Genomic DNA, 57,671 nt, shown 5'->3' on the forward strand with positions numbered 1-57,671 from the left:
CATGATGGCTGCTGCCTTTTTAAGAAGGCTGCTTTTTGTTGAAGATTCAACATTTGAAGAGTAAATGGAAGAATACAATTCATACGTTGCATAGGAAACCTTGATATGATTATATGCACGCTCACGTCTCTGTTCATCATATTGCAAGATCTCACCGATGATACCCGAATAGTTAGATGAGAAATTCCAGCTGGTTGTATCGGTAAAGTTTGGGTTGTTTACGGTAAAACCAACTGGCTGCAAGGCATCAAACCCTGCATACGTCCAGAAATTATTTACTCCCTTCCTCTCATAAAAACGGAAAGTTATATTCGCCCAGGATTTTCCAGTCAGATACGGTTTCAGATCTACAGTAACTGGTTTCCAAAGCAGGTCGGGAACTATTTCAGCAGTATCCTGTTCCCAGACCACCTTGCCATCAACCAGCAGCTGTTTTTTATGGTAACCGGAGACGTCTGCTCCAAGGTTCATGGTCTGGAACGTTAATGAATAGTTGTCGGAGTTATTCACCCGCACTCGCTGGGATGCCTGCGTGTAATTACCAGCAGAACTTGGGACGCCACTTCCTATAAAAAAGTTTAAATATCCTTTATCGTCATATGCCTTATCGTCGGTTGGTTCAGGTTCAAAGTTCTTTTTGAGGACATAGGAGATGGTTCCCTTGATTTTTCCCTGCTTCATATTCTTCAACGCAATTTGAGTCGCTTCTCTTATATAGTTTGCCGATGGATTTGCAGGAGTGTTCGACAATTGAGAGGCATAGATCATCCAATATAACGACAGATTATATTTGCTGAGCAGGCTAAATGCTGCATCGATTTGTTCCTGTTCTGACGCAAATACCTGTGTATTCCGGTAGACGCCATCTCTGAAGGCTATGATCACACCATCAATATATGCTCCACGTGTCTGAAGAAAAGGTTCATTCAATGAATCGAAATACATGAGAGGAGTAAAAAATAGGTCAGGATTAATTGCTTCTGACGTTTTCTTCATTTGGTCCATATACTCCGGGGTGAATTTGTTAAGATTATGATTAAAATCATCGATAGCCCAACCGATCACATTGGGATATTGAACAGATAATTTTGCTATTTCTCTGGACCATGCAAGGTAATCAGTGGTGTAAGGGTAGGATTTTCGCTCACCAGTGGATTCAGTTGGGGGAACAACATAGACAACCACATTGATTCCGGCCTTTTGGGCAGCAGGTAAAAATTCGTTTCTCAGGTCATCCCAATCTGTTTTTTCGTGCCAAATCAGAAAATAATAGGTGTTGATATGTAATTCTTTCATCTTCTCGATGGAACTAGGTGTATCAATATGATAAATCCCATCGGAACGGGGTGATGTCTCCCGGATAACCCCGGCATAATCTCCAAGAATGTTTCCTGGTTTTGCCGCTTCTGCTGCATCAGCTGATTTAGGTGCGGCAAACCCAGTGAAAACGCTGATAAAAAAGGATGTTAGAAGAAAATAAAACCCCAATCTTTTCATAATCTTTCCTCCTGTTTTCTTCGATTAATAGGCATCAAATTCATACCCCTTTCTACGTAAAATTTAGGAGAAAAAGGTGTTAACGAGTAGTTTTCTACACATGATTGTCATCGCCTATTTACAATGTCTAATTGTAAGCGAAGAATGAGGTAGGTACCATTACAATCGAATTAAAAGTATGTAAATAAAAGTTACTCAGATCAAATTTCGAATGACGCCCCCCATTCTGCACAATGACCCGAATAGAAGACTTACTGGGTTTTACTACCATTTACGTATTGTCGCTCTATTTTCTTCCCTTTCTTTCACGGTCAAAAATAGATCCATTTGTCGAAAAATACTACTGAGGACTCGGAGAGGGATAACATTTTTGTCGAGATCAGTTCATAACTCCTAGGAGGGACAGCATGTGAAGAAAATTGGTTCTTTATTAGCAATATGCTTAGTAAGTCAACTCACGGTTAGCCATCTTGCATCCGCTGCATCTTATACCGTTCAACCAGGTGATACCGTTAAGAAAATTTCCAACAAATATCATACGTCTCAAGATCGGATTGTAAACCTAAACAAATTATTCTCTACTGGTCTCGCAGATGGACAGCGCTTAGAGATCCCCAATCCAAATAAGCATAGTGTAAAAGCAGGAGACACCATTTCGAAACTCTCAAGTAAATATGGTGTTTCGACATCGAAAATGAAACGAGCTAACCCTCAGATTAAGGATTATCATCCCGGGCAAAAATTGAACGTGGGGCAAAACTTGAACGTGCCTATGAAACAAACAACCGGGTATTATATGGGGAATACCAGTAAGAAACAAATCGCCCTTACGTTTGATGACGGACCGGATAACCGCTATACTCCTCAAATTTTAAAAATCTTAAAAGAAAAAGGTGTTAAAGCTACTTTCTTTGTGATCGGAGAGCAGGCAAAACAACATCCTGAAGTACTGAAACAAATTCATAGAGAAGGTCATGTGATTGGGAATCATACGTGGGATCACCAGAATGTACCGCAGCTAACAGATCAGGAATTAGAGAATGATGTCCAGGCCACAAGCGAAGAAATTGAAAAAGTTACAGGTGCTAAAACCCATTTATTCCGGCCGCCAATGGGAGAAATCAACGATCACCAGGTAAGTATGCTTAATAAACAAGGCTACCGTTCGATTATATGGACAGCAGATACTAAGGATTGGGAAGGTAGACCTTCTGAACAAATTGTATCAGCAGTCAACAAGGACGCGGCTCCTGGAGTTATTGCTCTTCAGCATTCCTATCATGCCTCCGGGAAATTTGAAACGGTTAAAGCTTTGCCTGAAATTATTGACCAATTACGTGCAAAAGGGTACAAATTTGTTACCGTTCCAACCCTGATAGACGATATAGACGAAAATGAGGCAACCTTATACACACCTGGAAACGGAGAGGATGAAACAGGATGGCGAGCAACCGTTCAGAAAATACGAGACATCATAAACGACTTTAAAGAAACAATAAATCGGCTAGTGAAGAAGGAGTAACCTGTAGGTAAAAAGGTTCACAAAAAACGTGGCCGTCCCAAAATTCTCGCTTCGATCGTTGTCGGATTGGGTCCTGACGAGGAAAGCGGAAAGGAAGTCCAAGCTCGGATTATCTTTGTCCGCGATCGGAATCGGTTAAATAATTGGTTAGCCTTACTTATCACTCTCAAGGCGTAACAACATGTTAAACCTCAATTTTCCCTTTTGGGTTGAGGTTGATTTACCATATCCGAAAGTTGAGTTAAGTACAAAAGGGAGAAGCTCAATGATCGCGATATTTGCAAGGGTAAATATGCCGGAGCAGGAAAAAAGGGCTTCAGCTTTTGGAAAAGTCCACTTATTTTACCTTTTGTACCCTTGCAGAGCTAAAACTTGTTTCGTGTCCCCAGCCCTACAGCTTCAAAACGAGGGAGTATGCCTGCACTCTTGTATGTTTTATATTTCGATTCAACTTAATCCAAGAAGGATTTTATCTGGTATTAAGCAGAATATTTGTTATGAATCATGGAACAATTTCAAAAACAGTACCTTGGTTAAAATCAGTCACTTTCATAGAGCCATAAACCCCTAAATATAGTCTGGTCTGATCCAGATTCGTTCCCAAAGTAACGTAATAAGCTGATTGAGACCCAAAATTATAATCTGTTTTAATAACACTATAATCATTGAGTTTACCATCTGTTCTTACCTTGGTATAAGCTAAAACCCCTCTAGCCGGAGATTGAGATTCCTGGGCAAGATCGGTAAACACAACGCTTCCCTTTAAATCGGGGATTCCATTCCCGATATATGGCTGGACTCCTGTAAGCGCAGTTCCTCCAAACTTATCGGGTCGGGGATCTTTATGAAAATAACTAGTTAAAGGCTGAAGACGCCTCACTGAAGTTTTTATTGCTTCATTGTAATAAGCAATAGTTTTCTCATCCAAGGTCGGATTCGCAGAGCAGCCCCTTATAATAGAAGTAGGGAAATCACCTTCCCACCCCCGCCAGCCAAAGTTAATATAGTCTTCTTGGACAGGTTCAATTGAATAAGTTTGAATAAGCTGAGTAACCGGTATTGGTCTAAAATGAACGAATGCAAAAATGGACTCTGCAAAATCCTGTCCGACATTTCCCACATATTTGACATACTCATTATAAAACCTTTGAAATGAAATGCCTGGTATATTGCGAACCCCTTTGGCAATTACTTTAAGCGTTTCCTGAATAGGTGCAGGAAGTTCATTAAAACGTGTGACTACGGGTGGATTATAGATAAATGTATTCTTAACTACATCAATTTCAATTATTTTACCGGCTATTTCCATATCATCTTGGCTTAAATTAAATGGATCATAGCCAGATCCCCCATCTCCGGTTGTTAAAACAAGTTTTCCTGTTTCAGGTGAAAAGTTTAAGCTATTAACACCGTTATGATTTAAAAATGGTCTTCTCAAGTTAAGTAATGTCCGTCGTTTTTGAGGTTGACCATTCGGTTGTAAAATCCATTCTTCAACTGTATCGATATGATCATATTGAGTTTCTCTATTTAACCACTTGAGGTTTAGGGTTCTTGGATCACACGGGTTAGGATGAAAAGGTTCAGGAAGAGCACCTGGACCTTGTGTTCCAGCCACAGAAAAATGAAGATAAAACAGACCGTTGTAATAAAATTCGGGATGAAACGCCAGCCCTAGCAATCCCCGTTCATCATACCCACCACCAGAAACCCCTAGTTCAGAAGCACCTAGTTTTATGATTCGCGGGCGAATATCTAAAAAAGTCCTTACACTTGAGTTTCCTATGTAAAAGATCTCTCCTACCTGGGTTGCTATAAATAATCTTTCAATTGTGTCACCCGGAAGTATAGTTGTTTTCAAAACAGTGGGTAAATTTAACTTACTCACAATGGGCCGTAAACTAACCTTAACGTTTTTCAACTAACTATACACTCCTTCTGATTTTTTTTCTTTTATAAGAATATGATTGGAACTGTTCTATTAGTACAAAATAAGCGTTTGCAAATCCATTGTTCCCGGTACCTATTTTCATGGAGATAACAGAGGATACGATATATGGTCTTCAAAGTATAGAACAAGATCAGATGTTTATGCTGGATGGTTGTTTGGAACGGCTATCGATCACGATCCGAGCGTTGGACAAAGTATATAATACGATGATGCAGCAGGGACACAAGTATTGAAAAAAGCTAATTCATCATCATCAAGTGGAATCAAAATTACCAGAGACTCTTTAACAAGTACAAAGGTTATATGGAGAACAAATCATGATGTGGGAGTACCTTGTAGTGCTTTGTATCCAAACATAACTTATTACTATGAAGGTACTCAATATAGTGGTGGAAGTATGAAAGTACATGATAAAGCTCCAAATCACGAATTGGGGGTTAGCTTATACGGATGGTACACCAAAACGGTATTTTGACATACAGGAGTTTATTAATACCAGGTTCACCACAAACATAATTCTCAATATAATAGAAAAAAGAGCCATAGATGATATGTGGCTCTTTTTTTATTAGAATTTTTGACCTCATTTATCTATAATTGAATAGGAAGATAAAGGAAGAGGGGGGTATGAAAAAAATAAAAAGAAAGTTTTTAGTAAGTGTAATTAAAAGAATTCGTTATCTTTTGCGGAATTTATCAAGTATCGAGAGGTGTGGAATTCAATATGAGAGGGTTTTTATTTTGGTGGGGTCACAGGGATAAGAATCCTCTCTCTCTTTTATTAAGTTGTTTTGGCATTGATTGTAGATTCTAATCCTTGTTCAACTCTGGAAAACCCGTATTGGACCTATTTCTTCAGTAACTTTTGTCTTATTCTTTGCATATATTAAAGTAATCCGAATAAACTTTTTCCTTTGTAACCCGGTCATATCTGATCGGGTTCCTTTTTGTGTAAGGGGGATCATTTTATACTATGAGACAGCAATACATATGATTTTCACCATTCACCAGTTCTTTGGTCATAAGGTGTCGTTCTGATAATAAAAAAAACACCTGAACTTTCATTCAGGTGTATTTTATAATTAGGATGCGTTGGAAGCAATTAACGTAAGAACTACTGTCAATACATTGGTCATCGTTTGGACAGCGATCGCCGCTTGTTCAGTTTCTGCTTCTACTCGAACGCCTCTTGAATTCTCAATGCAAATTTTGTCGCGTGTTACTTGTTTTTGCTCGAACAGTTGCAGGAAATCTGCCTGAAGCAGATCATCATTCAGATCAAGGTTTGATAGAGTGGCCGTAATTACAACAGTGATCGCGTTTACCATCGTTTGAACGACAATCGAAGTTTGTTCAGACTCGACTTCAACAAACACATCACAGGAATCCTTGACTGTAATACATCTTTCAGTAACTTGTTTTTGAACGTCAGCTTGAGCGAGGTCGAAATTAAGACCCCCATTTTCAGCAAATGCATTAAACCTACTAGTATTTCCATTGCAGCAAGGATGACATTTTCTATCATTTTGCTGAGCTCCCGCTGCCATTTCACAATTATTATCGAATAAACCCATTGTTTTTTCCTCCAATTTCAATTTCTTGTATTTCTTTATTACATTAAATGCAAGAATTGATAGCTTGGTATAGATAAACGTCTTGTAAACTTGCATTTATATTTTATTTTTAGCGCCCTTTTTTTGCTTTTTAGCAATCGATAACAACTAGAGGAAGTTCTTCCTTTTGTGAGTTTCATATTGCCCATATCAAAAAAGACGGCAACAAAGAATAACTAAAGAAAGATGAATTCAGAAGAAAAACTGATGGGTTCCAGGCTTTCATCCACGCCTTGTATAGAGCAGATGAAGTGCTAGTTGATGATATAGATTTCTTTTTAGACGATATCGCTTTTTAGAGAATGCTATCATTGCTCAAATGGCTGAGTTTTGAAATAATTATTTTAACCTAAAGGGGCAGGATTCTTAAGTTTGATTTAAAAATCTTCGAGGAGGGGAATCTCATCTATGCATTACATAACTACATGTTTGAAAATTATTAGATAAGAACTTAATGAAATAATGAGGGAGTTCAAAAAATTTGAGGAAGAAACTAATAAAGAAGAAGGATGTATCAAATTCCATGCTTATCCTCTTGTACCAACAGAACGAAAAATAATACTTTGGGTAAACTTGGCAAAAAGAAGAAGTGTAAATATTGATTTTACCAAACCACACACCAAAAATGTGCAAAAACAAAAACTAACAGAAGTAGAATGGTTAATTAAAAGTAATGTGTAAAAAAGGCCTACAACGATTTAGAGTGTGGAGGATTAAATCTTTTTTTGCAATTACGTTGAGCAATGATCAATAAGCGCTTTTCATTACCTTAAGATTAAGCTGCCATATCAGGTAGCTTTTCTTATTGAGCTAACGGGCATGTTTGTTTAACAATGAATGTTGGGAGGAGTTTTTAATGAGGGTTACTCAAAAAGATTTTTATATTCGTAATTTGCGTTATATTATAAGGTCTGCAAAAGAGAAAGATGCGAAAAACATGTCTGAAGTAAGAGTGCAGATAGATGGCGAAACAGAAAATATGGATAGAGAAAAAGGCGAGGCGTACATAGACGAATCAGGTTTTAAACAGATAATTAATGATGATACAGAAAGTGTAAGTAACCTATTTTTAGTTGCTGAAGTTAATGAAAGAATTGTAGGTTTTTCAAGGTGTGAAGGGAACAAATTGAAAAGAAGTTCTCATAAAGTAGAATTTGGAGTCTGTGTATTAAAAGAATATTGGGGATACGGTATAGGAAAAAACCTTTTAAAAGAATCTATTCATTGGGCAGACTCAAATGAAATTAAGAAAATAACTTTGAGTGTTCTCGAAACGAATGATAAGGCTATAGAGCTTTATAAAAGATACGGTTTTGAAGTGGAAGGTATTTTAAAAAAAGACAAAATTCTAACTGACGGAAATTACTATAATACCATATTGATGGGAAGGTTTGATAGGAATTAGAGAACAATCTTTCTCAAGTTATTAAACTGCGGGTGCTTAAAGTAGGATGGCTACGGTGATCCCATTTTTTATTGTGCTAACGGGGCAGGTTAGCAAATAAAACTGTTACATCTATGGTAAGAGGAGGAAAGAGAGTGCTAAATACAAATCAATTAGGTAAGATCGTCATTCTGAACGGAACTCCTCGGTCAGGAAAATCAAGTATAGCAACCATTGTCCAAAATACGTTTGATGGAGTTTGGATGAATTTAGGTGTTGATAATTTTATTCGAATGACCCCTCAACGCTACCAACCTGGAATTGGATTAAGACCTGGAGGCGAACGCCCTGATTTAGAGCCATTAATCGTTACCTTGTATCAGGCTATGTACGAATCTATTGCAGCACACAGTCGATTAGGTTTGAACGTGGTTGTTGATGTTGGGCATCACGATCACTATTCAACTAGGAGAGCGATTCTTTATAAGTGTGTTAGTATTTTGAAGGGTTTTCCCGTGTTATTTGTGGGTATCCGATGCCCCCTACATGTTGTAATGGAGCGACGAATTGCGACTTGGAATAATAGCTACGCTGAAGATGGGTCTGTACCAAAACCCATTATGATGTGGCAGAAATCCGTTCATTTTCCAGGTATCTATGATCTGGAGATAGATACATCGGTTCTAAGTCCTGAAGAATGCGCAAATTTGATTCGAAAAAGATTAGAAGAGAATCCCATAAATACAGCATTTAAGCGTCTTGCAGATATGATAAACGAAGAGACAAACTGAATTCGTTATTAAACTAACGGTGCAGAATAGTTGAAGAAAAAACTTAGGGGGAGAATAATGAACTTAGAGCAATTCGAACAGCATATTAAAAAACTTTTTGATGAAGAATTATTAGAAGAACTTTGTGACGATTACGGTTTTACTAATAAGTCGAATAATTCAATTTCAAGAATTGGATATTCAACAAATTTATCCATTGAAACAATTGAAAAAGCTGTGAAGAACAATGTTGATTTGATGGTTACTCATCACGATGCCTGGGAATTTATTTATGGATTAAGAGAGGAATGCCTAAAGAAATTACAAGAGCATAATATTAGTCACTTCTGGATACACGGTCCTTTAGACTTTAGCGAATTTGGCACTTGTACTTCTCTTATGAATGTTGTCGGTATAGATAACATTATTAAATACTCGGTTTATAATAATGGGGATGTTCCTGGAATAGGAGAATTTAGTGAGCCTATTGATTTTCATCTTCTTGTTCAAAAAATGAGAGATGTGTTAGAGGAGCCAGTTAGAGCCTGGAGGAATAATGATAAGAAAGTAAAGAAGGTAGGAGTGTTAACAGGTGCAGGGCATTCTTCAAACCATATAAAAATGGCAATTGAAGAAGGTTGTGATACCTATATTACAGGAGAAGCAACCTTATATACTATACAATATGCTCAATTTGTAGGGATTAACCTTTTAGTTGGTAGTCACACTTTTACAGAAATATTTGGTGTAGAAAGTCTAGCAAATAAAATTCAGCATTTAGATAAAGCCATTAAACTTGTTAAGTTAAAGGAAGACCACTTTGAGTTCAATCATAAATGATTTTATGTTTTTCCGACTTTGTGAAGACTTGTACTTAAACAAACGGGTGCCGTTAGTTGAAAATTGGAGCTGTCTATAAGGCAGCTTTTTCTTATGGTACTAAAGGGGCAGGTTAGCTTTTAAAGTTATAGAGCATTTCTTTGAATGAGGAATGCTTTTTATTTTCGCTTAAAACAAAATGCACAATAAAAATATTATCCAAATTAATATAAATTTATTGTAAATCGATAAATTTTATATTAAAATCAAAATCAGAATAAATAAGTGAGGTGCTTTTTATGGAAAAAGTAACAACGTTGTTTTTAAAAATAGCTGTTATTCTTTTAGGCGTCCCAGTTCTTGGTCTGTGCATCTTTTTGGTGCCTGAGATGGCGAATCTTGCCGCAAAATTGCTTCCAGAGTTTGCTTTTATAAAACATCTCGTTTACATCGCTTTTGATGCATCGGCGATACCTTTTTACTTTGCTTTGTATCAGGCTTTCAAACTGTTACACTATATTGACAAAAATAAAGCTTTCTCCGATTTATCTGTAAAAGCTTTAAAGAAAATCAAATACTGTGCCATCACAATCAGTATTTTGCATGTGCTAGTTTGGCCGCTCTTCTATATCTTTGCGGAAGCAGACGACGCACCAGGAGTCATCTTTGTCGGATTGGTTGTTCCTTTTGCTTCGATGGTTATCGCAGTCTTTGCGGCTGTTCTCCAAAAACTTTTACAAGAAGCAATTAATATCAAATCAGAAAATGATTTAACGGTCTGAGGTGAATAACAATGGCAATTATAATCAATATTGATGTGATGTTAGCAAAAAGGAAAATGAGCGTAACAGAACTTTCGGAGAAGGTTGGAATAACAATGGCGAACCTTTCTATATTGAAAAATGGAAAGGCAAAAGCGATTCGATTATCCACTTTAGAGGCAATTTGTAAGGCTTTAGAATGTCAGCCTGGAGATATTTTAGAATACAAAAGTGACGAAGACAGTTAAACATTGTGGAGGAAACTTAATATAACAATTATTAGGGGAGGTATAACTATGGACATTAACAATTTGATTATTGAAAATATTGCTAACCCTCATGAGCTGGAGAGAATGTATAGAAAAGACCCGAAAGCTTTTAAAAAGTCATTCTCACACGCATTGGAACAAATTCCTGATTCTCAGGTTCTTGGTGTTTGGTATGAGAGATTGCATTTCAAGGAGACGGCAAATACAGAAAAATCTTCCTTGCTTCAAAAAGGTTTCTTATTCATGGGCATTTTAGCCATTCTGGCCGGGATAAGCACCAGGATCATTTTCCATTTTGTCGAACAGGAAGCGATTGCTCCAATTAACCTGGCTTTTGGTATAATTCCCTTTATTGCTGCCTATTTTGTTTACAATAATAATCCGAAAAAAAGTGTTATATACTCCCTTGCAGCGTTGTTCCTAATTTCCGGGTTATATCTTAATATGCTGCCATTAAATTATAAAGACAGTATTAACCTTGCTTATTTACACCTTCCCATATTCTTATGGGTATTGACAGGGCTTGCATTTACAGGAAATGAATATTCAAAAGGCAGTACAAGATTAGCCTATATTAAATTTAATTTGGAATATTGTATTCTCTACGCCAGCATGGCAGTTAGCGGAATGGTACTAGCAGCATTAACCATGCAGTTATTTAGCTTTGTTGGCTTGGATATAGAAGACTTCTATTTTAGTAATGTCGTTTTATTTGGTGCTGCCGCTCTCGCTATTGTGGCTGCATACCTGGTATCAATGAATCTTAAACTTGCTAAGAATATTACACCATATATAGCTAAAATTTTTAGTCCTCTTGTCCTGATTACATTGTTGGTCTATCTTATAACGGTTATATGGGTCGGAAAAAATCCATTCTTGGACCGCAATTTCCTGATAGCCTTCAACGGAATACTCCTTGGTGTATTGGCCGTTACCATATTTTCCATTATCGAGAGCGACTCAGACGAGAAAAAGAACATTTCAGATTATATAAATTTTGCCTTAATTGTTCTTGCGCTTTTCATTGACAGTGTGGCTTTGTCAGCCATCGTGTTCAGACTTTCTTCTTATGGGATTACGCCTAATAGACTTGCTGTTTTAGGAGTAAACATACTTATCTGGGTAAATCTAGTTTGGATTATGCTCTCCTATATTCGTTTTCTACTAAACAAATCCGGACCTTCAACTATCCAAGATGCCGTTACTAAGTATTTGCCGGTCTACGGACTTTGGGCAGCTTTCGTTACATTTACTTTTCCTATAATTTTTAATTAGAAAGGCTCTGTTAATGTAACGAAAAGCTAATCTTCTATAACGTATAAAATCCTTAGATTGGAAAGACCCTTTATTGCTGGTTGTCCTATTTCGTTTATAACCCTCTTCAACTGTAATGGTACCATACATAGAAAAAGGTGAATTCCTCTTACAGAATGCACCCTTCAGTGTAAGTACATCTTTTCACATTTAATCTAAATCAAAATCAAACTTAAAACCTGCAAGTTTAGCAATCAAATACGTTTCAAAAAGTCCTATTTCGTTGGGCACATGAAACTGGACATATTTTAAAGAATCAAGTTGCAACAATATATTATGTCTTCTGGCGCCCCGTTTAATTTGGATGGTAATGCAAAGGAAGCGATCCAATGTGGACAAGTTTGGTGTTACGTTCACAATCGTGACCAACAATTAATACAACGGTAACGGTTTTTAATATGGTTTGACAATTCCATAAACCGGTGCGTTAGCTGAAGATTGGAGCTGTCTATAAGGCAGCTTTTTCTTATGGAACTAACGGGCAGGTTACTTCAACAAGCGAACTGATATAATTGAATCTATAAATTTAGTAAGGAGATGTACTTATGAGAACAGAAAAAGAGAAGATGTTAGCTGGGGAAATGTACAACCCTGCTGACCCATTATTATTAAAGGAACGTGAGGAAGCGAGACGAAAAGTTAGAATTTATAATCAAACATTAGAAACTGAAGTAGAAAAACGTTCAAAGTTATTAAAGGAATTACTCGGTTCCACTGGAGAAAATGTATATATGGAACCAAATATACGTTTTGACTATGGCTATAATACACACGTTGGTGAAAACTTTTTTGCAAACTTCGACTGTACCATCTTAGATATTTGTGAAGTGCGATTTGGTGATAATTGTATGCTTGCACCTGGTGTACAAATCTATACTGCAACACATCCACTTAACCCAACTGAACGCAATTCTGGTAAAGAATACGCAAAACCGATTACCATTGGAAATAATGTATGGATTGGTGGAAGTGCACTAATTAACCCAGGAGTAACAGCAGGGGATAATGTTGTAATTGCATCAGGTGCGGTAGTTACTAAGGATGTACCAGATAATGTTGTAGTGGGTGGCAATCCAGCCAAAGTAATTAAACAGATTGAAATATAAGCTATTTTCTTATTGAACTAACGAGTGCGTTCGCTTGAGTTAACCAGGAGCTGTCTTTAAGGCGGCTTTTTCTTATGGAACTAAAAGTGGCAGGATTATTGAATAAGCAAGGGGTGGGTTTTATTAAGGTAGATATTTCTAAATCGTAAAGTTCTGGCAGGTCAAACAGGCTGTCTTGTAGAAACTTAGAGATAGAGATATGAAATTCATTAAATTGGAGGAAAAAACGATGGCAGAAGTTTTGTTGTTACACCATGTTTTAGGACGAACGAAGGGGATTGAAGCAATCGCCGATCAACTGAGAGATGCGGGGCATACTGTGCACGTGCCAGATTTATTTGACGGCCGCAAGTTTTCCTCGCTGGAGGAAGGCTTGGTATTTGTGAAGGAAATCGGATTTGAAGAAGTGAAGGCGCGCGGCGTTCGAGCAGCCAGCGAGCTTTCACGCGATATCGTCTATGCTGGTTTTTCACTCGGTGTCCCGGCAGCACAGCAGCTCGCTCAAACTCGTGAAGGCGCCAGAGGCGCACTGTTTTTTCATGCCTGCCTCCCGACCTCGGCGTTCGAATCTCAGTGGCCGGCCGACTTGCCTGTGCAAATTCACGCCATGAGTGCAGATCCTTTTTTCGTTGAAGACGGCGACATCAACGCGGCCCGTGAGCTTGTGGCTTCGGCCAATCACGCTGAACTTTTTCTGTACGAAGGCAAGGAACATCTCTTCACCGACAGCAGTTTACCGTCTTACGATGCTGACGCGACGAAACTTGTGATCAAGCGGGTTCTCGACTTTCTCGAGTAGTACTTTTGAGGTCTGTATATGAGAAACGACAAGGAGTTGATTGTATGAAATTTCTCCTCACATCTGCAGGCGTTAATAACAAAAGCATACACGACGCGCTAGTTGATATGCTGGACAAGCCGATCGCCGATTCCACAGCACTGTGCATCCCCACTGCGATGTACGGAGGGGGCGGACCAGGCGTGAAAATTTGGAAGTTCATCAGCGGGAATCCCGAGCACCCCATGGTTAATTTAGGTTGGAAGTCAGTAGGCGTGCTGGAGCTCACTGCGCTGCCAAGCATTGACAAAGATCGCTGGGTGCCACTGGTACAGGAAACGGACGTCCTGTTGGTATCCGGAGGCGACGCTCTCTACCTAAACCACTGGATGCGAGAATCGGGGCTGGCAGATCTCTTACCGTCTCTGCGCGCAGTCTATGTGGGAATGAGCGCCGGGAGCATGGTGATGGCACCTAACATTGGAGAGATCTTCGTTGGCTGGACTCCACCCAACGGTGAGGACAAAACACTTGGTCTTGTTGATTTTGCAATGTTTCCACACCTTGATCACGAGATGCTGCCGGATAACACCATGGCTAACGCAGAGCGATGGGCTGCCGAGATAAAAGGGCCGGCATATGCCATTAACGATGATACCGCCATTAAAGTGATTGATGGAGAGGTCGAAGTTATCTCCGAAGGGCATTGGAAGCTATTTTCGCCTTGATATTTCTCCTCCGATAAAAATATCAAAAAAACGTATGCGAGATGCATTGTGTTGCAATTTAGAGGTGTATAGGTTTCTTATCAATATATTGTGAAGGTTTCACTTAAGATAACGGGTGTGTTCATATTATGGAGTTAACCAGTTTTGAAGATCGGAGTTGTCTTTAAGGCGGCTTTTTCTTATGGAACTAAAGTGGCAGGATTATTGAAGAAGCAAGGGGGTGGGTTTTATTAAGGTAGATATTTCTAAATCGTAAAGTTCTGGCAGGTCAACTTTCTTGTCGAAACTTAGAGATATGAAATTCATTAAATTGAACAGCTCTAACTTTTGGGGTGCAGTATATTTTTCACTCTTGCGCCCCGTTACTTTAAGTACACTTTTTCTAGAAAATTTTAAATAACATACTTATAGCGATATGGAGTTGTCAAAAATAAAAATTATTTTTTAAAGAACGACCAAAATAGTAAGAAAAGCACAGAGTAGGCAATATATTACCGGTATAAAACTAACATGAGCTGATTTTCCTAAAGAGACTGAGTGGATTAAAATTGATTGCTAATTTTCCACAATCGGGCGCTTGAATTGAAGATCTTAATGAGTTGCTTTGGCAGCTCATTTTTTATGCCTAATTCAACTGAAGAGCAGGATACTAAAAGAAGATAGATAGAAATATTACAAAATAAGATACTCGCATCGTGTATTATGCTTCATTATTAAAGACAGGAGACAACAAATAAATTCGGAAACAACTTTTAGGAGGTATTGTAGTGAATCAACACAAATTTATAATAACTCAGTTTAATCCTACATATGCTGAACAGACAGTGGGAATGTGGCGAGATAGTAAGGAACGGGCAATTGGTCAGAAAGAAATTCATAGCTTTGAAGATCATATTTATTTTTTACATAATATATTATCTAAGCAGTATCAAATAGATTTAGCGTTAATTGATGACAAAGTAGTTGGAATGATTGCCTATAATGAAAGGGAGATAAGCCAACTTTATATTCACGTTGATTATCAAGGAATTGGAATAGGTCAAACATTACTTGACAAGGTAAAAGAACAATCAAGTGGGCGATTAACATTATATACATTTGAAGTAAATGAAAACGGACAACGATTTTATGAAAAGAATGGATTTAAAATCATTGGTAGAGGACACGAAAATGAAGAAAAATTACCGGATATTCAATATGAATGGATTTCCAAATAATGAATGTAAACGAAGACTTTAGGTATAAAAAGTTAAAGGAATAGCAATTGCTTAACCGATATAAGTTGTCGAGAAAAATTCAGCTGAGGGGTATTTTACCAAATAATTTACATTGCTATTATTTTTCGAGAAAGTAAAGGTACAATTAATACTTATATAGTTTATTGATTATAAAAAATAATGAGGTAGGAAAAAAATGATCGCAAAAACAGAAGAAGATTTTAATGGTTTGAAAGAAATTGGCAAAATTATTGCCTCAATTAGAGATGAATTGGTACAAAGAACAATTCCTGGCATAACGACCAAAGAACTTGATGATATAGCCGGAGAACTTTTAGAAAAAGCAGGTGCAGTTTCAGCTCCAAAAGGTGAATATGATTTTCCTGGCTATACTTGCATTAGTATTAATGAAGAAGTGGCACATGGTATTCCGGGTCATCGGGTTATTCATGAAGGGGACCTAGTAAATATAGATGTATCTGCTTCAAAGAACGGTTATTTCGCAGATACAGGAATCTCATTTGTAGTAGGAAAAGGAGAAGAAGTATTAACGAGAATATGCGACGTTGCTAAAATGGCATTTGAAGCAGGTCTTATGAAAGCAAAACCCGGTTCCAAAAAAAGTAGAATCGGAAGAGCAGTATTTGAAACAGCAAAACAGCATGGATTCACTGTTATCAAAAACCTTACAGGACATGGTATTGGACGTAGAATACACGAAGCACCTGACCATATTTTAAATTATAATGATCCATGGGATAATGAAATATTAAAGGAAGGGATGGTTATCGCATTCGAACCATTTATCTCAACGTTTGAAGAAGAAGTATTTCAAAAAGAAGACGGTTGGACCTATGCTACAGAAAAAAGCTATGTAGCTCAATTAGAACATACGATTATCCTTACAAAAAATGTTCCGATTATTGTCACACTTTAATTCAAGCAATGAAGTTTCTAAAATTATAACCCTTATTTAGACTTTGTATTGTGAATAAATGTACTTCAACTAACGTGTGCAATAGTTAAAAATCGGAGATGACAATGTGGCAGCTCTTTCTTGTGGGCAGTTAAAATAAAAGCGGTATTCTCAAAGGGGGAAAGATATGAAAATAGAAGAATCTTTAAAACAAATACCTGTTTTTGAAACAGCCCGTCTTATATTGAGAAAGGTAAATTTAAATGACCTTGATGATATATTCGAGTTCTCATCAGACCCAAAAGTGGCACATCATATGACATGGGAAGTTAATAAATCAAAAGAGGAAACACTTAATAATTTTATTAATGTAGTCCTGAAAAATTATGAGAAAGGCGAATCTGGGGACTTAGCAATGGTTTTAAAAGAAAGTGGAAAAGTAATCGGTACTTGTTCTTTTCTTGATTGGTCTAATGAACATAGTAACGCTGAAATAGGTTATGTATTAAATCGAAATTACTGGGGTAAAGGGCTTGCAACTGAAGCTCTTCAAGAACTAATTAAATTTGGTTTTGAAAAAATTCAACTGAATCGAATTGAAGGCAGATGTGATATTGATAATATTGGTTCTGAAAAAGTAATGTTGAAGGTTGGAATGTGTTTCGAAGGTACCTTAAGAAAAAATGAATTTATTAAAGGCGAGTTTCGAGATACAAAGATATTCTCAATTTTGAAAGAAGAATACGCTTAAAGGTAATGGTTGTGAGCTAAGTAATTGGCTGCCGTTGTTGGTAGCTTTTTTTCTAAGTAAACATTGTGAACAAATGTATTTAAACAAACGGGGGCAATAGTTGGGATTAGGACTGTCGTTGCGGCAGCTTTTTCTTATTGAGCTAACTGGCAGGTTTAGTTCGAAATGAAAGTCAAAAAAGGTTAACCTTACCAATTATTCGTGGTAGTATGAATGTAATCTTTTAGAAGAGGTGAGTTTAGTTGAGTAAAGTTGAGCAGAGTACAAAGTTAGATTTAGAGCGAATTGTTTTTATTGGGAGAACCTTTGAAGAGTATTTTGATATGTTATCGCTTTCAATAGAAGAACTACAAGGAAAGAAAATACTCGATTGTCCAGCAGGAGCTTGTTCATTTACTGCTGTTGGTAACAAATCAGGTTTAGACGTAACAGCTTGCGATATTGGTTATTATCATTCGGGTGAGGACTTAAAAAATAAAGGTCTTCATGATATTGAACACGCGATGGAGCATATGCAAAAAGCCAAAAACAATTATAAATAGGATTATTTTAGGGATTTAGAAGGTCTTAGAAATCATCGTTTAAGTGCCTTACAAGATTGTTCCAAAGATATGGAGGAATCTAGCGATAGCTACATTCCCGTTACATTACCTTCTTTACCATTTAGGAATGAAGAATTTGATATATCTATTTATGTATGCGGATAGATCAATTTCACATAGAAACGCTAAATGAATTTTTGAGGGTTACGAAAGAGGAAGTGCATATTTTCCCTTTGGTTGATTTAGAGGGAAAAAGATATGAGAATTTAGATAAATTAATAAGTTATCTCGCGGATAATGGATGTACAGTCCAAGAAGTTAAAGTGCGATATGAATTTCAGACAAATGCTAACTCGATGTTAAAAATTAGAAAAAGGTATTAAACGTAGTCCCTTCTTTTAAATAAACTTTATGCTACTAACGAGCGCTTTACTTCATTACCAGGAGCTGATCAGCAGCTCCTTTTCTTATGCAACTATAGGGGCAGGTTTGTTTCATAAGAGCTTGATATCATCTCATATTAATACAAGGTATTTTGGGGAAGATGGAAAAAAGCTGAATTTAACCGTATTCTTTGTGGGCTAAAAGTATATGAGCTACTTTCGAGGGGATGAACCGGGTTATCAGGTGCTGTATGCGTAAGGTCTAGCTATTTTTTGAAAATTGAACTCTAACTCTTCCTAATTTAATTATAGCATATAAAAAATGGTAAATATAGACTATTTATTCTTATTTGCTACTGCTAAAATACAATGGAACTTTAATTAACCAAAAGAAATCTAATGGTTAGGGGAGATGTAAAATGAGTTCTTTGGTTCTCGGTTTTCAGGAAATGGAAAAAACACAGCTTTTGCTCATAGGCGGAAAAGGGTTAAATTTAGGGGAACTATCAAAAATTGAGGGAATACAAGTACCAGAAGGATTTTGTATTACAACAGTGGGATATCAAAAAGCCATCGAACAGAACGAAGGGTATCATGCTTTGTTGGATCGACTAACAATGCTAAAAGTAGAAGATCGAGATCAAATTGCTGAAATCAGCAGGAAGATTCGACAAATCATTTTGGAAGTTGAAATTCCTTCCGTTGTTGTGAAAGCAGTAACTCACTATCTCTCCCAGTTTGGTGATGAACATGCATATGCAGTGCGGTCTAGTGCGACTGCTGAAGATTTACCACATGCCTCTTTTGCCGGTCAACAAGACACCTATTTAAATATCATCGGCAAAGAAGCAATCATGCAGCATATCAGCAAATGTTGGGCTTCCCTGTTTACAGATCGCGCTGTGATTTATCGTATTCAAAACGGATTTGACCATCGCAAGGTTTATTTATCAGTTATTGTTCAAAGGATGGTTTTCCCACAGGCTTCAGGGATATTATTCACCGCTGATCCGATTACCTCTAACCGAAAGCTGCTATCAATCGATGCCAGTCTTGGACTTGGGGAAGCACTGGTCTCTGGCTTGGTATCTGCCGATTGTTATAAAGTAAAGGAAGAGGAAATCGTCGATAAGATGATAGCAACCAAAAAATTGGCTATCTATGGACTAAAAGAAGGCGGAACTGAGACCCAGCAGATCGATCCCGATCAGCAAAAGACTCAAACTCTTACCGACCAACAAATTTTACAACTGGCACGCATCGGAAAACAGATCGAAGCTCATTTTGGCTTCCCGCAAGATATCGAGTGGTGTTTGGTTGATGATACTTTTTATATTGTCCAGAGCCGTCCAATCACGACGCTTTTCCCCATCCCTGAAGCGAATGATCAAGAAAATCACGTCTATGTATCTGTTGGTCATCAACAAATGATGACCGACCCTATGAAACCATTGGGATTGTCTTTTCACCTGTTAATAACTCCTGCACCTATGCGTAAAGCTGGTGGAAGGTTGTTTGTGGATGTCACACCTATGCTGGCTTCACCTGACAGCAGAAACATGTTATTAAATACCATGGCACAACACGATCCGCTCATGAAAGACGCACTTACGACTGTTGTAGAGCGAGGAGATTTTATAAAATCGTTATTAAATGATCAAAAAGCACCGAGTCCCAACAGAAACAATACAGATGTGCCGGAAGAAATCGAAAACAATCCGACCATTGTTCATGAGTTGATTAAGCGCAGTCAAACGTCGATAGAAGAGTTAAAACAAAACATTAAAACGAAATCAGGATCGGATCTATTTGATTTTATTTTGGAAGATATCAAAGAGTTAAAGAAGATTTTATTTGACCCACAAAGTACAGCTGTTTTTATGACTGCTATAAATGCTTCACATTGGATCAATGAAAAAATGAACAAGTGGTTAGGTGAAAAAAACGCAGCAGATACGCTTTCTCAATCTGTACCAAACAATATTACTTCGGAAATGGGTCTGGCGCTATTGGATGTTGCAGATGTGATTCGTCCATATCCAGAAATAATTGATTATTTACAACATGTAAAAGATGAAAACTTTTTGGATGAACTGGTTAAGTTTGATGATGGAAAGGAAACCCAAGACGCTATCTACGATTATCTCATCAAATACGGAATGCGATGTCCCGGAGAAATCGATATTACGAAAACTCGTTGGAGCGAAAAACCAATTACACTTGTCCCCATGATTCTCAGTAATATCAAAAACTTTGAGCCTAATGCTAGTAATCGGAAATTTGAGCAAGGGCGACAGGAAGCTTTGAAAAAAGAACAAGAGTTATTAGATCGAGTGAAGCAATTGCCGGATGGTGAACAAAAAGCCAAAGAGACAAAACGAATGATCGATCGTATTCGGAATTTCATCGGTTATCGGGAATATCCAAAATACGGCATGGTTAATCGCTACTTCGTTTATAAGCAGGCTTTACTGAAAGTAGCCGAACAACTCGTACAAGCCAATGTTATTCATGAAAAAGAAGATATATACTATCTCACTTTTGAAGAACTTCACGAAGTCGTACGCACAAATAAACTTGATTACCAGATCATCAGCAAACGAAAAGACGAGTACAAATTATATGAAAAACTAACTCCACCACGTGTGATCACGTCTGATGGTGAAATCATTGCAGGTGAGTACAAACGAGAAAATCTCCCAGCCGAAGCGATTGTAGGTCTACCTGTTTCTTCCGGAGTTATAGAGGGAAGAGCACGTGTCATCTTAAACATGGAAGAAGCTGATTTAGAAGATGGAGATATATTAGTCACCTCCTTTACTGACCCTAGCTGGACACCATTGTTTGTATCCATTACAGGCCTAGTCACAGAAGTTGGTGGACTGATGACCCATGGAGCAGTTATCGCACGGGAATATGGCTTACCAGCAGTTGCCGGTGTGGAAAATGCTACCAAACGGATCATGGACGGGCAACGAATTCGCGTGCATGGAACAGAAGGGTATATCGAAATATTGTAATTGCTGAATACCTTACAGTATGAAAGATTTATATTGAAATTCTTTTCTAATTGGGGTTTGTTAAATAATAAAGAGAAAAGCCGTTTAACATTTTAGATATGTCTAATATGTTAAATGGCTTATTTTTATTGGATTATTTTATTTTTTAGTCTTGATAAATAATGAGGCGACGTTAAAGTTACCTAAGTTGCTGGAGCTAGGAATACCTATAGGAACATCCTTAGATGGGGAACTGATCTTGACCGGTCAAAATGTCTTCCTGATTTGAGGCCGTTTTCATCATTATCCATAATCTGATTGCGTATAATTCTAATTTTTCAGAAAATATGTTATGATATATTCACACAAAACAGAAACATTGTTTGATAATATCAAACACAGAGGTGGGAAGGAGGTTTACATAGCTTAGATTTTGTCTTTCATCCATTTTAAAAAAAGGAGAGATCATATGTCAGCAAAATTCCAAGGTGTTATTCCGCCTATTCCAACCATTTTACATAAAGAAGGGCGACCAGATGAAAAGGGTATGGGAAATCTGATTGATTTCTTAATTGAATCAAAAGTAAATGGACTGTTCTTTCTAGGGACAGGTGGAGAATTCAGCCAGATGACGGTTGAATTAAGAAAAGCGGTCGCTGAATTTGCTGTTCAGTATGTTAACGGACGAGTTCCCGTTCTAATTGGAACCGGTACTCCAGGCACGCTAGAAACCATCTCATTAAGTATGCATGCCAAAGAGGCTGGAGCAGATGGGATTGTTGTCATTAACCCTTATTACTGGCAACTTACAGAGGAGAATCTTTTTCAACATTTTGCCGATATTGCTGAAGCGGTAGATTTACCCATTCTGCTATACAACTTCCCTGGACTAACAGGACAAGATTTATCACCAGAATTTGTACTCAAGCTTGTGAAGGCGTATCCCAATATCGTGGGTATTAAAGAAACGGTTGAATCAGTGGGGCATACCAGGGAAATGATCTTAACGGTGAAGTCCTTCAAAGAAGATTTTGCGGTTCTCTCTGGATACGATGATCACTTATTAAATACATTGTGTGTTGGAGGGGATGGGGCCATCCCATTAACTGCCAATTTTATCCCTGAGCTTACTGTTGGCCTCTACCAATCTTTTAAGGAAGGAAACTACGGAAAAGCCATTGAATTACACAAAAAGTTAGCGCCATTTCCCCTTTTATACAAACTTGACTCTCCTTTTGTGAATGTAGCGAAAGAAGCCATACAGATCCGGGGAATCGAGATCTCTACTGATGTATTGGCACCTGCACGTCCATTAAGTTCTGATAAGAGGGAAAAAATACAGCGATGTATGGATACAGTATTGAATCAAGCGATCCCTTCGTCAAAGTAACGACTGCTTAAAGATCCAGCCGCCGAAATTATGGCGGCTTTTCGCTATGTAAGTTACCTTTAGCAAGAAAGAAGAAAGGGAAAGATAACCAACTTGACGAAAATCGGGAAGAGAATAGATAAGAATTTCCGTTTGCGTACATACGTACAATTTATTTCCAACAATAGTTCCAGCCTTAAAAGTATTCTAAGGATGATCAGAAGGGTAAACCGAGTGCACGGGAGATATAGTTTACACAGTTTACGGTTTCCTGTAAGAATATCAAACTTTAGAATGACGGCCATCTCATATTGATAAAACCTGGGATGTGACTTTATAAGAATTGGTATGATGTGGATAATTTAATGGTCCACAAAGATACGATCGTGGAATATATTGGAAGTTCGGAGACAGTGGCCAACCGGTTAGCTGCGCAAGGAATTGAATTGTATTATCATAATCACCATATTGAATTCGAGAAGTACGATGGTCAATTTCTACTGGATATAATGAAAAACAGCACTTCAAAACTAGGCTTTGAGTTAGAGTCACTGAATTCATAGAGGTGGCGAAAATCCAATAGAAGTCATTAAACGATTTGAAGGGCGCATCTCTTTAATTCATTTAAAAGATTATCGAATAGGTCGTAGGAAGAAGACTATAAAGGATCATCGGAATTTTCTCAGAAATTCACCAATATTGAATTTGCCAGAACTGGGTAAAGCAGTCTGATATAAAGGGGATTATTGAAGCAGGTCTGCATAGTGGCGTACAGTATTTTTTAATTGAACAAGATGATATGTATGGCCGAGACCCCTTCGATTGCCTTGAAACATCTGCTAACAACTTGGAAAACTTGGCTAGTTGGAGTGGATGGCCTTAAATTCTGTGTTATTCATCACTAAGCTCATAGTGGCTAAATACAGGAAACGCCTAAGCCTTGTTCTTCCACGCTTGGAAATGACAATTTGCCTTTTCCACATCCTGAACTAGCCTCAGCGAGATGGAGTCCTGCATGCCGAAGTAAAGAATTGCCGTGTGAACAACCACTTAAATCTCCAGCTTCCCCCAAAATACCATCAACGAAATTTCACTAATTACCTTTATCATAAGCAACGATTTGTGTTGCCTCCTGTTATAGAAAAAATAATCAAAAGTTTATTCTTTATTTCCAAGTAAAACCCCTTTATAACATAAATTAGCTAACGTCAATTAATCGATGATGTTGGACATATCTCGAATAAATGAGGCAAACATGGGCAAAAACTAAGATAGGCAGGAGAAAGCCTCGTGTTGTTTAGTAACTACAAGGGAATTTATACAAAACGCCTTAAACTTGTTTTTCAGTAATTACATAAAATGTCGCAAAATTATCACCATCTAAGTGTTCGTCACTGTGAAGTACTAAAAGCAAAGGGAACATGTGCTGATGTATAAGAAACATGAACTTATGTTAATTTGGTTAACCTTTTTTGTAGCTTTGATTATGGGATTATCATTAATTGCACGCTTGGTTTCAGGATAAGGAAGGGTGAGTTCTAATCGGTAATGAAGAATCTGTCTATTTTAGTCGTTTACTAACAGAGCTGACATTATCATTCCACATCATTTATGCAACCATTGGGGTGGGAATTCCCCTCATGATCATGATTGCTCAATGGGTTGGGATTAAGAAGCAGGATGAACATTATATTTTACTAGCAAGACGATGGACACGGGGTTTTGTGATTACGGTGGCCGTTGGTGTTGTAACAGGGACTGCGATTGGGTTACAGCTCTCTCTTCTCTGGCCAAACTTTATGGAGATGGCCGGACACGTTATTTCTCTACCTTTATTTATGGAAGTATTCGCTTTTTTCTTTGAAGCCATTTTTTTAGGCATTTATTTATATACGTGGGATCGGTTTGAGAATCAGAAAAAGCATATGCTGCTACTGATTCCAGTAGCCGCAGGGGCATCTTTCTCTGCGATTTTTATCACGATGGTCAACGCGTTTATGAATGTGCCTCGAGGATTTGATATCGCACATGGGCAACTTGTCAACATTAATCCCGTTTTAGCGATGTTTAATCCTGCCATGCCTTCCAAAGTCGCGCATGTCCTTGCAACTTCCTACATGACATGCGCGTTTGTTCTTGCGTCTATCGGTGCTTATCGTTTGCTTAAAGGGTCAAATCATGTTTATCACAAAAAAGGGCTATTTTTAACGATGAAGCTGGGACTTGTCTTCTCTATCACTTCAGCCGTAATTGGGGATTTTTCGGGAAAATATTTGGCTGAATACCAGCCGGAAAAGCTAGCAGCTGCCGAGTGGCATTTTGAAACAGAAAAAGGAGCTCCCCTTATTATGTATGGCGTGCTGGAAAACAAGGAAGTGAAATATGCGCTTAAAATCCCATATGCACTCAGCATTTTAGCCCATGGAACTCCAAGAGCCGAAGTAATCGGACTTAATCAATTTTCAGAGGATGAGGTCCCTCCACTCTATATTCACTACTTGTTTGATTTGATGGTTACGATTGGTATGTGGATGATTGTAGTGTCTTTAGTGTTTTTGATCGGAACTTGGCGAAGATGGCGTCTTGTGTCATCCAAATCGTTCCGTTGGTTGATTGTGCTGGGAGGCCCTCTCTCAATGATTGCAATCGAAGTGGGATGGTGGCTGACCGAAGTGGGACGTCAACCATGGATATTACGTCGAATCATGAAAACAACGGAAGCAGCAACAACAAGCGGTAAGGTAGATATGATGTTGCTCTTGTTTGCTGGATTGTATCTGCTCTTAGCCATTGGTAGTCTAGTTGTACTTTCCCGCATGTTTCGCAATAATTCGGTGGAACAGGAATTGGCCGACCGAACGTCTGAGAAAGCTGGTGACAGGGTATGACACTTGAAATTATCGGCATTTCCGTGTTATGGATTTTTCTCTTTGGATATATCATCCTGGGTGCGATTGATTTTGGGGCTGGGTTTTTTAACGCATATTCTACGTTTACAGATAAACAGCATATTTTAACAAAAATCATTGAACGCTATTTATCACCAGTGTGGGAAGTGACGAATGTCTTTTTGGTGTTCTTCTTCGTGGGGATAGTAGGCTTTTTCCCTCAAACCGCCTACTATTACGGAACTACTTTACTTGTTCCCGGAAGTATTGCTATTGTTCTGCTTGCCATTCGGGGATCTTATTATGCGTTTACACACTACGGAGGACTGAATCATAAAAGGTATTCCTTTATGTATGGACTTACCGGATTATTTATTCCAGCTTCATTATCCATTGCATTGACCATTTCAGAAGGCGGCTTTGTTAAGATAGGATCATCAGGACCACAACTTGAATATTGGGCGTTGTTTACAAGCCCTTTAACATGGAGTATTGTTGTGCTCAGCCTGACATCAGTGTTATATATTTCTTCCGTATTTTTGACCTGGTATGCACATGAAGCGAAAGACGACCGTGCAACGAATCTGTTGCGAAAATACGCGCTCATTTGGGCAGCTCCAGCGATTCTAACAGCTTTGGGTATTATCATTGAACTGCGCACGCATAATGCCGAGCATTTTCAGCGGTTATTGGATCTATGGTGGTTGTTCGGTTTATCGTTCACATTATTTGTTGGAACAGTGTATTTAATTTGGAAGGGTCAAGCCTATGGGGTAGCAGTTGCACTAATGGTAGGTCAATTTTTCTTGGCCTTTTTTGGCTATGGTGTATCGCATTACCCCTACTTACTCTCGCCATACCTGACAATTTACGATAGCTTTACGAATGCTGCAATGGCCATTGCACTGATTATTGCGTTTGTTGCGGGACTTGCGTTGCTTATTCCATCGCTATATCTTTTGCTTAAACTATTCTTGTTTAACAAAGAATATGTGCAAGGAAAACGAAAAAATCATGTATAAGGAGACAACTCATGATGAAAGGTTTCCTAATCTTTTACGCACCATTTCTTTTGCTCATAGCATCAATTGTAGCTGCTTTTTGGCTTGCATCAAATGATGATACAGTGAAAAGGGTTGACTATAAGGTAAGTAAGAATCTACATGTTTGCTGTCTTAAACATCATTTTTTGGGTGATTGATGTGCGTGAGAAAATTAACCCAAAACGTTGTTTTCCTATTGACCTTAAATTGTTTTCTACCAGAAGTTTATCTTTCGCCGCACGAGCATAAAGGGGGCGAATGGTTAAACAATCCAGAACTTAGTATTCACGTCCGAAGTAGCTGACTTCCCGCTCACCCATCTGTTTCTACAAGTAGGGGGTGGACAGTATAACGGACGGGATCAAGTCGATTGACCTTATGATAAGAAAGGGCCAGATTGTTGAGGAACTCATTCTCAAAATGAATCATTGGAAATTATTATTAAAATTTTTTGAACATATCTTATTCCAGAAAAGGGCGCTTTCCTGTAACAAGGAACAGCGTTTTTTTAATTTTAGGGCCAGAATGTTGCAGGAAAACTTTCGAAAACAATAGGTCTCAGATTGTGAAGGTTTGTGCTTAAACCGGCGTATGCAGGTTAGCTAACAATTAGTATCATAAAATAAAGGAATTTGGATTTTAGTAAAGAAAGAATAAATTTAGAAAAATGCAAGGGTGGAATAGGGCTTCGGAACGAAACTGGTTACAGATTGGTTCATTTGGAATACGGTGGGGGAAATTCACATATATTTTTGATTCACGATGATAGGGGGAATATACCAATGAAAAAGCGAGCAATTGGTCATAACGGTCCACTGGTTTCAGAGATTGGTCTCGGTTGTATGGGGATGTCATGGCTATATGGTAATGCTGATCGAAGCGAAAGCATTGCAACAATTCACGCGGCACTTGAGGAAGGCATTACACTCTTTGATACAGGTGATTTCTATGGCGATGGACACAATGAATTACTTCTACGTGAAGCCTTTCAAGGAATCCAACGGGAAAATGCGTTCATTTCAGTAAAATTCGATGGCAAGCTACACTCTCATGGCAAGGGTCATCGGGAGAGTGATAACCACCCTCATACAGTTAAGAATTTCCTTGAGGATACCCTACTGCGCCTAGGTGTTGAATACATCGATCTTTATCAACCAGGAACAGCCTGCATCGATCCAAACATACCAATCGAGGAAACGGTTGGTGCAATTGCCGATATGGTAAAGAAGGGATATGTGCGTTACATTGGTCTTTCTGAAGTAGGAGTAGATACAATTCGTCGCGCACACACTGTACATCCTATTAGTTGGCTGCAAATGGAATACTCACTATTTAATCGGAGCATCGAATCAATTATCTTGCCAACTCTACGGGAATTAGGTATTTCTCTTTCGGCTTATGGTGTTCTCTCAAGAGGTTTATTGAGCGGTACATGGTCAAAAGATCGGGTTCTAGGTTTGGATGATAAACGCAGTAATGGTCCACGGTTTGCCAACGAAAATATTGAAAAAAATTTAGCCCTTGTAGAGGCTTTGCGTGAAATTGCTGAAGAAAAGCAAGCAACCATTGCGCAGATTGCTGTCGCGTGGGTTTTATCCAAGGGTGAGGATGTTATCCCATTGGTTGGGGCAAGAAAGCAATCACAACTACAGGATTCACTAGGTGCAGTTGACATGAACTTAAGTTCAAACGATCTTTTACGAATTGAAGAAGCAGTACCTCCAGAGCTTGTCGCCGGCGAATACTTCCCTGTACCACGGCAAAAATGGTTCGTTTAGGGTGCATTTCTTCAAGAAGGAGAAACGGATCTTTTTATTGAATTAACATAGAGATTAAGAAGTCAAGAGCGTTTTGACTGCTCTTCTTCCAGATAAACAAATTTATTATGGTGAAGAGGATAATTAAAATGGAGACAAGTAATAAAGTAACAATAACGGTAGAAACCACAGTTCATAAGCCGGTTGCAGAAGTTTGGAAAAACTGGACAGAGCCACAGCATATAACAAAATGGAGTTATGCTTCTGACGATTGGCATGCGCCAAATTCAGAAAATGATTTAAGGGTTGGCGGGAGATTTCTTACAAGAATGGAAGCTAAGGACGGTAGTTTTGGATTTGATTTTGGTGGTGTTTATGATGATGTAAGAGAAAACGAGTTTATTTCTTACACTCTTGATGATGGAAGAAAAGTTACGATTTCTTTTATTAACCATGAAAATGAAACTAAAGTAATTGAGACTTTTGAAGCAGAAGCCACCAATCCTATTGAAATGCAAGAAGCAGGTTGGCAGGCGTTTATGGACAATTTTAAAAAATACAGTGAAACGTTAAGTTGAATCAATCAAAAAATAGTTTTATCTATAATCGGGTGCATTTCTTCAAGAAGGAGAAGTGCACCTTTTTGTTGAAATTTCTAGGGCTGTTACACAACTTATTGTAATTATTGCTGAAAGCTCGCACTCCTAGGTCATTAGCTGATGCTGTTATAGGCACAGGATTCCTGCATAACAAAAAACATTTAAAGTCTGCACTTTCTAGAGTAAATATCCTGAGTACACATTGTCGAGATATTAGACGATTTGAAGCTCCAACAATAGATATCTGGCTACGTGGCATTAGGAAGGCTGCATGGTCATACTGAGAGTCTCGCTCCATGGGATGTTGCTTCTTCTGGACTCATTGCTCGTGAGGCGGGACCTGTATAGCACAAACGTATACATGACATTTATCATACTTTGGACATGACACGTATGTCTTAAAAGGCCAGACTCCCATCTTTATACTTGAGTAGAACCAATGGGAGGGAAACATACTAATGACAAAACAAAAAAATGTTAACTTACGAAAACAAGTTGCCCCATATGAAAAACCGAATACGAAAAATAGTGTAGCACAGCTTATTAATACGCTTGTTCCATTTTTTCTATTGTGGTACCTGGCTTACGAAAGCCTGTCCATTTCCTATTTCATCGCTTTGCCATTAACGATTATTGGTGCCGGCTTTTTGACACGGATCTTTATTATTTTTCATGATTGCTGCCACCATTCATTCTTTAAAAATCGGAAAGCAAACAAAATAGTGGGTACGATTACAGGTATCCTTACTTTATTCCCGTATCACCAATGGCAGCATGAGCATAACATCCATCACGCTACAAGCAGTAATTTAAATAAACGCGGTACAGGTGACATTTGGATCCTCACGGTAGACGAGTATTTAGCTGCATCTTTTTGGACGCGCATCGCTTATCGGTTGTACCGAAATCCGATAATTATGTTTGGTCTTGGTCCGATTTACGTGTTTCTCATTTCAAATCGCTTTAACCGAAAAGGAGCAAGATCCAAAGAACGCATAAATTTATATATTACGAACCTTTCTATAGCTGCATTGGCCGCATTGCTTTGCTCGACCATCGGCTGGGAAGCATTCTTGCTTGTTCAAGGTCCTATTTTCTTCGTATCGGGTGTTGCGGGCATTTGGCTGTTCTATGTACAGCATCAGTTTGAAGACTCTTATTTTGAAAAAGACGAAGATTGGGATTATGTGAAAGCCGCTATGGATGGGAGCTCTTACTACAAGCTTCCGAAAGTCTTGCAATGGCTAACAGGCAATATTGGATTTCATCATATTCATCACTTAAGCCCAAGGGTGCCAAATTATCACTTGGAAGATGTTCATAATATTGATTCAACTTTTCAAAATGTACAAACGATCACGCTTACTTCAAGTGTTCGTTCCCTGGGATTCCGCCTTTGGGATGAGGAGAGCAGAACCTTTGTCAGCTTTAAAGGTATTCAAAGGATAGAAGCAAAAAAGAATAATGCGAGAGCGGCCCGTTTAAAATCAAGTTTGAGCGGCCGATAACAAATAAAGTCCTGAAAGCAAGGATCCAACCCTTGTTTTCAGGACTCCATTTTTTGTTAAAACGCAATTGTGATAAGATAGCAATAGGAATTCAACACCGCAAAAGAGGTTTCAATATGAAAAAGATATATAAGCTGTTTCAGAGAAATACAGGGATTTCTCCGTATGTTTGGAGCGTTTTTAGTATTTTGCCGTTCTATTTTATTTTTCAATCGTCGTCCACGAAATCTGTTGTGGTGGGTATTTTGCTTACCATTTTATTCTTTATCACTTATCGTTTTGCTTTCATATCAAAAGGGTGGCCTGTTTATGTATGGGCTTGCATTCTTATTGCCATATCGATTACCATGACAAGCCTTTTTAACTATGTTTATTTTGCGTTTTTTCTTGCTTATTTTATTGGTAATATAAAAGAGCGAATTCCTTTTATTTCCTTATATATTATTCATCTCGTCAGCACGACCGTCTCTTTTAACTTCAACATCGTTTTTCAAGATGATCAGTTCTTAAAACAATTGCCTTTTATCATCATCATTTGGATCAGTATCATCCTCATGCCTTTCAGTTTATATAACCGAAAAAAGCGCGAGCAGCTGGAAGAACAATTGCAAGACGCGAATTCCGTACTGGTAAAACAGGAGGAACGCCAGCGGATTGCCCGTGATCTACACGATACTTTAGGACAAAAACTTTCATTGATCGGGCTGAAAAGCGATTTGGCCAGAAAGTTAGTTGAAAAAGACCCCGAGCAGGCTCGTTCTCAATTGAATGACGTACAGCAGACCGCTAGAACAGCACTGAACGAAGTCCGGAAAATGGTGTCTCAAATGCGAGGCATTCGATTAGAAGAGGAACTCATCAACGTGAAACAAATACTTAAAGCTGCGCAAATTGAATATGTAGGTGAACAAAAACTAAACCTCACGAATGTTTCCCTGCTGACTGAAAATATTTTGAGCATGTGTTTAAAAGAAGCGGTAACCAATGTCGTAAAACACAGTGGCGCCACAACCTGTTTTATCTCCATCAAACAATCGTTAAACGAAATTATAATTTCCATAAGGGATAACGGTGCAGGAATAAGAGTAGATGAAGATATGACAAAAGGCCACGGACTACTAGGAATAAAAGAACGGCTTGAGTTTGTCAACGGACGTCTGGAGCTCCTTTCGGAGGAGGGGACGACGTTAATCATTCACGTGCCGAATGCCATAAAATCCGCTGAAAAGGAGGGAGACAAATGATTCGGATAGTCATTGCAGAAGACCAGCAAATGATGTTGGGGGCACTGGGTCTGCTGCTTAATTTGGAAGAGGATATGGAAGTGGTCGGAAAGGCAAGTGACGGAGAAAAAGCGATTTCGCTTGTCCATCAGCATCAACCGGACATTTGTATCATGGATATTGAAATGCCAGTAAAAACGGGGCTTGAAGCAGCAGAAGAACTAAAAGAATCAGGTTCCAAAGTGATAATTTTAACGACATTCGCTCGTTCAGGATATTTCCAGCGGGCCGTAAAGGCGGGGGTCAGAGGATATTTACTGAAAGACAGCCCAAGTGAAGAATTGGCAAGCTCCATCCGCAGTGTGATGGCAGGCAGGCGAATATATGCCCCTGAGCTTGTGGACGATGCATACAGTGAGGAGAACCCGCTTACTGACCGTGAAAAAGAAGTATTGTCCCTCATTGCAGATGGGAAAAATACGAAGGAAATCGCCAATCAGCTGTCTATCAAAGCTGGAACGGTGCGAAACTATATTTCAACGATATTAGAAAAACTCGAAGTCACCAATCGGATCGAAGCCATTACCCGTTTCCAGGAAAAAGGCTGGTTTAAATAAGTTTTCCCGCACTTTATTGTGTTGTCCGTGACCAGTGTAATTTCATTGACAAAGTACTTATGGAGATGAATTAATGAATTTATCCTAATGCACAATTGCATCAAGAAGAGATTTCTTCATTTCTTCTACAGGTGCAGAGAAACCGATCTTCTGATAAGATCGGCTTTGTTTTGCTTCGAAAACTTGTTTTATGTTAACCACCATGCTTATTTCACCCGTACTCGGTCGTGACCGAAAACATTATTTGAAACATCATTTGAAACATTCTTCCAAGGACCCCTTATTTGCCGGAACCAAGGGGAATGGCGGGGAATATCCATCTCTTTGCACCGATACCATGCCTGCAGGTGAAAGGAATAGCAGGGGCTCGCTTTTCATGGACCAAAGAAGGTAAATATCAGGAACGTCAGTTAATTTACATGGAGCTATCGGGAAGTTACAAATTTATTATGAGGTCCCTGACAAGAACGATTTTTGTAGGTGAACCACCCCATAAAGTAAAAGAAACAGCAAAAATTGTAAATAGAAGTGTTAAACGGTGCACTATCCACCATGAAGCCAAAAGTACCGTGTGAAGATATAGTTATCCGCTTGTTTAGACGGAGAATACTGTTCCTCTTCCAGCAACTGTGTAAGGAAAACATAGAGTGCCTGAACACAGTTTGTTGAGTGATACACAATCCATACACTAACATATAAAACAAATATGCAGCCGTTTACAACGGTAAATAAACAAGCTGGTAACATAATAGTAGTTCATGTAACCAAGTCAACAAGCAAAACCCCGAATTCGGCCAAATAAGCCTGAATTCAGGGTTTTGCTTTGTGCCAAAGAGCGGGATAAAGCACGTTTTCCGGAAGGGGCCCCATCTTCCATTATCGTCTCCATATTTCTAAGAAAATTATAATTATACGATTGTTAATAGCAGATTTGTCAAATATTAATGGTTACGTTTTAAATATTTGGTTAAGGAGGGTCATTGGGCCAATGGGGGCTGTTGAACGAAATGGATATCGGTTTGAACCAGAATATAGTGTAATCAACCAAAATGGCGGGATTCATGTATATAACAAAGGTGAGTATTTGGAAGAAATAAAATTTTCTTTTTCAGGAAAATTTCCAAATCCTGATGAAATTGAAAAGTTAATTGATACCTACTGTAATCAGCGAGGGATTTGATTTCTTTTGAAGGAAAAGGAAAAAATATTTCTGCACACTGTGCATTAGGTTTGAAAATCTTAAAAATGATGAGACAGAGTTAAAGCAGTTATCATTTGACCTCTAATCCAGAACAAAATATACTGTGGTTAACAATAAAATATCCATCCTTTTTAAAGGGGAGTAGCTGTACAGCAAAGTCGTCAATACGGGTTTATCCTCGGCTTTGTTGGCAACAAATGTTGTTTGCGAGACCTTTACCATTTTATTTGGTAAGGTCTTTTTTGGTTTATCAAATTCTTTGAATGGAGGTTATTGATGTCTATAAAGAGAACAATCACAAATTACTTAAAGAAAGAGGGACTAATACTGTTGAAAAAGAAAGGAATTCCTCTCCTCAAAAAGGAGATTAACAAAAGAAGAGGTAAAAAAAGTAAATAACAAATGTAAATAAATATTATGTGGAGGTTGTTTCATGAAAAAATGGCTGTTTGTATTTACTGCCAGTATTATGTTAGTCCTTGGCGGATGTTCTTTCCTGGATGATACGAAAAAAACGGTAACGTATGCAAATGATGCAACGGATTATGTAAATGAAGCGACTACTTTTGGCAAAGAAGTCCCTTCTCTTGCCAAACAGGCGGTTGGGGATGAACAAGCAGCGCAAGAACTGGAGACAAAGCTGAAAGAGATGAAACAAAAGATTGAGACCTTTGATAAACTTGAAGCGCCGGAAATGGCTGCAGATCTGCACCAGCAAATGGTTGACCAAAATAAAAAAATTGAAGCGGGGATCGAAGTGTATTTAAATAATATCAGAGGCGGCAAACTCGATCCTTCTGTTCTGGAAAACACAGAAATGTTTCAGTCCATCCAAGAAATAACAAGCATTATTGACCAAATTAAAAAACTATCATAATAGGATGAAGCACATGTTCTATTTATGCCCGTTTGAAACGCCATTTCACCTCAAATGTTTTATAATGTCAGTACTTAAGAAAGATTAATGTACCTTATTCGTCTCCCTCAAATGGCTTCAATATTAACAATATCCAACAAGGCGAATAAATGCCAAACCCTTTATAAGAAATGACAAGTAACGAAACATTACAACAAATAGTACGAAATCAAAATAATCAACCTTAAAAAGGAAGGACCAGTACATAGTAGACATATTTGTACTGTCCTTTGTTTTCTATAAAAATGGAGAAAATCAGATCCGTGGGAACCAAAAAAAAGACGACCGCTTAATGATTCGTGAAACAGAAATAGAAATGCCGATTCCGGATATCCGGAAGATAGTGATGAAACGTGCATAGTTAGTGTCCCGACTAACCAGGCTTCTCCGTATTCCGTAAAATTTAATCCCGGAAAAAATGAAACCACCCAAGAAAATCGCATCTTCGGGTGGTTTAGACTGCTTCCGTTGTTTTCTCTTTTTGATCTACAACCGACGTAAGGACAAGATTGTGAATCGTAATTTCCGGGCGGCTGCCCACGCGAATGTTTACTCCGTTCTGTACTAAGCCTTCACTAATATAAAACGGCTTACCGTGGTGTTGATGTAATCGCTTTACGATGTTCATCCGAATCAATTTCCCCAATTTAACAAGATGGTACGGCTTTGGCCAATTAATTTGACCTCCGTGAAAAATGGCCGGAAAGCAAGTAGTCAAAAGGGAAGTCTTCTATTTCTAGAACAATATTCGGATCATGCGTTAATACTAGATTGTATCCGTTCATAAGTAAAATGGATGTAAAACAATGCAAAACGAAAATGATATACTCATGATTAACGGCAAGCAATTAAGCATTATTGGAATCGATGACTTTAGTACAAATCGAAGTGAAGCTCACAAATCATATGAAGGATTATTTTAATTCGTTTTTTAACAACCAGTTATGAAGTTTTGAAAAAATGAGTAACGCAAAGATGGAACCTAATAAAACAAGCAACATATCCCATTGTGCATCCCAAATATCCCCCTGCCTGCCTAAAAATTCTTTAGCTGCTTTGCCTCCTTGTATGTTTTTAGAAATAGCTGCAAATAACCATTCTACGATTTCGTACAATGAAGCAATGGCGAGCGAGATACTTATAGCGATAGCAACTAACCAGGGACCTTTTGTTAACGGCGTTTTCCGTAATAACACTTCTGTAATTACAATTGTAAAGAACCCCTTTAAAAAATGTCCAAATCGGTCATAGTGATTTCGATTTAAATCGAAAACATCTTTTATCCAATTAAAAAGAGGAACCTTTGAGTAGGTGTAATGACCACCGACGAACATAAGAACTGCCAGGATAGCGATGATGAAGTATGACAGAGTAGTGAGTCGAAACTTATTGTAGGTTGAAATCACTATTATCAATCCGACAATGGCAGGAGTGACCTCCAAGCCCCATATTAAATATCCTGCCGGCTTTATCACAGACCATATAAAAACGGCTGTAACAGCAATTAGTAAAAAAAGATGAATCTTTGTAAGTTTCTCGGGTATCATTTTTTGCTCCTATAGTGATTGCTTTACTAACAGTATTAAAACAAACGCGATTTTGTATACGAATTTTCTTGCATCTAAAAATGATCGTTCATAAGCAGACGATGAAGCCCTATTCGAAGAAATGGCTAATGTACTTAACGAACTTATAATGGAAAAAAGTGGCGTAATAAGGATTAAAGATCCTTTGATCAATTTCTGCTTGGAGAGAGGATAAAAAGGAGAGTTCATTTCAGCCACTATTGACCATTGTAGTTCCATGCTACAGCATTTGTAACAAAAGCCAATGAAGTATTGCTCGTCATGTAAGGACTTGTGGATAACGGTAGTAAGGACCGGAAATGCGAGTAAAATACACCCGCAGATTTCAGGGTTGAAATGTTTTTATAATGGAAGGTTGTCTAAAAAATTGCTAGGAAACAAAGTGAATTTCTTAAAAAGGAACAATTACACGAAAAAAGCCCACTTGGTTAGGCGGGATCTCTAAAATTAACAAAAGCCCAATTAACTTATAATTGGACTGCTTGATATTTTTTTTGTTCTTCTTGTATTTCATTTTTATCATCGTCTTTGTTTGGTTCATCGTTTTGTTCATTACGCTCTTCTGATGGATCTGGTTCTTGTTTATCTTGAGTGGTTCCACAGCGAAACATACCGCCTTTTGCTTCGAGGAGGTTGAAATGGATAGGTACCCCATAAACAAAACAAAAAAAGAAAAATCCTGTTTAAATTAATACAGTATTTTGATTTCAGCTAAAATGGTGTTTACCTTCCTATTTGTAATTTCGGGCTGTGCAGCATTAACGGTAAATTTATTGAGATTTTTTAGTAGTTGATGATGTTCCTTGTGCTTGGTTAACTGCTGTAAGACCTGATGAAATTTCATTAGTTGCCTATTTGAGTGCTTCTTGGGCTAGTGTTGGGTCGGAAGAGGATTTTTAAATCGCTTGGCTAGAAAAAGTTATTGGAGGAGGCTGTACAATTTTACTTCTCAAAGGGAAAAGAGGAGTTAAGCTTTGAAGATAAAAAATCACTTAAATGCCATGTTGTAAAAGACGATACGAGTATATAAAGACAGTATTCAAATATATACTTTCTAAGGTAAAACATAATATACACAGTAAAGAATTGGGGATTTTTTATCAAAGCTTCATGAATCAAATTACAATTAATGAGGATGACTGATCCAACCGTAAGTGTTGGCTTACCATTGTATGAAATCTTTAAAAAGGAAATTGTGTAGCCGTACTTACGGCTAGAGTGAAACTTCGAAAGCTACCATGTTCAATTGGTAGCTTTCGTTTCAAGTCGAGCACAGAAAACAATAGCGACGTTCAGCTGTACCACGCTTCATTTATAATATCAATCAACACCGTATTGTCATCTGATTGGACTTTGCCGTTATCCTTAGAGATTACATAATAATAGGGCATATCGAACATATTTTTTAACTTTTTCGTTGACAAGTATTTTGCCTGAACTGACATGTGTAAGTCGTTTGGTTTAACCCTCGATGTTGTAGCAAGACAAAATAGCCAATACTCTCCGGCATCCGGCTCAAAATAGTGGTATGGCAATACATAGAAACCAGCTTTTTTGAGGGTTGCGTGTATACTCCAAAGGTACTCTGCCGTCGAGTCTGCATTGGAACAAGCTATACTGATTGCGCCACCTGGTTCTAGACGTTCTTTCAAGAGACTGAAGAATTCACTGCTGAAGAGACGTGAGAGCTCGGGACTTTTTACGGTTGGCTCAGGAAGGTCAACAATAATGACATCCCATTTTGCCGGGTTGTTCTTTACAAACCTTCGGCCGTCTTCAATTACGGTCTGAACTTTTGGATGATTCAATGAACCTTTATTATATTGAACCAAACGTTTCAATTTTTTACCAAAATTGACCATCTCTTTGTCAATGTCAAGAGTAGTGATATTGCTGACATTGGAATAACGAAGGGCCTCTCGAGTCGTTATTCCACCGCCACCGCCAATGATCAGGACTTTCTTCCTTTTTCTTGCAGCAACCATTGGGATGTGAACCATTGCTTCTGCGTACAGATCGTCATCAGCTGTTGTGCCAAACATCAGGTGGCCATTGCTATAAACCAATAGATTCCCATTATGATCGACGAGGGCAATCTTCTGTGTGGGAGTTTCAAATTTTCGCAAAATCTTATATTTCCCTTCAGGTTCTTCTTCATAGCTGATATAACCCCTTATAGAATCCGACCCCGTATCCTCATACAAATTCATAAATAAACTCTCCTTTTTTTATAAATCATTCGATTCCAAGTCCCTATTGGAATTGCTTCATCTATGGTCCTGCCTATCATGAGGTTTTGTAAGTGCCATAGGTAGACGTAAACAAATGTAGCTTTTAAAACTCGGATATTTTGTTACCTAGCTAGTTTGATCTTGATATTATTTTTTGTATTGACTTGCAAACACTTCTTTGAGATTAGTTCTATTCCACACATCTAATAAAAAGTAATGCATGATATTCTATTTAGCTTTCCGAAAGGCAGTCTGTGTGAATGTCCATCTATACATTAAATTGGTGAAATTACCTAGAGTTTAAGATAAGGGAAAATGGTTAATCGCATCGAATGAACTTATCCCGATTTGTAAATACTTATGGAGGACTATTATGATTGCTTTTGTTTATAACAACTGTCTTTGCGAGTGAAATCTAGCATTGTTGGAAAAGGAAAAGATTATCTCTATAATAAATATTTTAAATTGGTGAGGGAAAAACTTGGAGGAGGAACTTCAGGCTTTCGTTAAGGTGGTCCTGTTAACTAGATAATAAACAGAAGGAGGATATGTATATGGAGTCCTTAATTTCAACTGTATTGTATTTTATTATTGCAATTGTAATGGTGCTTATTGGAATAACAATTTTTGAATTAATCACAAAAAAATATAAAGATTTGCATGAAGTCTTAAACGGTAATCGTGCAGTTTCGCTATCAATCGGCGGAAAAATTATTGGGATCTGTATAATTCTTTCATTTTCGATCTATCATGCATCAGACATATTAGACACTGTGATTTGGGGAGCGTTTGGTATCCTTTTGCAAATCATTGCATACCTAATATTTGAGCTTTTTATACGAAAGTTCTCAGTAGAGGAAGAGCTTCGTAAAGGAAACATTTCTGTCGGAGTTATCAGTTTCTGTATATCAGTCGGAATAGCTTTTGTTATTGGTGCTTCAATTTCCTAAGGATTACCCTGTCACTTCGTTCCTCTTCAGCCCTTGCTACACAAGGCTTCAAGCCACTTTCCGCAAAGTTTAAATTATGAGTTTGCCGTAATCCAAACGCCTATTAAAAACAGGGAGGATTACAGATCCTATCACTAGAAGACTACATTACAGAAATCGAAATCCAAAATTACAGCAAGTCAACCGTCAAAAACAAGAAAGCCATTTTATTACAGTTTGCAAGATGGTTGTGGGAATCATTTCAGATGGAACTAGAGGACGCTACTACAAGACATATTAAAAGATGGATTAAGCACCTATTAGACGAAGGTATCAAAGCCAATACCATTAAAACCAAACTAAAAACACTTAACAACTTCTATAAGTTCTGTATCAAGGAGAAAATCCTGAAAGACAATCCACTGGATGACATTGAACTACTCAAGGAAGAGAAGGTAATGATTAAGCCTTTTAGCATTGATGATATTCAGAAGATAATTGTCTTCTATTGCGGAAGTAATTACATGGATGTCAGGAATAAAACTATCTTAACCTGTTTGTGTGAAACTGGTATCCGTTCTGCAGAGTTATCCAATATAATGTTAACGGATGTATTCGATGATGCCCTATTGATTAGGGGGAAAGGTAACAAGCAGCGGTTAATGCCTGTAAGCCTACATTTAAAGCGACAATTAAACAAGTATAGGAGAATTAGGGAGAAGTACCTAAAAGGCGAGGAATGCCCTTTCCTGTTCTTCTGTACACGTAACAAGGGTGGAGGGTTAAAGAAGGATGTTTCCTCTATCGGTAGAATGGGTCATGATGCAGTTCTCAATGTAGTAAAGAGTAGCGGGAAAGCCTGGGGGGTAGATGTAAAGTTTTTGGTTCATAGTTGTAGAAGCTATGCACAAATCTCTCTAGGGCATACTGATCTTTATACGGTTAGTCGTTTACTAGCACATAACCAGTTAGCGACAACGAAAGATATATTCATCAATGGAAGATAAGACAGTTTCAGAACGTGGGAGAAATGCTTCACCGCTAACTACCTTAAGGAAGAAATATTAAATAAGCAAGTATGAAGGGTTGCCTTGATGGTAGCTCTTTTTTTACATTAGGAAAAACACAGCAGGGTAAAACAAAAAAGGGAGTAGGATTAACTATTTCCCTTTGTTTGCTTTATATCCAACAGTAAATTTATAATAATTAAACTAAATATACTTGAAAGTATTGCCGCACCTATTCCAAGTCCAATAATTGTATTGTCTTTGTTTTTTTGAAACATAAACTTTTCTCCTTTAGGACACTTTATTATTTTTACTTTTCCCTAAATAAATTACAATTATCCCCAATTTATGTCAGCGGAAAAAATAAAAATAGATGCCCAAAGTGTAGTTTGAAAAGGTATTAAATATTAATACCTTTCCGCTAAATTTGACATATTTTATCACCACCATCCTACCAGTAAATCCTAACTATTCATGATTATACCGTTTGGTTATATCAATAAGGACACCTATTGGTAATATTGTTAGTGGTATGGATTAGATGTGAACAAATGGTATTGTAGGAATGTACCGTTATAATTGGGTACTATTGTTGATGTAGCATAATATGTAATTGTAAATGATCACAAAAATCTATATTGAGAAAAATATTCAACGGCACTTTGAGTTTTCGAACAAAACCGTCCTTGATTTTGGAACAGGGACTGGGGCGAACTGTTCCTTGTTTTCACCCGATCGTTATTTTGGGATTGACCCGGATCATGGCAGGATTCACTCTGCCAAACGAATGTACTCCCCATATCGTTTTCAAGCTTTTTCCGGAAATAAACTTCCTGCCCAGGAGAGTAGCTTTGATATTATTTTTATCATCGCTGTCCTCCACATATCTCACCGGAAGCCATCCGTGACTATGTAACGGAATTTAAAAGAATTTTAAAACCCGATGGCAGAATAATTATCATGGAACCGTGTTTTTTTGAAAATTCAAGCCTCTACTTCTAACTTGAACTCAGCTCAATTTGAAGTACTTAATATTGAAAAATTTAATGATGAACAAATCAAAAGATTATTAAGTGCATAAAGTTGATCAGAAATCAGGTGGATAAATTAAAAAGAGCTGCATTTAAAGCTCTTCAGATTTCTTACCATATTAAGCATCTCTTGTCATACCAAGTATTGTATTTTCACCACAATATTCACAAAAATAAGCATCTGAAACATTATCTTTATTACAAGTATTATCCGTACATTTATTATATAAATAATATCCGCACTTCTTACAATAGGTTGCATAAAGAGAGAAATCTGAGTTGGTGCAGCCAGGACATTGTTCTAATCTCAAAATTTCATGTTGATTATTTGTCTTATCTGGCTCACTGATTTTTAATTTATTTTTTGTATGAAGCAATTCATATATTTCATCTTTTGATTTTATTTCAAGTTCATCTAGTCGATTTATAATTGCAGTCCATGAGACATTAAATTCTGCAGTTAACCTGCCGATCTGTCGAGGGGTAATAGGGTGAACAATTTTTTCTTTCACCATTAATTCCGGCATAAGTAACTCTCGAGCAAAGACATCTGCTTCACGTTCAATTATTTTTCGTTGACTGTCTGTTAGTTCAGTATCATTTATGTATGCTGCATGATTCAATGCAATATGTCCTAACTCGTGAGCATAAGTCCAGTTGATACGGCCCTTAACATGCTCAGTATTGATGACAATACCATACTCATCCTTCTTCTTATTATAAACGACGAAAGCATCCTCAATTTCGTTTGATTCCTGTATTTTAATGTTTTTGACTTGTTGAATAATCTCTTTTGCATCAATCGGTGGGGATTCTATTTGTTTAATTTCTAAATAGTCCTGGACTTTTTTCTTCACCTGTTTAATTCTAACGTGGTTCGGAATGGTCTCCACCATTTTTTTCATTTGTTTGCTCTTCCTCCTCGTCATCTAAAAATAGATCTTCGATTAGTCTAAGCATCTTTTGTTTCTCTTTGGGTGTTAGTTTCTCGTTTGCTCTGCGTAAGACGTTATAAGCCTCTGGCCAATCCTCAAAATCATTCTCTTTAGGAGATGATTCATTAATAAGTAAGTCATCTGTATGACCTAAAAGATAATCTGAAGAGACGTCAAAAGCTTTAGCAAACTTCGTAATAAGGTCATCTTCTACGCTTCTTTTTCCTGCTTCAATTCTCGATAATACACTATTATTTATACCAATCTTTTTAGAAAGGGTTAATTGAGACCAGTTATTCTGTTCTCTTAATGATTTTATTCTATAACCAATTAAAGTCATGTCATCACCAACTTCTTTTACTTTTCACACTATATTTTATCACGTTTCAATAAGATGGAATTATTTTTGCTAAAATAGCAAAAATAAGTATTGATTTTTCTGTTTTAGCAAAGTATACTCTAGTTAAGGGTTTGCTGGATCAGCAAAAAATATGCAAAGGAGGGTGAATTTGAAATCAATTGATTTAGCATTCATCAAAACTAGGCGTATTGAGCTAAGAATCACTATGCAACATATGGCAGTTATCTTAGGATTTAAAAATGCTTCAACCTACATGAAATATGAGAATGGTGTTTATACTCTTAAAGCTGTTCATTTACCCTTAATCGCCAAAGAATTACATTGTGAGTTAGCCAGTCTTTTTTTTGAACATAATTTTGCTAAAACAGCAAAGTGAAAAAATAAAAGGATGTGTTTTAAATGTCCAACACTGTTAAGGAATTTAAAACAAGCATCATTAAGGGACCGTTAGCAAAAAATGAGACGTTACAATCCTCTGCCTGGTCTTTCATGGCAGCAATTGTGAAAAATCATTTGAAAGAAAAGGGATTACATCATATAAAAAAAAGCAGTAGCTAATCAAAGTAGTTGAGTTAACTAAATATTGTCATAAAATTCTAAAAAAAGCAAAGACTCATTTAGGCAGAGAAAAGAGTAATTTATTCGTCACTCTATGAAAGGAGTGGGAAAATTGGCAGAAGTTAAATGGATTAAACTAAGTGTTCAGATGTTTGAAGACGAAAAAATCCGATTAATTGAGAGTATGCCTGAAGCTGATATGCTGCTTATTATTTGGGTAAAGCTCCTTGCTCAAGCTGGTAAGACAAATGCAAATGGATATATCTATTTAAATGAAAAAGTTCCATATACAGATGAGATGTTGGCTACGATATTTAATCGGCCGCTCAATATTGTACGTCTAGCTCTTAAGACATTCCAGGAATTTGGCATGATTGAAATGAACGATGATCAATTCATTGCCATCAGCAACTGGGAGAAACACCAAAACGTTGAAGGGCTTGATAAGATCCGCCAGCAGACCAGGAATAGAGTAGCCAAACATCGCGAGAAGAAAAGGCTACAAGCTGGTAACGATACAGGTAACGTTACACTAACGCAAGGTAACGGAACAGATATAGAAGTAGAAATAGATAAAGATATAGATATAGAAAAAGAATTAGATATAAAGAAAGACATCAAAAATGATAACTCGGAAAGTTCTAAAGTTCATGAATACTATCATTCAAAAATTGGCAAGGTGAATGCCCAAACCCAGAAAGAATTAAATGTATGGATAGAGATACTTAACGAAGAGCTAGTAATGGAGGCATTGAAACGCTCGGTTGCAGTGAAGAAAGCATCTTGGTCCTATGCTAGAGGTATTCTGACAAAGTGGGTAAAAAGCTACGTTCAGAATTTATCGGATGTGAAAGTACTGGAAAACGATTTCGCTAAGAAGCGTAAGGAGGGTGAACATGGAAAGCCGTCTGAGCAACATTATCGAAACACTTCGCCAGAAGCATTTACAATCACCGGTGGCCAAATTGGAAGGGTTGGAAGAGGAAGACAAGCCTAACTGTCCCATCTGCAAAGACAAGGAAATTATTATCTATCGTGTACACAAAGATACAGAATGGCATTGGAATGAGACGCTGAAATCGTGTGTGCCTGCCAGTAGAGTTCCAGAAATTGATTACCATCTCGGAAAAGTCTGTTCGCCAGGAGAAGCCTGGGAATGGCATGACAGTTACTCAGAAAGGTGCAGCTGTGTGAAACAAAAAAGCATTAAGAACCTGCTGCAGTCTTCTGAGATTACGGAGGAGTTTAGGAAACATGAATTTAATAGCTTTGTCACGGAAGGAAAGGATCAAGTGATCAAGGACGCCTATCAATGTGCTCAAGAATATATCCTGGATTTTAGCGACATTCGAAGAAGCAGAACCAACAGTATTGCATTACTGGGGCAACCCGGCAGTGGGAAAACCCATCTGCTAACAGCCATAGCCAATCACTTAATGGTGAACAAGCAAGTGTCGGTTCTGTACTTTCCGTACGTTGAAGGATTTGATGATCTAAAAGATGATTTTGAGGAACTAGAAGACAAGATGAACCGAATGAAAAAGGTGGACGTGCTGTTTATCGATGATCTCTTCAAACCTGTCGGGAGAAGCAGACGGATTCGAGCCACTGAATGGCAAATTGAAAAAATGTATGCGTTGATCAACTATCGATACTTAAATCATCTCCCGTTATTAATATCTTCAGAGTTATCGATTGATGAATTAACTGTAGTGGATGAAGCTCTTGGAACCCGAATTTACGAAATGTGCAAAAACTATATGGTCTTGATCCAGGGAGATAAACGTCGGTTAAATCAGAGACTCGGTTAGGATGAATGTTATTGGATACAAAACAAATGTATGTATTTCTCGCTTTTCAAATACCTCCAAAAACGTTTGTTACAAGGATGATAAAGAAAAAATATTGTTCGAAAATAAGTATCAATTCAGCTAGAAAGACTTTAAAAAGGGCTTAAAAAGTACTACGGCCCCCATGAAAACTTTTTTAAGTGGGCAATCGCCCGCATGCATTGCCAGCAAGGGATTTTCCACCTTGTTTTTCCAGGCTATCGCCGTGGAAATCCCGTGACCTCACACCACCAACATCATGTGTTGTGAGGTCACGGGAGTACAAGGTGGAAAAAAGGACAGAAAAGAAATGCGGCCGATTGCCATTGTTGTGAAATATTGGTTGTGATATTATGCCAGTATAGTTTGTTAGTTAAAGAGAATTTTAATGTTGTAAGTTGTTTAGTGGTGTTAGGAAAAGTACGAAAGTCAAGTGCTGGTATGATGATTGTTAGTGATTAAGCAAGGAAAAGATTGTGAAGTTTAAGACATGAAGGGAGGATTATTTGAGGAGGTAATGAGGATGAATTTGCTAGCCCAAAAGCAAGAAGAGGTACTACAGGTAATTAATCGGTTCGGGGTTATAACATCAACTCAATTATCTGAATTTTTAAAAGGTTCGATCTCTCATGTTACGGTCTACCAAACAAAGCGCAAACTGCTATCCTTAGGTTTCTTGACCGAAGAAAAGATTGGTTATCATTTGATTCTAGCTATGCGGCCGAGTGGGGTTGATTATCTTGGCAGTTCATTAACTCCATTTACAAAGTTTAATTACTCTTTATTGAAGCATCAGTTGATCATGAATAACAGTTTACTCGCACTAAAACAAATTACCGAAAAAACGGGCCAGCCATTTGAGTTTATCACGGAGCGAGAATTGCGCAGCGACTATATCCGGCAGAACTTCACGAAAGCGGATCGGCGTAACACCACGCTGTTAAAACGGATCTCAGACCGGATTCCGGATTTTGTAGTAGTGGAACAGGGGAGCAAAATTGCCTGTGAAGTGGAACTCACACGAAAATCCTCAAAACGGTATTTGGAAAAAATGCGGCGCTACAAGGAAGAGATGCTCAATGGGCAGTATCAGCAGGTACGGTATTTATGTGAAAACGAATCTATTCGTAACGCGGTGATTTCATATGCTCATCAGGCTGGGATTGACAGCAATATGCTGCAGTTAGAGCTTGTAGGGAGGTTGTTGCAATTTGCCGAAAAGCAATGAAGAGTTAGGGAAGGAATTCGGTTTCGGACTAGGGATGTTAGCCGGTGTGTTTGCTTTCTTTCCGCTGTTTGTATTTTCGGTACCATTTTATATCTTCTTTCGATTCTTAAAGCGAAACATCGTTTATCTCCTGTTGGCAATAGTGGGATTCATCAGTTTTAGTTTTTTAATGTACTTTAAACCTGCCAGTTACTTTGGCCTTTATACGATTCTCCCGTTCGATTTTTCGTGGCTTGAGAAAATGATGGGTGAGCCCATGGAGTTATCGGTGATTTCAATCGTGATGTACTGTACCGGTGGTTTATTTGTCTCCTATGGTTGGTCCATTTTCACGGATTATTATCGAGCACGGCGAGTGAAGTCCATAGAAGAGAGCAGGATTACCTTCAAAAGTTCCTCACTCTATCAAAATGTGAAAAATAAACGGTTTCTCTTGACTCAAAAGGAACAGCGGAAGTGGAGAGATCGGAAAAAGCACGATCAGCTGCTGCTTGGCATAACAGAACACGGCAAACCCTATTACATGGACTTTCATGAAGTGAACCAGCATATGTTTGTTCCCGCGACTACAGGTGGGGGCAAAACCATTCTGCTTCTGAATTTTGTGGAATATGCCCTCTTAAAAGAATTACCGTTTATTTTCATCGATGGAAAGGGGTCCACCGAAAGTATTGGTGAGGTTGATGCCTTGTGTCAACGATACGGAAGGAAGTTAAAGGTTTTTTCAGATAAAGGAGAGGTTACATATAACCCATTGAAATACGGAGGTCCAACGGTCATCAAAGATAAACTAGAGCAACTCATCGAAACAGAAAGTGATTACTATTCGGCCATCTCAACGTCCCTTGTGCAGTCGCTCATCCAGTTCATCGATGATTATGGCTTTACTCGTGATTTATGGACGTTTGCCAAGTATCTTGATCCAGAGGAAGTCCTTTCGGTCCTTAATCAAGATATGGTTGATGTAGAGGACGGATCAGAGGAAGAAGCTGTTGCAGCCACCACTTCATACTCATCCTTTTTACCAGAAGAAACTAAGGTGGAGGTTAAACAGCCAAAACCTCAAAAGAAGCAGGTGCTAAGCAGTAGGGCACAGAAGCATCAAGACCGATTGTTTAAACGGTACAAGCATGAAGAGGAGGGAGAAAACTATTTATTTACGAATGCCTCCTCCGTCCGGACTCAGATTTTTCTCCTTTTAGACAGTGAACTCGGACATCTTTTTCAAGAAAAGTCGGACAGTCTGGATCTTGTGTCGATCAGTGAACAAAAAGAAGCCCTCTTCGTCAGTTTTGACGGATTAATCTATGACAAGTTTATAAAAGTCATCGCACGCTTCTTAATCCTTGATATGAACTATTTAGTCTCGTATCGAAACCGCAACCAGCTCAAAGATCAGCCATTCCTTGCGATCTACGATGAGTTCTCAGTTTATGCTAACGACAAGATCGTGGACACCATCAATAAATCACGGTCTGCCGGATTTCATTGTATCATCGCCACACAAACTTTAGCGGATTTAGAAAAGAACGATCCGTATCTGGCCCGGCAGGTCGTGGGCAACACGAACACGTATGCTATTGGCCAAACCAATAACCCGGATGAGGTGGAAGCGTGGGCCAGTACACTAGGTACGTACAAAGATATTGATTTAACCGTTACGACAGAGAAGCAGGAAGGCCGTTTAAAACGGGTCGACTTGAAAGCCGATAAAGGCACACTGCGTCATGTACAAAAATTTAAAATTACCCCCGATGAAATACGGGATCTGAGACAGGGCCAATTTATTTTTGCCCGTAAAGCAGCAAAAGAAGTGGTTCACCCAGAGATCATCTATGTCCGACATCCATTGGCTAACGATTGAAGGGAGGAACAATCTATGCTTTTTTCTAAAAAAACAGATACCGCCTCAAAAAACAAACGCCAACTCTCTTATTCCAGGACAGCGGCTACAAAAACAGCATGCATTCTATTCTTTTCCGTCATATCCCTTTCGCTGCTTTTTAACATCATTTTCTTTACAAAATATCAATCCATCCGTAACTCGGTAAGAGCCTCAGAACAAAATGTCCATCACCAAATAAATCAAGTGGATCAAACGAATCTGCTCCAATCCGATGCAATTCAGGTCTTCACTGAAGATTTTATTCGTACCTATCTCACAGTACCTAAAGAGGAAAACGCACGCCAAGCACGTACAGAGGAACTATCGAAATACTTCGTATCCGGTTTTGATTTGAAACGGGTATCCGAATATCAAGATTTTAAAGGGGAGCGCCAATTGAAAAGACTTAAATACTTCGATACGAAACACATCAGCCGTAAAGAAGCGAAAGTACGTTTTCAAGTGCAATATGAAATAGCAGAACTAAATGGTACGAAGAAGAAAGGGAAACCTGTACCGAAGATTACACAGCATCAGATAGATGTGGTCGTTCCGGTCACCAGCAATGGAAAGGGGTTTGCTGTCTATCAAAGTCCCAACATTGTTCAGCAGGACTTAAAGGACACTATGTCCTATGAAGCCCAACCTCTAGAAGGCAAAGAAGTCACTTCAATAGAAAGGAAACACCTCCATTCGTTTCTTAACGAATTCTTCCGTTCCTATGGCGTTAGTGATGAAAAACTGCCGTTTATGGCAGACCTGGATGAGGGATTACAAAATCAACTTCTTCAAGACGTTGAAATTCGGCAAGCGGTGAAAAATGATTCAACCTATAGAGTAAAGGCCGATGTTTATTACCAGAACAGTGAAACCTCCATGACGGATCTATACTCTTATGAACTCAAACTTGAACGTGAAAATGAAAAATTCTTTATTACTCATTTTGAATAAGGAGTGATTAACGTGAATTTTAATCTTCAGGAAGTGACACAAAACATCATTTCTCAAATTGGTTTTCTGATTCTATTGATCATGGTCATTCGGGCATTAGTAGCCTACACCCGTGAGGATTGGGGGCAGTTTTGGTCAGGTCTAACGCTCGGGATCTGCTGTCTGGTAGTTGTGTTCTTTGGTCCGCAATTACAGACGCTCGCCAGGGGTTTAGGAAGTGCGATATTTAATTGATGAAATAGTTAAAGGAGGAGAACAAGTGAAAGGAGAAAACTTTACACCGGAGTATAAGTATCCCATAAAAATTTATCGAATAAGTTCCCTTGAATTTGCCAACGGGCTTGAAGTACGGAAAATGATCTTCTCCATCATACTGGCAGCAGTTCTTTTGCTTTCCTTCCTGTTGCTCGGAGTAAAAAGCGATACCAACTTGTTTGACTTTTTTCTAAAGAACTGGCTCATTCTCCTCACGGTGATACCAAGTTTAATCACTTTCGTGGTTTTCAACTTAAAGTACGACCATAAAGGAGTTCTGCCGTTTATTCGGGATCGATGGTGTTTTTACCGAACGAAAAATAATGCGTATGAACATTTCATTGAAGTGGCTAGTGACCAATTGAAACAAACCATACGATTCGAGCCCTTTGATCCAAACAAGGAGCGTGAAGGTATTGAAAGAGACACTGGAGTTTCCCATCGCCTTTCGACACAAAAATTTGGTATTTAATAAACGTAAGCAAGTATGGGCGTATTACCGGCTGGAACAGGAATATCTACGTTTGAACAGTGAGACGGATTTTAGGCGCTACATTGAAAATACAGCAGCCTTTTTATCGCATGAAGAGTATGACTATCACATTATGATTCTGCCAAAACGGTTTGACTTCAACACGTTCACCCATGTTGTCAATGATCATATTGTGCAAGGAGAGTTCTCAGACATTGGACGAACGTATTTCAACCGTGCTTCCCAGGTTTTGCAGGAAGAAATATTTCTACATGAGTATTCGGTGTTTGTCGGTATTCATTTAAATCGGGCGGATCAAGTGATCACCGACAACGCGGGAGAAATGCTATTGCTCTTTTTTAAGAGGGTAAAAGAAGACCTTTCAAAATTAATGACCTTTCAAACCCAGGTAGAAGATGATCTGGATTATTACGAAGAACAAGAACGATTTTTCCGTTCAAAGGTCTCTCATTTCAAGCACTTTCAAAAAGTAGAGGAAGAAGAATTCGATAAGCTCATCTACTATATGTTTCACAGAACCAACGACTTGTTTAGCATTCCTGAGAGCTCATACAACCTTACCGAAGGCATCTTGCAAAATGATTACGGCTTTTTGACCGTTACGCATGAAAACGACAAGGAATACCTTTCGTTTTTGCCGTTTGCCAGCATGCCTGCTTCCATTGAAGGGTATCAGTTTATACAAGATATCTTAGAAAGTGTATCGTTTCCTCTGGAAGTACAGATTCGTTACCATTTTAAAAAAAATGCAGCCAACATCCGTAAGGTGCGGAAGTTAAAAAAGCGCTTTACCAACTTTGACCGAGAAATACAATCTACGTATACGGCGGATGATGACAAGGTGGTGGAGTTGGCATCTGACCGGCTCGCCACGCTTCTGGATGATGTGAAAGCCAGTAAACGACAGCTTTTATATATGACGTTTACGCTGGTCATTTCAGACCCTACTAAGGAAGGGCTGGATGAGAAATATGAAGCACTTCGTACGTTATTTAAAAACACCGGTTTTGAGCTGGTCAGGCCCTTGGTGGATCAATTGACGCTTTTTGCGCAAGCTTTGCCAGCTTCTTATGTAGATTATTCATACTTTGAGCAAGTTGTCGATGAAACGTACTTGGCTCAAACCGGTATGAACTTAAACAACCGCGTGGGAAACCGATTTGGGATGGTACTTGGAAAGGTCATCACTGGGAAAAAGCTTTCACACGTCAAACAAGCACGAGAGATTAATAACAATGTCGTCATCTTTAACCCGTTGTTAACCAAAAAGGCGATTTCCGGAGCCGATCATACCAATGGAAATATTCTCATTACAGGCCCGTCGGGGAGTGGAAAATCCATGCTGGTGAAAAACTTCTTTACCTGGAGTACGTTCTTTGGCTCAAAGGTACTCTACGTGGATCCTAAAAATGAATTTCAACAATACTACCAAGCGGCGCTAAAAAAGTATGGCGATATTCCTGAATTCCGTGCTCTGTATGAGCGTATCAATTTTATTCACCTTTCCCAAGAAAGCCAGTATCATGGAGCTTTGGATCCTCTTGTTTTTTTGAAAGGAGACCAAGCCATTCAGACCGCCATGATGATTTTAAACACGCTTGCGGAAGTAAGAGGCTCACGAAATGAAAGTGTAACGATTTACGACGCCATCATAGAAGAAGTGAATCAGGCAAAACGACCCACTTTAACCGGGGTGCTCCAGCGTATTCAAACGAAGGACCATACGCTGGGAAAATTCATCGAAAAATATCGCTACGGCCTAGGACGAATGCTGTTTGGAACCGAACAGTCAAAAGGCCTGGATTTTAAACGCCAAATCAACGTGCTCGGTTTACAAGGACTTCGGCTTCCCACATCCGATAACATGAATGAGGAAGAACGAATTGGACTCTGCTTGATGATGTCCATCTCTAAATATGTCCATACTTTTTCTACGAACCGGGAGGAAGAGGCCATGATCATTTTGGATGAGGCATGGACTTTGAAACGTTCATCCAACGGCCAAAATCTTATCGATGAAATGCTGAGGACCGGGCGTTCACTTAAGACGGATATTGTGCTGGTAACCCAAGCGTATGATGATTTTAACGTGGACACCACAAAAGAACAGATTGGCATCAAGTTTTCCTTTCGGCCGAAATCAGACGATTCCATAAAGCCCATTCTCCGTTTTTTTGATATGGAGGAAAACCAAGCAAACATTGAGGTGGTGAGTTCTCTAAAATCCGGCATGTGCCTTTTTCAGGATCACCTGGGAAGGAACCAGGCCATTGCGATTGATGTATTGTTCGATGAATGGTACGAAGCCTTTAAAACGACAGAGAAAGAATCACAGGCTGTACAAATGGAAGAAGCCTACCAATAGAAGGAGGAATTAATCATGAAAAATATCGCATTCATTGGTTGGGGGCTGCTCCTGCTGGCCGGATGTGGCAGCAACGAACCAGATTTGGATAAGGAGAAAACACAAAATGCTATAGCAAGTCGAGCGCTAGAACAAAAGGTAATCGAAGAAGGTGGTTATACCTCGAAAGATATTAAACTTGTGAAAGCCTGTGAAGCCATTGAAAATGGAAAGTCGGAATTTAAAGGGAACTATATAGTGTCTTGGAAAACTACAGATGATAAATACAACAGAACGTTCTTATTAAAAGATTATAAAGTTAGTAATGGTGATATCAATTTCAAAGAGGATCCCGATCGATGCATTGAATACTAAAAGGTGGTGGGGAACATGAAATATTCATTTATATTTACTTTGTTATTCTCACTGTTACTCATTTTTAAATCATCCCTAGTCTATGCAGAAGATACAGAACAAAAGGCAAAGAAACATGATGAATCATCTTATGAGCTTATGAGTTATGCAGATCATGGCTGGTGGGATGTGGCGGGAAAGACAGGTTCCGCCACGGCTACCGCCGTTAAAAACTTCTTTTGGATGATTAATATTGTTCTGGCTCAAATTACTTTAATGATAGTCTATCAGCTATTCTCGTTGGATGTCGTATCAATGACCAAAGAGGCGCTGCGTGAAATTACATCGGGAACTGCAGGAAGTTTACTTTTCAATTTTGGCGCGTTTGCGCTTGCCATAGCTTCTTTGGGAATCGTAATACGCTCCTACATACAACAAAATTGGCAAGCCTTTTTTAGGCTTTTAACACTTATCTTGATTAGTTTGACACTTCTTTTCTCCATCCAGTCCAAGAAGTTCAATTATATTAATCTCGCTCATGGGCTTTCCGTTTCCCTTGAAAATGCCATTATGAGTGTGAATCCCTCCTTAAATGAAGATGATGCTTTTCGGTTTGACTCTTTCAATAAAAATACAGCAAAAAAGGTATCAATTGAAATACAAAACAAGGTCTTTGACGCCTTGATCTATAAGCCTTACCTGCTGCTTCAGTACGGAACAACCCAAGAAAAAAAGATAAACGCTGAAAGTACAGATCGGATCAAAACCTATTTGAATGCCGATCCCCGAACAGAGGAGGGAGTAAAGAAGCGGGAGGAAATATCTAAAGATGAATATACGGAATACGATAACAAAAACATTTTTGCAGGAAACGGGTGGAAACAGGCAGGTTATATCCTAGTTATGATCCTCTCTACGGTTATACAGGGAACCGTGTTTTTCAGTATTGCTCTGATTCGAGTGATGCTGCAATTTGCTTTCATTGTCATGTTGCTTTTGGCACCTTTTATGATATTCACCAGTTTGTTTCCGAGTTTTGAAGCTCTGGTTGGGCGATATCTTAAAGGGACAACCATTCTTATTCTTTTCAAATCGGTGACCATGTTTTTTGTATTAGTGGCGACAAGCTTCATTTCCCTCGGTTATGAGATGACAAACATGTCAGATGATATCTACTACAGGATTTTTATTCAGATTACCTTTTGTGTCGCTGTTATTTTTATGTACACTAAACGACAGTTTGCGCTGAACATGTTAGAAGGAGCTACACCAAGCTTGCATGATATGGGTGCTGGCTCTCTTAGCCATAATTTGCAACGACAAAAGAAAAAGTTAAATGATAAAGTATCACGGTTTCGTCAACCGAGAAAAGGGCTCCAATCCATAAACGGAGGTTTAGCAGTAAGATCATCGGAATCATCAAGCTTTAGATCAACCCCACTTAAAACAGAGCATCCCAATAACCATAAAGCAAGAACTTCACATGAAAAGAAAACCACTCATTATCCAAATCACTCCCAGCAAGAAACAGCTGCAGCACAAGAACCGGATCATGCTCATCAATCAAGTTCTATTCATCGAAAACCACAAAAGAACAATTTAAAAAACGCAGCAAAAGATAATCAGGTTTCCTACCATCTAGGTGATCACCTGACTAAGTCGGAGGCGAACAAACAACTTAAAGCACCTCATCAAAAAATGGAGAAGATTAAAACTTCAAAATTCACTCTATCAAACGCAAGGAATCCTTACAGTATATTAAAGGAAAAGAAAGCGGACAAAAATACTGAGCAACCTTATGGGCTCTTACATCGCACCTCTCGTCTAAATTCCTCTAAAGAAGAATAGGGGAAAGAAATGATAAGACAAGCTGTGGAACTAAAAGTGAAGACAACTGTCTATTCCACCATTCTTAAGGTTTTGTTGCCCTTCCTTCTAGTGTTTGGCTTACTTTTCACCATTGTTTTTTTCTTATTGATGATGGCAGACCAGTTGACCGGCGAACAGAAAAATCCTGTTCAAGGTGGTAAGGCCACCAATGTCAGTAAGGAAGTCTTAAGATATCAGTCAACCGTTAAGAAATACACAAAGGAATATGGAATCAGCCAATATACAGATATCATCCTTGCCATTATGATGCAGGAATCGGGTGGACGTGGAGATGATCCAATGCAAGCTAGTGAGAGCCATTGTGGCACGGTGGGGTGCATTAAAAAACCTGAAAAGTCTATTCAGCTTGGAACCAAGAATTTTGCTCAGCAACTTAAAAAAGCAAAAGGTGATTTAAAAACCGCGATCCAAAGTTATAATTTCGGTGGAGGATTTATTGATTACGTGAATCAAAGAGGCGGTCATTACACCAAGGAACTTGCCATGAATTTTTCCAAAAGACAATATCAGAAGCTCGCACATACCGGTATTTACCACTGTATTCGTCCGGAAGCAGTTCCCGTTAATGCCTGCTATGGTGACGTTGGCTATGTAGATGCCGTCCTAAAATATTATGACTTTACTTCTCCAGTGCAAGGAAAAGGAAAATGGACAACGCCTATTGAAGGAGCAGTTGAGGTAACAAGTGGATTTGGAACGAGAACTTGGGAGGATGGAAGCAAGGAGAACCATAAAGGTCTGGATTTTGGCTGTATTAATAGGGTAACACCGATTTATGCTCCACGAAAGGGTAAGGTGATCTACTCTGAATTTCACAAAAACAAGAATGGAGCTCCCGGTTATGGTAACCTCGTCATCCTTCAGCATGGGAAAGGACTTTATACCGGCTATGCTCATTTATTCGAAACCAATGTCAGAGAGGGACAAGCTATAAAGGAAGGGCAACAAATTGGAGTGTGCGGGAGCACAGGGCATTCAACCGGACCGCATTTGCACTTTGAGGTCAAAACTTCTGAATGGGGCGGCCATCTCAATCCTCAATCTGTTTTAGACTTTAGAGGAAGGTGATGAAAATGAAACAGGAGTTTTTGATAAAAACGGGTCTTTTAATGGTAGCGATCTTTATCATCGCAACCGTTTGGTTTGGTTTCCGAACCATCGATGATCAAGCGACAATGATCGATTCATTAACCAATAAGGTTAAAAGGCAAAAAGTCCAGATTACGTTGTTGAAAGCCAACAAACAACAAGAAAGCCGCCAGACTATTCAATCAGAAGACAAAAATATTGAAGAAAGTGTAAATGTTTTTGTTCAATCTCTTTACCAAGTAAAAAAGAATCAGTTGAATGAACGGCGTGAAAAAGCAAAAGAGGTACTTACACAGGACATGTTCCAAAAGTATTTTCCTGAAGCAGAAAGAGATGAGAAGTATCAATATGAGCATGAAATTGGAGATTCTACAGTTTATACACGTGTACATGGAGAAAACGGCAGTGCAATCGTCACATTTGAAGAAACCATTGTATCACTTGCTCATGGCCAAAAGGAATCGGCCCAGGTCACATTGGAAGTGTATTTGCAAAAAGAGGGAAGAAAGTGGCTAGTGAATCGATTTCAGCAATTAAAAGCAGAACCCTTAAACTAGGCAATGAGGTTGTTCATGAATTTCGAAAAGGGCTTGATTCCTTCAGTAAATAATGACTTTTTACTTACTTAATTTTCAAAAAATAATGAAGTAAAATGGTATAATATAAAAATACAATAGAACAGGATTTCTCAAGGGTGGTCGGCATTCATCCCCAAAGGAAGGGGGTGGTGCTGATGTCAGTATATGAAGCGTTGATGTTTGCAATTGCGTTTGCAGGCTTTATCGTGTCGGTGCTGTCATTCAACCAAAAAAAATAATCCACCCTTGAGTTAACGGCTCTGGTGGATTATTTCTACCCGATGTCGATCCCCCTTGAAGGGAACCTACTATTGTATGGCCGTTGGTGTTGGCAGCACCAGCGGTCTTTTTTAATATATGTCATTATTTATTATTATACCCGCGAACGTTAAAAGAAAACAAGCTATACGTCCAATAATTTTACAGCTTTGTTCATCATTGATTAATTAACAGTATGTTGTCTGCTGTATACTTGGTTGTGGCTTTGGTTCTCTGGCCGTTTAGATCCTCTTCTTTGTTCTCCTCATTATAATCGTTTGCTCATGAGAACCTTCAAGGGATGCTGCGCATTCGCTTCGCAAACTTTGTGAACTTTTTTGAGGAAGTCTTTCAAAAAACTTCACAAACTTCAGGCCCCTTGACCGTTCTGTTCGCAAAGATTTCTGTTCTTTCAAACAAAGAAGGGAGCTGTTTAACTATGGAAGCTGTTTACGAGATTCAACGCATCAAGCAAGTGATTTCAGAACTTGAAGGAGGAGAACAATACCTGGTCCGTTCTCCCCAGGATGGTGCGAGGGTGGCTGCTTTATTCATCGGGGAGGATGATCGCGAAGTCTTCTTCGTGATGTGCCTGAATACCAAAAACCGAGTAATCGCCGTTCATCGGTGCCATGTCGGGGCCCTGAATTCCAGTATCGTTCATCCCAGGGAAGTATTTAAATCAGCGATCTTGAATAATGCCTCTTCCATACTCGTCTATCATCAGCATCCCAGCCAAGACCTAATGCCTTCCCGCGAAGATATCGAAGTAACTGGACGTCTCGTAGCTGCTGGAAAGCTTATCGGTATTGAAGTGTTAGATCATCTAATCATTAATGCGAAGGCGGAATACTACAGTTTGAAAGAAAAAGGATACGTTTAAAACTAAGAAGGGCTTCGCCCTTCTTTCTTTGCATTGCAAGAATATCTAGACTCATGGACTAAGTAACAGGACTTTAAAATTATTTTGTTGAAATACATAGTAATTAATCAAGGGTGGTGTGTTTCTAAGCAATGTACACGAGTAATCACACTGGGAGAAGAAAAGGCTCGAGATCAAAGAGTATTGGTCTAAAATGTAGTGCGAGTGGAGATTCGATCACTTTGTCCCATGGTAACCGTGTTACTGTGCGATTAAAATAAGAATGTGCTTTCTTCATATAGGGTGGTGATCGTTTGAAAACGGGACAAAATCGGGGGCAACGGAAAAGGTTTGTTCTCTATACGCTAATCGTCAGTTTAATTTTCGGGATTTTTTCAGTGATCTCTGATAATTTACCCAACATACGGGATGGGATAACTCCCGTAGAGTTCATCATCTCGTATTTAGCCATAATGATTAACTCCTTACCGACATGGTTCATCATTGCGATGGTGACGGGCTATATATTTGCCAGTAACATTAAAGAATCAATAATACGTGGAGCGATTTGTATCC

At 38.5% G+C, this 57,671-nt stretch carries 54 protein-coding genes and 5 pseudogenes (2 of these 59 running past the window's edge); 48 read left to right on the forward strand and 11 right to left on the reverse strand.

Translation table 11 applies throughout. The features are described from left to right. On the reverse strand, window positions 1–1,497 hold the 5' portion of the coding sequence (locus QYF49_RS07450) for a hypothetical protein (protein ID WP_290398943.1). Its footprint begins 159 nt before the window's first position; 1,497 of the gene's 1,656 nt are visible here — the first part of the coding sequence; the start codon lies at window positions 1,495–1,497; its stop codon lies beyond the left edge, outside the window. A 409-nt stretch (window positions 1,498–1,906) separates the two neighbouring features. Between QYF49_RS07450 and QYF49_RS07455 the strand changes: the two genes are divergently transcribed. Further along, window positions 1,907–3,019 carry a polysaccharide deacetylase family protein gene (locus QYF49_RS07455; RefSeq protein ID WP_290398944.1) on the forward strand — a complete coding sequence of 371 codons (1,113 nt, stop codon included), beginning with the start codon at window positions 1,907–1,909 and terminating at the stop codon, window positions 3,017–3,019. A gap of 9 nt (window positions 3,020–3,028) precedes the next feature. Further along, a pseudogene (locus tag QYF49_RS25980) lies at window positions 3,029–3,184 on the forward strand (IS4 family transposase); the annotation flags it as partial. Between the two features lie 337 nt (window positions 3,185–3,521). Here QYF49_RS25980 and QYF49_RS07460 read toward each other — a convergent pair. Continuing rightward, window positions 3,522–4,940 carry a PQQ-dependent sugar dehydrogenase gene (locus QYF49_RS07460; RefSeq protein WP_290398945.1) on the reverse strand — a complete coding sequence of 473 codons (1,419 nt, stop codon included), beginning with the start codon at window positions 4,938–4,940 and terminating at the stop codon, window positions 3,522–3,524. Between the two features lie 1,112 nt (window positions 4,941–6,052). Beyond that, on the reverse strand, window positions 6,053–6,544 hold the full coding sequence (locus tag QYF49_RS07465) for a spore coat protein (protein WP_290398946.1): 492 nt from the start codon (window positions 6,542–6,544) through the stop codon (window positions 6,053–6,055). Window positions 6,545–7,045: 501 nt separating this feature from the next. Here QYF49_RS07465 and QYF49_RS07470 point away from each other — a divergent pair. The 17 genes and pseudogenes from QYF49_RS07470 to QYF49_RS07550 all read left to right on the forward strand — a co-directional run bounded on the left by QYF49_RS07470 (window position 7,046) and on the right by QYF49_RS07550 (window position 23,252). Further along, entirely contained in the window at window positions 7,046–7,264 is a 219-nt protein-coding gene (locus tag QYF49_RS07470) for an antibiotic biosynthesis monooxygenase (protein WP_290398947.1), read from the forward strand. A gap of 175 nt (window positions 7,265–7,439) precedes the next feature. Further along, a complete protein-coding gene (locus tag QYF49_RS07475) occupies window positions 7,440–7,988 on the forward strand; it encodes a GNAT family N-acetyltransferase (protein WP_290398948.1) in 549 nt (182 codons plus the stop codon). Between the two features lie 134 nt (window positions 7,989–8,122). Then, a complete protein-coding gene (locus QYF49_RS07480) occupies window positions 8,123–8,758 on the forward strand; it encodes a chloramphenicol phosphotransferase CPT family protein (protein ID WP_290398949.1) in 636 nt (211 codons plus the stop codon). A 57-nt stretch (window positions 8,759–8,815) separates the two neighbouring features. Next, the gene (locus tag QYF49_RS07485) at window positions 8,816–9,577 is read left to right on the forward strand and encodes a Nif3-like dinuclear metal center hexameric protein (RefSeq protein WP_290398950.1); all 762 of its coding nucleotides are present in this window, start codon (window positions 8,816–8,818) and stop codon (window positions 9,575–9,577) included. A gap of 278 nt (window positions 9,578–9,855) precedes the next feature. Next, window positions 9,856–10,338, forward strand: a complete 483-nt coding sequence (locus QYF49_RS07490) for a DUF2975 domain-containing protein (RefSeq protein WP_290398951.1) — start codon at window positions 9,856–9,858, stop codon at window positions 10,336–10,338. 11 nt (window positions 10,339–10,349) lie between these two features. After that, window positions 10,350–10,565, forward strand: coding sequence for a helix-turn-helix domain-containing protein (locus QYF49_RS07495; protein ID WP_017153334.1), 216 nt, complete (start codon window positions 10,350–10,352; stop codon window positions 10,563–10,565). Between the two features lie 48 nt (window positions 10,566–10,613). Continuing rightward, on the forward strand, window positions 10,614–11,861 hold the full coding sequence (locus QYF49_RS07500; RefSeq protein ID WP_290398952.1) for a DUF4153 domain-containing protein: 1,248 nt from the start codon (window positions 10,614–10,616) through the stop codon (window positions 11,859–11,861). A gap of 584 nt (window positions 11,862–12,445) precedes the next feature. Further along, complete coding sequence (locus tag QYF49_RS07505) at window positions 12,446–13,006, forward strand: sugar O-acetyltransferase (RefSeq protein ID WP_290398953.1); 561 nt, start codon at window positions 12,446–12,448, stop codon at window positions 13,004–13,006. Window positions 13,007–13,235: 229 nt separating this feature from the next. Beyond that, window positions 13,236–13,805, forward strand: coding sequence for a dienelactone hydrolase family protein (locus tag QYF49_RS07510; RefSeq protein ID WP_290398954.1), 570 nt, complete (start codon window positions 13,236–13,238; stop codon window positions 13,803–13,805). Between the two features lie 44 nt (window positions 13,806–13,849). Next, complete coding sequence (locus QYF49_RS07515) at window positions 13,850–14,512, forward strand: Type 1 glutamine amidotransferase-like domain-containing protein (RefSeq protein WP_290398955.1); 663 nt, start codon at window positions 13,850–13,852, stop codon at window positions 14,510–14,512. A gap of 767 nt (window positions 14,513–15,279) precedes the next feature. Next, the gene (locus QYF49_RS07520; RefSeq protein ID WP_290398956.1) at window positions 15,280–15,729 is read left to right on the forward strand and encodes a GNAT family N-acetyltransferase; all 450 of its coding nucleotides are present in this window, start codon (window positions 15,280–15,282) and stop codon (window positions 15,727–15,729) included. 196 nt (window positions 15,730–15,925) lie between these two features. Then, window positions 15,926–16,666, forward strand: coding sequence for a type I methionyl aminopeptidase (map, locus tag QYF49_RS07525; RefSeq protein ID WP_290398957.1), 741 nt, complete (start codon window positions 15,926–15,928; stop codon window positions 16,664–16,666). A 166-nt stretch (window positions 16,667–16,832) separates the two neighbouring features. Then, on the forward strand, window positions 16,833–17,396 hold the full coding sequence (locus tag QYF49_RS07530; RefSeq protein WP_290398958.1) for a GNAT family N-acetyltransferase: 564 nt from the start codon (window positions 16,833–16,835) through the stop codon (window positions 17,394–17,396). 242 nt (window positions 17,397–17,638) lie between these two features. Then, window positions 17,639–18,321 (forward strand): annotated as a pseudogene (locus tag QYF49_RS07535) (SAM-dependent methyltransferase). Between the two features lie 419 nt (window positions 18,322–18,740). Next, window positions 18,741–21,341, forward strand: a complete 2,601-nt coding sequence (gene ppsA / locus QYF49_RS07540) for a phosphoenolpyruvate synthase (protein WP_290398959.1) — start codon at window positions 18,741–18,743, stop codon at window positions 21,339–21,341. Window positions 21,342–21,789: 448 nt separating this feature from the next. Further along, a complete protein-coding gene (locus QYF49_RS07545) occupies window positions 21,790–22,710 on the forward strand; it encodes a dihydrodipicolinate synthase family protein (protein ID WP_290398960.1) in 921 nt (306 codons plus the stop codon). Window positions 22,711–23,054: 344 nt separating this feature from the next. Beyond that, window positions 23,055–23,252, forward strand: coding sequence for a hypothetical protein (locus QYF49_RS07550; RefSeq protein WP_290398961.1), 198 nt, complete (start codon window positions 23,055–23,057; stop codon window positions 23,250–23,252). Window positions 23,253–23,552: 300 nt separating this feature from the next. On the opposite strand, the pseudogene QYF49_RS07555 reads toward QYF49_RS07550, so the two are convergent. Then, a pseudogene (locus QYF49_RS07555) lies at window positions 23,553–23,805 on the reverse strand (transposase); the annotation flags it as partial. A 425-nt stretch (window positions 23,806–24,230) separates the two neighbouring features. Here QYF49_RS07555 and QYF49_RS07560 point away from each other — a divergent pair. The 10 genes and pseudogenes from QYF49_RS07560 (at window position 24,231) to QYF49_RS07600 (ending at window position 34,402) form a co-directional block, all read left to right on the forward strand. Beyond that, window positions 24,231–25,577: a cytochrome ubiquinol oxidase subunit I gene (locus QYF49_RS07560; protein WP_290399079.1), complete on the forward strand. Its 1,347-nt coding sequence runs from the start codon at window positions 24,231–24,233 to the stop codon at window positions 25,575–25,577. Continuing rightward, window positions 25,574–26,599: a cytochrome d ubiquinol oxidase subunit II gene (locus tag QYF49_RS07565; protein ID WP_290398962.1), complete on the forward strand. Its 1,026-nt coding sequence runs from the start codon at window positions 25,574–25,576 to the stop codon at window positions 26,597–26,599. Before QYF49_RS07560 ends, QYF49_RS07565 begins: the two co-directional genes overlap by 4 nt. A 14-nt stretch (window positions 26,600–26,613) precedes the next feature. Then, window positions 26,614–26,706, forward strand: a pseudogene (gene cydS, locus QYF49_RS25985) (cytochrome bd oxidase small subunit CydS family protein); the annotation flags it as partial. A gap of 696 nt (window positions 26,707–27,402) precedes the next feature. After that, a complete protein-coding gene (locus tag QYF49_RS07570; RefSeq protein WP_290398963.1) occupies window positions 27,403–28,398 on the forward strand; it encodes an aldo/keto reductase in 996 nt (331 codons plus the stop codon). Window positions 28,399–28,526: 128 nt separating this feature from the next. Further along, entirely contained in the window at window positions 28,527–28,955 is a 429-nt protein-coding gene (locus tag QYF49_RS07575; protein WP_290398964.1) for an SRPBCC family protein, read from the forward strand. A gap of 479 nt (window positions 28,956–29,434) precedes the next feature. After that, window positions 29,435–30,484 (forward strand): Delta(5) desaturase DesA, encoded by a 1,050-nt coding sequence (gene desA / locus QYF49_RS07580; RefSeq protein WP_290398965.1) that lies wholly within the window; start codon window positions 29,435–29,437, stop codon window positions 30,482–30,484. Window positions 30,485–30,600: 116 nt separating this feature from the next. Next, a complete protein-coding gene (locus tag QYF49_RS07585) occupies window positions 30,601–31,728 on the forward strand; it encodes a sensor histidine kinase (RefSeq protein WP_290398966.1) in 1,128 nt (375 codons plus the stop codon). Further along, the gene (locus QYF49_RS07590) at window positions 31,725–32,324 is read left to right on the forward strand and encodes a response regulator transcription factor (RefSeq protein ID WP_290398967.1); all 600 of its coding nucleotides are present in this window, start codon (window positions 31,725–31,727) and stop codon (window positions 32,322–32,324) included. The genes QYF49_RS07585 and QYF49_RS07590 overlap by 4 nt, the downstream gene beginning before the upstream one ends. Window positions 32,325–33,312: 988 nt before the next feature. Continuing rightward, window positions 33,313–33,504, forward strand: coding sequence for a YbxH family protein (locus QYF49_RS07595; protein ID WP_290398968.1), 192 nt, complete (start codon window positions 33,313–33,315; stop codon window positions 33,502–33,504). 454 nt (window positions 33,505–33,958) lie between these two features. Next, on the forward strand, window positions 33,959–34,402 hold the full coding sequence (locus QYF49_RS07600) for a DUF6376 family protein (RefSeq protein WP_290398969.1): 444 nt from the start codon (window positions 33,959–33,961) through the stop codon (window positions 34,400–34,402). Between the two features lie 493 nt (window positions 34,403–34,895). Here QYF49_RS07600 and QYF49_RS07605 read toward each other — a convergent pair. From QYF49_RS07605 to QYF49_RS07620, 4 genes and pseudogenes are all read right to left on the reverse strand, one after another. Beyond that, a pseudogene (locus tag QYF49_RS07605) lies at window positions 34,896–35,229 on the reverse strand (hypothetical protein); the annotation flags it as partial. 126 nt (window positions 35,230–35,355) lie between these two features. Next, the gene (locus QYF49_RS07610) at window positions 35,356–35,988 is read right to left on the reverse strand and encodes a DUF2238 domain-containing protein (RefSeq protein ID WP_290398970.1); all 633 of its coding nucleotides are present in this window, start codon (window positions 35,986–35,988) and stop codon (window positions 35,356–35,358) included. 506 nt (window positions 35,989–36,494) lie between these two features. Further along, window positions 36,495–36,638, reverse strand: coding sequence for a hypothetical protein (locus QYF49_RS07615; protein WP_290398971.1), 144 nt, complete (start codon window positions 36,636–36,638; stop codon window positions 36,495–36,497). Window positions 36,639–37,319: 681 nt separating this feature from the next. Next, window positions 37,320–38,237 (reverse strand): spermidine synthase, encoded by a 918-nt coding sequence (locus QYF49_RS07620; RefSeq protein ID WP_290398972.1) that lies wholly within the window; start codon window positions 38,235–38,237, stop codon window positions 37,320–37,322. Window positions 38,238–38,812: 575 nt separating this feature from the next. Between QYF49_RS07620 and QYF49_RS07625 the strand changes: the two genes are divergently transcribed. Together QYF49_RS07625 and QYF49_RS07630 are read left to right on the forward strand one after the other, a co-directional pair. Continuing rightward, window positions 38,813–39,208: a DUF350 domain-containing protein gene (locus QYF49_RS07625; protein WP_290398973.1), complete on the forward strand. Its 396-nt coding sequence runs from the start codon at window positions 38,813–38,815 to the stop codon at window positions 39,206–39,208. A 146-nt stretch (window positions 39,209–39,354) separates the two neighbouring features. Beyond that, on the forward strand, window positions 39,355–40,194 hold the full coding sequence (locus tag QYF49_RS07630) for a tyrosine-type recombinase/integrase (protein ID WP_290399080.1): 840 nt from the start codon (window positions 39,355–39,357) through the stop codon (window positions 40,192–40,194). A gap of 149 nt (window positions 40,195–40,343) precedes the next feature. Here QYF49_RS07630 and QYF49_RS07635 read toward each other — a convergent pair whose 3' ends face one another. After that, the gene (locus QYF49_RS07635; protein ID WP_290398974.1) at window positions 40,344–40,472 is read right to left on the reverse strand and encodes a hypothetical protein; all 129 of its coding nucleotides are present in this window, start codon (window positions 40,470–40,472) and stop codon (window positions 40,344–40,346) included. Between the two features lie 341 nt (window positions 40,473–40,813). On the opposite strand from QYF49_RS07635, the gene QYF49_RS25700 reads away from it, so the two are divergent. Continuing rightward, the gene (locus QYF49_RS25700) at window positions 40,814–41,110 is read left to right on the forward strand and encodes a class I SAM-dependent methyltransferase (RefSeq protein WP_354005806.1); all 297 of its coding nucleotides are present in this window, start codon (window positions 40,814–40,816) and stop codon (window positions 41,108–41,110) included. Between the two features lie 234 nt (window positions 41,111–41,344). On the opposite strand, the gene QYF49_RS07645 is transcribed toward QYF49_RS25700, so the two are convergent. Together QYF49_RS07645 and QYF49_RS07650 are read right to left on the reverse strand one after the other, a co-directional pair. After that, entirely contained in the window at window positions 41,345–42,130 is a 786-nt protein-coding gene (locus QYF49_RS07645) for an ImmA/IrrE family metallo-endopeptidase (RefSeq protein WP_290398976.1), read from the reverse strand. Then, window positions 42,093–42,500, reverse strand: a complete 408-nt coding sequence (locus QYF49_RS07650) for a helix-turn-helix domain-containing protein (RefSeq protein WP_290398977.1) — start codon at window positions 42,498–42,500, stop codon at window positions 42,093–42,095. The genes QYF49_RS07645 and QYF49_RS07650 overlap by 38 nt, the downstream gene beginning before the upstream one ends. Window positions 42,501–42,669: 169 nt before the next feature. Between QYF49_RS07650 and QYF49_RS07655 the strand changes: the two genes are divergently transcribed. The 16 genes from QYF49_RS07655 to QYF49_RS07730 all read left to right on the forward strand — a co-directional run. Continuing rightward, window positions 42,670–42,897 carry a helix-turn-helix domain-containing protein gene (locus tag QYF49_RS07655; RefSeq protein WP_290398978.1) on the forward strand — a complete coding sequence of 76 codons (228 nt, stop codon included), beginning with the start codon at window positions 42,670–42,672 and terminating at the stop codon, window positions 42,895–42,897. A 294-nt stretch (window positions 42,898–43,191) separates the two neighbouring features. After that, a complete protein-coding gene (locus tag QYF49_RS07660; RefSeq protein ID WP_290398979.1) occupies window positions 43,192–44,076 on the forward strand; it encodes a phage replisome organizer N-terminal domain-containing protein in 885 nt (294 codons plus the stop codon). Continuing rightward, window positions 43,976–44,890 carry a DnaA ATPase domain-containing protein gene (locus QYF49_RS07665; RefSeq protein ID WP_290398980.1) on the forward strand — a complete coding sequence of 305 codons (915 nt, stop codon included), beginning with the start codon at window positions 43,976–43,978 and terminating at the stop codon, window positions 44,888–44,890. Before QYF49_RS07660 ends, QYF49_RS07665 begins: the two co-directional genes overlap by 101 nt. 541 nt (window positions 44,891–45,431) lie before the next feature. Continuing rightward, the gene (locus QYF49_RS07670) at window positions 45,432–46,136 is read left to right on the forward strand and encodes a hypothetical protein (protein WP_290398981.1); all 705 of its coding nucleotides are present in this window, start codon (window positions 45,432–45,434) and stop codon (window positions 46,134–46,136) included. Next, entirely contained in the window at window positions 46,120–48,000 is a 1,881-nt protein-coding gene (locus QYF49_RS07675; RefSeq protein ID WP_290398982.1) for a TraM recognition domain-containing protein, read from the forward strand. Before QYF49_RS07670 ends, QYF49_RS07675 begins: the two co-directional genes overlap by 17 nt. A gap of 15 nt (window positions 48,001–48,015) precedes the next feature. Continuing rightward, window positions 48,016–48,972 (forward strand): conjugal transfer protein, encoded by a 957-nt coding sequence (locus tag QYF49_RS07680; RefSeq protein ID WP_290398983.1) that lies wholly within the window; start codon window positions 48,016–48,018, stop codon window positions 48,970–48,972. 12 nt (window positions 48,973–48,984) lie between these two features. Further along, window positions 48,985–49,206 carry a hypothetical protein gene (locus QYF49_RS07685; RefSeq protein WP_290398984.1) on the forward strand — a complete coding sequence of 74 codons (222 nt, stop codon included), beginning with the start codon at window positions 48,985–48,987 and terminating at the stop codon, window positions 49,204–49,206. Between the two features lie 25 nt (window positions 49,207–49,231). Continuing rightward, window positions 49,232–49,699: a TcpE family conjugal transfer membrane protein gene (locus tag QYF49_RS07690; RefSeq protein WP_290398985.1), complete on the forward strand. Its 468-nt coding sequence runs from the start codon at window positions 49,232–49,234 to the stop codon at window positions 49,697–49,699. Next, the gene (locus QYF49_RS07695; RefSeq protein ID WP_290398986.1) at window positions 49,644–52,085 is read left to right on the forward strand and encodes an ATP-binding protein; all 2,442 of its coding nucleotides are present in this window, start codon (window positions 49,644–49,646) and stop codon (window positions 52,083–52,085) included. Before QYF49_RS07690 ends, QYF49_RS07695 begins: the two co-directional genes overlap by 56 nt. A gap of 15 nt (window positions 52,086–52,100) precedes the next feature. Further along, window positions 52,101–52,439, forward strand: coding sequence for a hypothetical protein (locus QYF49_RS07700; protein WP_290398987.1), 339 nt, complete (start codon window positions 52,101–52,103; stop codon window positions 52,437–52,439). 15 nt (window positions 52,440–52,454) lie between these two features. After that, entirely contained in the window at window positions 52,455–54,266 is a 1,812-nt protein-coding gene (locus tag QYF49_RS07705) for a CD3337/EF1877 family mobilome membrane protein (RefSeq protein ID WP_290398988.1), read from the forward strand. Between the two features lie 9 nt (window positions 54,267–54,275). Beyond that, on the forward strand, window positions 54,276–55,376 hold the full coding sequence (locus tag QYF49_RS07710) for a lysozyme family protein (RefSeq protein ID WP_290398989.1): 1,101 nt from the start codon (window positions 54,276–54,278) through the stop codon (window positions 55,374–55,376). Between the two features lie 5 nt (window positions 55,377–55,381). Further along, window positions 55,382–55,954 carry a hypothetical protein gene (locus QYF49_RS07715; RefSeq protein ID WP_290398990.1) on the forward strand — a complete coding sequence of 191 codons (573 nt, stop codon included), beginning with the start codon at window positions 55,382–55,384 and terminating at the stop codon, window positions 55,952–55,954. A 176-nt stretch (window positions 55,955–56,130) separates the two neighbouring features. Then, window positions 56,131–56,214: a putative holin-like toxin gene (locus QYF49_RS07720; protein WP_290399081.1), complete on the forward strand. Its 84-nt coding sequence runs from the start codon at window positions 56,131–56,133 to the stop codon at window positions 56,212–56,214. Between the two features lie 458 nt (window positions 56,215–56,672). Next, entirely contained in the window at window positions 56,673–57,116 is a 444-nt protein-coding gene (locus QYF49_RS07725; RefSeq protein WP_290398991.1) for a JAB domain-containing protein, read from the forward strand. A gap of 293 nt (window positions 57,117–57,409) precedes the next feature. Then, window positions 57,410–57,671, forward strand: partial view of a hypothetical protein gene (locus tag QYF49_RS07730; RefSeq protein WP_290398992.1) — the beginning only. It continues 356 nt past the right edge of the window; the window shows 262 of its 618 coding nt (coding positions 1–262); it begins with the start codon at window positions 57,410–57,412; its stop codon lies beyond the right edge, outside the window.

This window comes from Fictibacillus terranigra (assembly GCF_030412265.1).
Classification (GTDB): Bacteria; Bacillota; Bacilli; order Bacillales; family Fictibacillaceae; genus Fictibacillus_C; species Fictibacillus_C terrinigri.

What these genes read in the sequence shown, in the direction of transcription:
- QYF49_RS07465 (WP_290398946.1), bottom strand. Translation starts at nt 6,544, where the DNA reads ATGGGTTTATTCGATAATAATTGTGAAATGGCAGCGGGAGCTCAGCAA.
- QYF49_RS07470 (WP_290398947.1), top strand. Translation starts at nt 7,046, where the DNA reads ATGAGGGAGTTCAAAAAATTTGAGGAAGAAACTAATAAAGAAGAAGGA.
- QYF49_RS07475 (WP_290398948.1), top strand. Translation starts at nt 7,440, where the DNA reads ATGAGGGTTACTCAAAAAGATTTTTATATTCGTAATTTGCGTTATATT.
- QYF49_RS07485 (WP_290398950.1), top strand. Translation starts at nt 8,816, where the DNA reads ATGAACTTAGAGCAATTCGAACAGCATATTAAAAAACTTTTTGATGAA.
- QYF49_RS07490 (WP_290398951.1), top strand. Translation starts at nt 9,856, where the DNA reads ATGGAAAAAGTAACAACGTTGTTTTTAAAAATAGCTGTTATTCTTTTA.
- QYF49_RS07495 (WP_017153334.1), top strand. Translation starts at nt 10,350, where the DNA reads ATGGCAATTATAATCAATATTGATGTGATGTTAGCAAAAAGGAAAATG.
- QYF49_RS07500 (WP_290398952.1), top strand. Translation starts at nt 10,614, where the DNA reads ATGGACATTAACAATTTGATTATTGAAAATATTGCTAACCCTCATGAG.
- QYF49_RS07505 (WP_290398953.1), top strand. Translation starts at nt 12,446, where the DNA reads ATGAGAACAGAAAAAGAGAAGATGTTAGCTGGGGAAATGTACAACCCT.
- QYF49_RS07510 (WP_290398954.1), top strand. Translation starts at nt 13,236, where the DNA reads ATGGCAGAAGTTTTGTTGTTACACCATGTTTTAGGACGAACGAAGGGG.
- QYF49_RS07515 (WP_290398955.1), top strand. Translation starts at nt 13,850, where the DNA reads ATGAAATTTCTCCTCACATCTGCAGGCGTTAATAACAAAAGCATACAC.
- map (WP_290398957.1), top strand. Translation starts at nt 15,926, where the DNA reads ATGATCGCAAAAACAGAAGAAGATTTTAATGGTTTGAAAGAAATTGGC.
- QYF49_RS07530 (WP_290398958.1), top strand. Translation starts at nt 16,833, where the DNA reads ATGAAAATAGAAGAATCTTTAAAACAAATACCTGTTTTTGAAACAGCC.
- ppsA (WP_290398959.1), top strand. Translation starts at nt 18,741, where the DNA reads ATGAGTTCTTTGGTTCTCGGTTTTCAGGAAATGGAAAAAACACAGCTT.
- QYF49_RS07545 (WP_290398960.1), top strand. Translation starts at nt 21,790, where the DNA reads ATGTCAGCAAAATTCCAAGGTGTTATTCCGCCTATTCCAACCATTTTA.
- QYF49_RS07550 (WP_290398961.1), top strand. Translation starts at nt 23,055, where the DNA reads ATGGTCCACAAAGATACGATCGTGGAATATATTGGAAGTTCGGAGACA.
- QYF49_RS07565 (WP_290398962.1), top strand. Translation starts at nt 25,574, where the DNA reads ATGACACTTGAAATTATCGGCATTTCCGTGTTATGGATTTTTCTCTTT.
- QYF49_RS07570 (WP_290398963.1), top strand. Translation starts at nt 27,403, where the DNA reads ATGAAAAAGCGAGCAATTGGTCATAACGGTCCACTGGTTTCAGAGATT.
- QYF49_RS07575 (WP_290398964.1), top strand. Translation starts at nt 28,527, where the DNA reads ATGGAGACAAGTAATAAAGTAACAATAACGGTAGAAACCACAGTTCAT.
- desA (WP_290398965.1), top strand. Translation starts at nt 29,435, where the DNA reads ATGACAAAACAAAAAAATGTTAACTTACGAAAACAAGTTGCCCCATAT.
- QYF49_RS07585 (WP_290398966.1), top strand. Translation starts at nt 30,601, where the DNA reads ATGAAAAAGATATATAAGCTGTTTCAGAGAAATACAGGGATTTCTCCG.
- QYF49_RS07590 (WP_290398967.1), top strand. Translation starts at nt 31,725, where the DNA reads ATGATTCGGATAGTCATTGCAGAAGACCAGCAAATGATGTTGGGGGCA.
- QYF49_RS07595 (WP_290398968.1), top strand. Translation starts at nt 33,313, where the DNA reads ATGGGGGCTGTTGAACGAAATGGATATCGGTTTGAACCAGAATATAGT.
- QYF49_RS07600 (WP_290398969.1), top strand. Translation starts at nt 33,959, where the DNA reads ATGAAAAAATGGCTGTTTGTATTTACTGCCAGTATTATGTTAGTCCTT.
- QYF49_RS07610 (WP_290398970.1), bottom strand. Translation starts at nt 35,988, where the DNA reads ATGATACCCGAGAAACTTACAAAGATTCATCTTTTTTTACTAATTGCT.
- QYF49_RS07615 (WP_290398971.1), bottom strand. Translation starts at nt 36,638, where the DNA reads ATGTTTCGCTGTGGAACCACTCAAGATAAACAAGAACCAGATCCATCA.
- QYF49_RS07620 (WP_290398972.1), bottom strand. Translation starts at nt 38,237, where the DNA reads ATGAATTTGTATGAGGATACGGGGTCGGATTCTATAAGGGGTTATATC.
- QYF49_RS07625 (WP_290398973.1), top strand. Translation starts at nt 38,813, where the DNA reads ATGGAGTCCTTAATTTCAACTGTATTGTATTTTATTATTGCAATTGTA.
- QYF49_RS07635 (WP_290398974.1), bottom strand. Translation starts at nt 40,472, where the DNA reads ATGTTTCAAAAAAACAAAGACAATACAATTATTGGACTTGGAATAGGT.
- QYF49_RS25700 (WP_354005806.1), top strand. Translation starts at nt 40,814, where the DNA reads ATGATCACAAAAATCTATATTGAGAAAAATATTCAACGGCACTTTGAG.
- QYF49_RS07645 (WP_290398976.1), bottom strand. Translation starts at nt 42,130, where the DNA reads ATGAAAAAAATGGTGGAGACCATTCCGAACCACGTTAGAATTAAACAG.
- QYF49_RS07650 (WP_290398977.1), bottom strand. Translation starts at nt 42,500, where the DNA reads ATGACTTTAATTGGTTATAGAATAAAATCATTAAGAGAACAGAATAAC.
- QYF49_RS07665 (WP_290398980.1), top strand. Translation starts at nt 43,976, where the DNA reads ATGGAAAGCCGTCTGAGCAACATTATCGAAACACTTCGCCAGAAGCAT.
- QYF49_RS07670 (WP_290398981.1), top strand. Translation starts at nt 45,432, where the DNA reads ATGAATTTGCTAGCCCAAAAGCAAGAAGAGGTACTACAGGTAATTAAT.
- QYF49_RS07680 (WP_290398983.1), top strand. Translation starts at nt 48,016, where the DNA reads ATGCTTTTTTCTAAAAAAACAGATACCGCCTCAAAAAACAAACGCCAA.
- QYF49_RS07700 (WP_290398987.1), top strand. Translation starts at nt 52,101, where the DNA reads ATGAAAAATATCGCATTCATTGGTTGGGGGCTGCTCCTGCTGGCCGGA.
- QYF49_RS07705 (WP_290398988.1), top strand. Translation starts at nt 52,455, where the DNA reads ATGAAATATTCATTTATATTTACTTTGTTATTCTCACTGTTACTCATT.
- QYF49_RS07710 (WP_290398989.1), top strand. Translation starts at nt 54,276, where the DNA reads ATGATAAGACAAGCTGTGGAACTAAAAGTGAAGACAACTGTCTATTCC.
- QYF49_RS07715 (WP_290398990.1), top strand. Translation starts at nt 55,382, where the DNA reads ATGAAACAGGAGTTTTTGATAAAAACGGGTCTTTTAATGGTAGCGATC.
- QYF49_RS07720 (WP_290399081.1), top strand. Translation starts at nt 56,131, where the DNA reads ATGTCAGTATATGAAGCGTTGATGTTTGCAATTGCGTTTGCAGGCTTT.
- QYF49_RS07725 (WP_290398991.1), top strand. Translation starts at nt 56,673, where the DNA reads ATGGAAGCTGTTTACGAGATTCAACGCATCAAGCAAGTGATTTCAGAA.